General features: G+C 72.6%; 52 protein-coding genes (1 of these 52 cut by a window edge). 13 read left to right on the forward strand and 39 right to left on the reverse strand.

The window, feature by feature from the left end; all coding sequences use genetic code 11:
• Positions 1-96 precede the first annotated feature (96 nt).
• On the reverse strand, positions 97-1,323 hold the full coding sequence (locus E4P41_RS01570) for a helix-turn-helix domain-containing protein (protein ID WP_135139128.1): 1,227 nt from the start codon (positions 1,321-1,323) through the stop codon (positions 97-99).
• On the reverse strand, positions 1,320-2,051 hold the full coding sequence (gene npdG, locus E4P41_RS01575) for an NADPH-dependent F420 reductase (protein ID WP_245177043.1): 732 nt from the start codon (positions 2,049-2,051) through the stop codon (positions 1,320-1,322). Before npdG ends, E4P41_RS01570 begins: the two co-directional genes overlap by 4 nt.
• Before the next feature lie 212 nt (positions 2,052-2,263).
• Here npdG and E4P41_RS01580 point away from each other — a divergent pair, with 212 nt between their 5' ends.
• Complete coding sequence (locus E4P41_RS01580) at positions 2,264-2,638, forward strand: nuclear transport factor 2 family protein (protein WP_135139129.1); 375 nt, start codon at positions 2,264-2,266, stop codon at positions 2,636-2,638.
• 7 nt (positions 2,639-2,645) lie between these two features.
• Here the strand turns inward: E4P41_RS01580 and E4P41_RS01585 are convergent, their stop codons facing one another.
• The 3 genes from E4P41_RS01585 to E4P41_RS01595 are packed head-to-tail and all read right to left on the reverse strand — an operon-like array spanning position 2,646 to position 6,104.
• On the reverse strand, positions 2,646-3,917 hold the full coding sequence (locus E4P41_RS01585) for an MFS transporter (protein ID WP_167760878.1): 1,272 nt from the start codon (positions 3,915-3,917) through the stop codon (positions 2,646-2,648).
• 43 nt (positions 3,918-3,960) lie between these two features.
• Positions 3,961-4,689, reverse strand: coding sequence for a sulfite exporter TauE/SafE family protein (locus E4P41_RS01590; protein WP_167760879.1), 729 nt, complete (start codon positions 4,687-4,689; stop codon positions 3,961-3,963).
• Positions 4,686-6,104: an amidase gene (locus E4P41_RS01595; RefSeq protein ID WP_209307472.1), complete on the reverse strand. Its 1,419-nt coding sequence runs from the start codon at positions 6,102-6,104 to the stop codon at positions 4,686-4,688. The genes E4P41_RS01590 and E4P41_RS01595 overlap by 4 nt, the downstream gene beginning before the upstream one ends.
• A 209-nt stretch (positions 6,105-6,313) precedes the next feature.
• Between E4P41_RS01595 and E4P41_RS01600 the strand changes: the two genes are divergently transcribed.
• The 3 genes from E4P41_RS01600 to E4P41_RS01610 all read left to right on the forward strand — a co-directional run bounded on the left by E4P41_RS01600 (position 6,314) and on the right by E4P41_RS01610 (position 7,997).
• Positions 6,314-6,673, forward strand: coding sequence for a DUF202 domain-containing protein (locus tag E4P41_RS01600; protein ID WP_135139133.1), 360 nt, complete (start codon positions 6,314-6,316; stop codon positions 6,671-6,673).
• The gene (locus E4P41_RS01605; protein ID WP_135139134.1) at positions 6,670-6,990 is read left to right on the forward strand and encodes a DUF202 domain-containing protein; all 321 of its coding nucleotides are present in this window, start codon (positions 6,670-6,672) and stop codon (positions 6,988-6,990) included. The genes E4P41_RS01600 and E4P41_RS01605 overlap by 4 nt, the downstream gene beginning before the upstream one ends.
• Before the next feature lie 155 nt (positions 6,991-7,145).
• Entirely contained in the window at positions 7,146-7,997 is an 852-nt protein-coding gene (locus E4P41_RS01610; protein WP_135139135.1) for a formylglycine-generating enzyme family protein, read from the forward strand.
• A gap of 66 nt (positions 7,998-8,063) precedes the next feature.
• Here the strand turns inward: E4P41_RS01610 and E4P41_RS01615 are convergent, their stop codons facing one another.
• Both E4P41_RS01615 and E4P41_RS01620 read right to left on the reverse strand, forming a co-directional pair.
• On the reverse strand, positions 8,064-10,229 hold the full coding sequence (locus tag E4P41_RS01615; protein WP_135139136.1) for an arylsulfatase: 2,166 nt from the start codon (positions 10,227-10,229) through the stop codon (positions 8,064-8,066).
• Positions 10,226-11,530 (reverse strand): MBL fold metallo-hydrolase, encoded by a 1,305-nt coding sequence (locus E4P41_RS01620; protein ID WP_135139137.1) that lies wholly within the window; start codon positions 11,528-11,530, stop codon positions 10,226-10,228. Before E4P41_RS01620 ends, E4P41_RS01615 begins: the two co-directional genes overlap by 4 nt.
• Before the next feature lie 139 nt (positions 11,531-11,669).
• Between E4P41_RS01620 and E4P41_RS01625 the strand changes: the two genes are divergently transcribed.
• Positions 11,670-12,338, forward strand: coding sequence for a helix-turn-helix domain-containing protein (locus E4P41_RS01625; RefSeq protein WP_135139138.1), 669 nt, complete (start codon positions 11,670-11,672; stop codon positions 12,336-12,338).
• 110 nt (positions 12,339-12,448) lie between these two features.
• On the opposite strand, the gene E4P41_RS01630 is transcribed toward E4P41_RS01625, so the two are convergent.
• The 5 genes from E4P41_RS01630 to E4P41_RS01650 form a co-directional block, all read right to left on the reverse strand.
• A complete protein-coding gene (locus tag E4P41_RS01630; protein ID WP_209307473.1) occupies positions 12,449-14,056 on the reverse strand; it encodes an ABC transporter substrate-binding protein in 1,608 nt (535 codons plus the stop codon).
• 236 nt (positions 14,057-14,292) lie between these two features.
• Positions 14,293-15,294 carry an oligopeptide/dipeptide ABC transporter ATP-binding protein gene (locus tag E4P41_RS01635; protein ID WP_135139140.1) on the reverse strand — a complete coding sequence of 334 codons (1,002 nt, stop codon included), beginning with the start codon at positions 15,292-15,294 and terminating at the stop codon, positions 14,293-14,295.
• Positions 15,294-16,343 (reverse strand): ABC transporter ATP-binding protein, encoded by a 1,050-nt coding sequence (locus tag E4P41_RS01640; protein ID WP_209307474.1) that lies wholly within the window; start codon positions 16,341-16,343, stop codon positions 15,294-15,296. Before E4P41_RS01640 ends, E4P41_RS01635 begins: the two co-directional genes overlap by 1 nt.
• A gap of 8 nt (positions 16,344-16,351) precedes the next feature.
• The gene (locus E4P41_RS01645; protein ID WP_135139141.1) at positions 16,352-17,449 is read right to left on the reverse strand and encodes an ABC transporter permease; all 1,098 of its coding nucleotides are present in this window, start codon (positions 17,447-17,449) and stop codon (positions 16,352-16,354) included.
• Positions 17,442-18,395, reverse strand: a complete 954-nt coding sequence (locus tag E4P41_RS01650) for an ABC transporter permease (protein ID WP_135139142.1) — start codon at positions 18,393-18,395, stop codon at positions 17,442-17,444. Before E4P41_RS01650 ends, E4P41_RS01645 begins: the two co-directional genes overlap by 8 nt.
• 336 nt (positions 18,396-18,731) lie before the next feature.
• Here E4P41_RS01650 and E4P41_RS01655 point away from each other — a divergent pair, with 336 nt between their 5' ends.
• Positions 18,732-19,499 carry an SDR family oxidoreductase gene (locus E4P41_RS01655; protein ID WP_135139143.1) on the forward strand — a complete coding sequence of 256 codons (768 nt, stop codon included), beginning with the start codon at positions 18,732-18,734 and terminating at the stop codon, positions 19,497-19,499.
• Positions 19,500-19,538: 39 nt separating this feature from the next.
• Here the strand turns inward: E4P41_RS01655 and E4P41_RS01660 are convergent, their stop codons facing one another.
• From E4P41_RS01660 to E4P41_RS01695, 8 genes are read right to left on the reverse strand one after another with little or no spacing between them, the layout of a single operon-like run.
• Positions 19,539-20,348 carry a MaoC/PaaZ C-terminal domain-containing protein gene (locus E4P41_RS01660; protein ID WP_135139144.1) on the reverse strand — a complete coding sequence of 270 codons (810 nt, stop codon included), beginning with the start codon at positions 20,346-20,348 and terminating at the stop codon, positions 19,539-19,541.
• Positions 20,345-21,520, reverse strand: coding sequence for a lipid-transfer protein (locus E4P41_RS01665; RefSeq protein ID WP_135139145.1), 1,176 nt, complete (start codon positions 21,518-21,520; stop codon positions 20,345-20,347). The genes E4P41_RS01660 and E4P41_RS01665 overlap by 4 nt, the downstream gene beginning before the upstream one ends.
• Positions 21,517-21,942 carry a MaoC family dehydratase gene (locus tag E4P41_RS01670; RefSeq protein WP_245177044.1) on the reverse strand — a complete coding sequence of 142 codons (426 nt, stop codon included), beginning with the start codon at positions 21,940-21,942 and terminating at the stop codon, positions 21,517-21,519. The genes E4P41_RS01665 and E4P41_RS01670 overlap by 4 nt, the downstream gene beginning before the upstream one ends.
• Positions 21,939-23,045, reverse strand: a complete 1,107-nt coding sequence (locus tag E4P41_RS01675) for an acyl-CoA dehydrogenase family protein (RefSeq protein ID WP_135139146.1) — start codon at positions 23,043-23,045, stop codon at positions 21,939-21,941. The genes E4P41_RS01670 and E4P41_RS01675 overlap by 4 nt, the downstream gene beginning before the upstream one ends.
• Positions 23,045-24,022 carry a MaoC family dehydratase N-terminal domain-containing protein gene (locus E4P41_RS01680; RefSeq protein WP_135139147.1) on the reverse strand — a complete coding sequence of 326 codons (978 nt, stop codon included), beginning with the start codon at positions 24,020-24,022 and terminating at the stop codon, positions 23,045-23,047. Before E4P41_RS01680 ends, E4P41_RS01675 begins: the two co-directional genes overlap by 1 nt.
• Positions 24,019-25,185, reverse strand: coding sequence for an acyl-CoA dehydrogenase family protein (locus tag E4P41_RS01685; protein WP_135139148.1), 1,167 nt, complete (start codon positions 25,183-25,185; stop codon positions 24,019-24,021). The genes E4P41_RS01680 and E4P41_RS01685 overlap by 4 nt, the downstream gene beginning before the upstream one ends.
• 52 nt (positions 25,186-25,237) lie before the next feature.
• On the reverse strand, positions 25,238-26,938 hold the full coding sequence (locus E4P41_RS01690; protein WP_209307475.1) for an AMP-binding protein: 1,701 nt from the start codon (positions 26,936-26,938) through the stop codon (positions 25,238-25,240).
• Positions 26,935-28,224 carry an NADH:flavin oxidoreductase gene (locus E4P41_RS01695; RefSeq protein WP_135139149.1) on the reverse strand — a complete coding sequence of 430 codons (1,290 nt, stop codon included), beginning with the start codon at positions 28,222-28,224 and terminating at the stop codon, positions 26,935-26,937. Before E4P41_RS01695 ends, E4P41_RS01690 begins: the two co-directional genes overlap by 4 nt.
• 526 nt (positions 28,225-28,750) lie before the next feature.
• On the opposite strand from E4P41_RS01695, the gene E4P41_RS01700 reads away from it, so the two are divergent.
• The gene (locus tag E4P41_RS01700) at positions 28,751-30,400 is read left to right on the forward strand and encodes a class I adenylate-forming enzyme family protein (protein WP_135139150.1); all 1,650 of its coding nucleotides are present in this window, start codon (positions 28,751-28,753) and stop codon (positions 30,398-30,400) included.
• Between the two features lie 92 nt (positions 30,401-30,492).
• On the opposite strand, the gene E4P41_RS01705 is transcribed toward E4P41_RS01700, so the two are convergent.
• From E4P41_RS01705 to E4P41_RS01720, 4 genes are read right to left on the reverse strand one after another with little or no spacing between them, the layout of a single operon-like run.
• Complete coding sequence (locus E4P41_RS01705) at positions 30,493-31,119, reverse strand: PaaI family thioesterase (protein ID WP_245177045.1); 627 nt, start codon at positions 31,117-31,119, stop codon at positions 30,493-30,495.
• Complete coding sequence (locus E4P41_RS01710) at positions 31,116-31,985, reverse strand: MaoC/PaaZ C-terminal domain-containing protein (protein WP_135139151.1); 870 nt, start codon at positions 31,983-31,985, stop codon at positions 31,116-31,118. The genes E4P41_RS01705 and E4P41_RS01710 overlap by 4 nt, the downstream gene beginning before the upstream one ends.
• Before the next feature lie 14 nt (positions 31,986-31,999).
• Entirely contained in the window at positions 32,000-34,195 is a 2,196-nt protein-coding gene (locus tag E4P41_RS01715; RefSeq protein ID WP_135139152.1) for an acyl-CoA dehydrogenase, read from the reverse strand.
• A 4-nt stretch (positions 34,196-34,199) separates the two neighbouring features.
• The gene (locus E4P41_RS01720) at positions 34,200-35,375 is read right to left on the reverse strand and encodes a steroid 3-ketoacyl-CoA thiolase (RefSeq protein WP_245177046.1); all 1,176 of its coding nucleotides are present in this window, start codon (positions 35,373-35,375) and stop codon (positions 34,200-34,202) included.
• 291 nt (positions 35,376-35,666) lie between these two features.
• Here E4P41_RS01720 and E4P41_RS01725 point away from each other — a divergent pair, with 291 nt between their 5' ends.
• Positions 35,667-36,599 carry a 3-oxoacyl-ACP reductase gene (locus E4P41_RS01725; RefSeq protein WP_135139153.1) on the forward strand — a complete coding sequence of 311 codons (933 nt, stop codon included), beginning with the start codon at positions 35,667-35,669 and terminating at the stop codon, positions 36,597-36,599.
• 58 nt (positions 36,600-36,657) lie between these two features.
• Here the strand turns inward: E4P41_RS01725 and E4P41_RS01730 are convergent, their stop codons facing one another.
• Genes E4P41_RS01730 through E4P41_RS01740 form a run of 3 tightly spaced genes read right to left on the reverse strand, consistent with a single transcriptional unit; the run spans position 36,658 to position 38,894 of the window.
• On the reverse strand, positions 36,658-37,431 hold the full coding sequence (locus E4P41_RS01730) for an SDR family oxidoreductase (RefSeq protein ID WP_135139154.1): 774 nt from the start codon (positions 37,429-37,431) through the stop codon (positions 36,658-36,660).
• Positions 37,432-37,441: 10 nt separating this feature from the next.
• Entirely contained in the window at positions 37,442-38,191 is a 750-nt protein-coding gene (locus E4P41_RS01735) for an SDR family oxidoreductase (RefSeq protein ID WP_135139155.1), read from the reverse strand.
• 34 nt (positions 38,192-38,225) lie between these two features.
• Positions 38,226-38,894 carry a TetR family transcriptional regulator gene (locus E4P41_RS01740; protein ID WP_135139156.1) on the reverse strand — a complete coding sequence of 223 codons (669 nt, stop codon included), beginning with the start codon at positions 38,892-38,894 and terminating at the stop codon, positions 38,226-38,228.
• Between the two features lie 157 nt (positions 38,895-39,051).
• Between E4P41_RS01740 and E4P41_RS01745 the strand changes: the two genes are divergently transcribed.
• On the forward strand, positions 39,052-40,620 hold the full coding sequence (locus E4P41_RS01745; RefSeq protein ID WP_135139157.1) for an FAD-dependent oxidoreductase: 1,569 nt from the start codon (positions 39,052-39,054) through the stop codon (positions 40,618-40,620).
• 58 nt (positions 40,621-40,678) lie between these two features.
• On the opposite strand, the gene hsaA is transcribed toward E4P41_RS01745, so the two are convergent.
• Positions 40,679-41,845, reverse strand: a complete 1,167-nt coding sequence (gene hsaA, locus E4P41_RS01750) for a 3-hydroxy-9,10-secoandrosta-1,3,5(10)-triene-9,17-dione monooxygenase oxygenase subunit (protein WP_135139158.1) — start codon at positions 41,843-41,845, stop codon at positions 40,679-40,681.
• A 167-nt stretch (positions 41,846-42,012) separates the two neighbouring features.
• Here hsaA and E4P41_RS01755 point away from each other — a divergent pair, with 167 nt between their 5' ends.
• Genes E4P41_RS01755 through E4P41_RS01765 form a run of 3 tightly spaced genes read left to right on the forward strand, consistent with a single transcriptional unit; the run spans position 42,013 to position 44,280 of the window.
• Positions 42,013-43,176, forward strand: a complete 1,164-nt coding sequence (locus tag E4P41_RS01755; RefSeq protein ID WP_135139159.1) for a Rieske 2Fe-2S domain-containing protein — start codon at positions 42,013-42,015, stop codon at positions 43,174-43,176.
• Positions 43,176-43,451 (forward strand): hypothetical protein, encoded by a 276-nt coding sequence (locus E4P41_RS01760; protein WP_209307477.1) that lies wholly within the window; start codon positions 43,176-43,178, stop codon positions 43,449-43,451. Before E4P41_RS01755 ends, E4P41_RS01760 begins: the two co-directional genes overlap by 1 nt.
• Before the next feature lie 40 nt (positions 43,452-43,491).
• Entirely contained in the window at positions 43,492-44,280 is a 789-nt protein-coding gene (locus E4P41_RS01765; protein ID WP_209307478.1) for an SDR family NAD(P)-dependent oxidoreductase, read from the forward strand.
• Here E4P41_RS01765 and E4P41_RS01770 read toward each other — a convergent pair.
• Positions 44,237-45,208 carry a LysR family transcriptional regulator gene (locus E4P41_RS01770; RefSeq protein ID WP_135139161.1) on the reverse strand — a complete coding sequence of 324 codons (972 nt, stop codon included), beginning with the start codon at positions 45,206-45,208 and terminating at the stop codon, positions 44,237-44,239. The two genes, E4P41_RS01765 and E4P41_RS01770, sit on opposite strands and share 44 nt — an antisense overlap.
• Before the next feature lie 70 nt (positions 45,209-45,278).
• On the opposite strand from E4P41_RS01770, the gene E4P41_RS01775 reads away from it, so the two are divergent.
• Positions 45,279-46,310, forward strand: coding sequence for a putative sulfate exporter family transporter (locus E4P41_RS01775; RefSeq protein WP_135139162.1), 1,032 nt, complete (start codon positions 45,279-45,281; stop codon positions 46,308-46,310).
• An 11-nt stretch (positions 46,311-46,321) separates the two neighbouring features.
• Here E4P41_RS01775 and E4P41_RS01780 read toward each other — a convergent pair whose 3' ends face one another.
• The 10 genes from E4P41_RS01780 to E4P41_RS01825 all read right to left on the reverse strand — a co-directional run.
• Positions 46,322-47,071 (reverse strand): SDR family oxidoreductase, encoded by a 750-nt coding sequence (locus tag E4P41_RS01780; protein WP_209307479.1) that lies wholly within the window; start codon positions 47,069-47,071, stop codon positions 46,322-46,324.
• A 14-nt stretch (positions 47,072-47,085) separates the two neighbouring features.
• Entirely contained in the window at positions 47,086-48,567 is a 1,482-nt protein-coding gene (locus E4P41_RS01785; RefSeq protein ID WP_135139164.1) for an FAD-dependent oxidoreductase, read from the reverse strand.
• Entirely contained in the window at positions 48,564-49,490 is a 927-nt protein-coding gene (locus E4P41_RS22945) for a VOC family protein (protein WP_135139165.1), read from the reverse strand. Before E4P41_RS22945 ends, E4P41_RS01785 begins: the two co-directional genes overlap by 4 nt.
• 29 nt (positions 49,491-49,519) lie before the next feature.
• Complete coding sequence (locus E4P41_RS01795) at positions 49,520-50,704, reverse strand: acyl-CoA dehydrogenase family protein (protein ID WP_135139166.1); 1,185 nt, start codon at positions 50,702-50,704, stop codon at positions 49,520-49,522.
• Between the two features lie 11 nt (positions 50,705-50,715).
• Positions 50,716-51,789 (reverse strand): 4-hydroxy-2-oxovalerate aldolase, encoded by a 1,074-nt coding sequence (gene dmpG, locus E4P41_RS01800; protein ID WP_135139167.1) that lies wholly within the window; start codon positions 51,787-51,789, stop codon positions 50,716-50,718.
• A 14-nt stretch (positions 51,790-51,803) separates the two neighbouring features.
• A complete protein-coding gene (locus tag E4P41_RS01805; RefSeq protein WP_135139168.1) occupies positions 51,804-52,721 on the reverse strand; it encodes an acetaldehyde dehydrogenase (acetylating) in 918 nt (305 codons plus the stop codon).
• Complete coding sequence (locus E4P41_RS01810; RefSeq protein ID WP_135139169.1) at positions 52,718-53,515, reverse strand: 2-keto-4-pentenoate hydratase; 798 nt, start codon at positions 53,513-53,515, stop codon at positions 52,718-52,720. The genes E4P41_RS01805 and E4P41_RS01810 overlap by 4 nt, the downstream gene beginning before the upstream one ends.
• 121 nt (positions 53,516-53,636) lie before the next feature.
• Positions 53,637-54,680, reverse strand: coding sequence for a ferredoxin--NADP reductase (locus E4P41_RS01815; protein ID WP_135139170.1), 1,044 nt, complete (start codon positions 54,678-54,680; stop codon positions 53,637-53,639).
• Positions 54,681-54,699: 19 nt separating this feature from the next.
• Entirely contained in the window at positions 54,700-56,412 is a 1,713-nt protein-coding gene (locus E4P41_RS01820) for an FAD-binding protein (RefSeq protein WP_135139171.1), read from the reverse strand.
• A protein-coding gene (locus tag E4P41_RS01825; RefSeq protein WP_135139172.1) for an alpha/beta fold hydrolase crosses the window boundary here: on the reverse strand, positions 56,409-56,620 show its end. It continues 655 nt past the right edge of the window; 212 of the gene's 867 nt are visible here — the last part of the coding sequence; its start codon lies off the right edge, out of view — the gene reads right to left on this strand; its stop codon occupies positions 56,409-56,411. The genes E4P41_RS01820 and E4P41_RS01825 overlap by 4 nt, the downstream gene beginning before the upstream one ends.

Consider the following 56,620-nt stretch of genomic DNA (forward strand, 5'->3'; position numbering starts at 1 on the left):
CAGCGGACCCCTCGCAAGAGGCGGTGAGAAGACCGCTGATGCTTCCGCGCGTTCAGCACCCGATCAGGCAGCCGCGCCGCAACCGTGCAAGATCATCTACTTGATCGCGGAAACTGCGAAAGCCGAGTTGAACTGTTCGCTGCTGGATTTCAGCCGGTCTTGACGCACAGCGCTGCCGAGGCCCGCCCCCGACACCAAGCGGGTCAGGGCGCCCCGCGGTAAGCCATGGACCATCTCCAGCCGGTGGCAGAAGGAAACCGACGGCACGGCAACCCCCGTCTCCCAGCCTCGAACGACGCGGCCAGACGTGCCGAGGCGCCGTCCGAGTGCCGCCGCCGACCAGCCGGTGGACTGACGCAGTGCGGTCAGGACACCGGGAAGACCCGTGGGCGTCCACGTGCCCGGATGCGTCAGGGCCGGCAGCTCGAGGTCGGCGGCGTTCAGGATCGTGCGCAGCGGCCGGCGCAGGCAGCGAGCCATCGGACGGACCATCGCCATGGGCAGCGGTCGGGTGCCGGCCTCCCAGTGCGCCACCGACCGCACGCTCGCCTCGAGGTGGTGCGCCAACTCTCGCTGGGTGAGGCCTGCGGCACGGCGCAGTTGGCTGAGCGACCGCTTCCCAGTGCCAATCTGTGGCGGACGGGCCGAGATGGCGACGAGGGTCTTCTCGTCGAGGCCCAGGACGCCGGCGACGGTCCCCAGCCGGTTATGCGGCACGCGAACCCGGCCGTGCTCCCAGGCGTTGGCCGCGGTAGCGCCGATGCCGACGGCCGTCCGGAAGGCGCGCTGGGTCAGACCGCGCTGACGACGCAGCTGCCCGAGACCCGGCAGGAGTACGCCGTCCGAACGGCGTGGTCGAGAGTCGGCCAACATGCCGGCGAGCTCATCCGGGTCCAAACCGAGCGCCCTGCCCAACCGGACCCGCGCATCGGGCGACGGTGCACGAAGGCCGTCCTCCCAACGGGACAGCGTCGCTGGGACGACGCCCACCTTGCGAGCCAGCTGCGTCATCGTGAGCCCGGCCGCCAGCCGAGCGCGACACAGCGGAGCGGCGTTCGGTCCGCCGGAGGTGCACGCGGTGCGGATCCGGTCAGGCCCAGCCAGGGCCCGGAGAACATCCGTGTCGGTGCCCAGCGCCTGGGCCACCAGCCGGAGCTGAAGGGGCTGGGGGCGGACCGCCTCCAGTTCCCAGCTCCGCAGCGTAGTGTTCGCTACGCCCAGCCGTCGAGCCGCCGCCAGCCGGCTCAGCCCCTCCTTGTGGCGCCAGGACTGCAGAGCCTGCGCCAGTCCCCCGTCGTTCAGTGTCTGCGCGGGGTGGCTCATACGTCGGTGATCCGGAGACCCGCGTGCGCCTTGTAGCGGCGGTTGACCGACACGAGATTGATGGTCAGCGCCTCGACCTGGCGAGCATTGCGCAGCCGGCCGGCATAGATGCCACGCATGCCGGGCAGTCGGCCCGCCAGGGCTTGTACCACGTCCATCGACGCCCGGTCGTCACCGACGACCATGACATCGCCGTCGAGGGTGTGACGGGACAGGTCCTCCAGCAGCACCGCGGAGAGGTGGTGGAACGCGCCGACGACGTGGCTGTCGGGCAGCAGCGCCGCCGCCTGCTGGGCGACGCTGCCCTCCTCGACGTCCAGGACGTACGCGCCGAGCTCGTCGAAGCCCATCGGGACGACGCAGTCGACGACGATCTTCCCCGCCAGCGGCGTGGCGAGCTCGGCCAGGGTAGCCGCGTGCCCGGCGTACGGAACGGCAACGATCACCAGGTCCGAGGCGCCGGCGACGTCGATGTTCGACCCGCCCCGCACCGACACCTCGATCCCGCTCGCGGCCGTCGCTGCCCGTTCGGCGACCTCGGCAGCCACTTCGGACGCGCGGTCGGCGTCCCGGCTGCCCAGCAGCATCCGCTGGCCGGCCGCAGCCAGCCGGACCGCCAGACCGCGGCCCTGCGGACCGGTTCCTCCCAGCACCCCGACGGTGAGCCGGGCGACGTGCTCCGGCAGCACCGTCGTGTCGCGAGTCGGAGTCGGCCGCGCGATGGTCAAGGGAAGCTCCTCCGGGTCGAAGTGGTGGGCGATGCATCGGAACAGGCCGCTTCGTATAGGACCGCACCGGATGACGCGCGTGAGAACCCGTCCCGGTCAGCGGCGAGCCGTCCTCGCCAGGCCCGACAGCGCTCGACGTCGGAGACTGGTGCCCGGCAGCCGGAGGATCACTCTGGCGCGACCGGTGGGGGCGGCCCCTAGGATCGCCAGCCGTGGACGAAGAGGCTGTGGCTGCGACGGTCACGCGGTACTGGGATGAGCTGTGGACCCGTCGCGACCTGGACGTGATCGACGAACTCTTCGCCGAGGAGTACGTCCGCCACTCCTCCGCGGGAACCAAGGTCTTCCGGCGCGACGAGCTCAAGAAGGAAGTCCGAGCGGCCTGGCGGCTGCTGCACGACGCCGCCACCACGGTCGACGACCAGGTGGTGGACGGTGACCGTGTCTGGACCCGTGCCACCACCGCTGGGGTCAACCTCGACACGGGTGCGCCGTCGCTGCTGACCTGGCTCGTAGTGCACCGGCTCGAGAACGGGCGGCTGGTGGAGTCCTGGAACGCCACCCTGCCCGGGGTCGACTGGCGCTGACCCGTCGTCACCCGAGGTCGAGCAGCCGCGACGCGGCCCTGGTCCGCCTGCTGACGACGGCGAAGACGAGGACGATCCCTACGACCACCACCCCCATCCCGGCGAGGGTCCACCGTGGCCCGATCGCATCAGCCAGGACCCCCAGCGGGAGTGCCGCGACGCCGAAAGCACCGAAGCTGAGCATGACCAGGCCCTGGACGCGGCCGTGGAACTCGATATCGGACAGCGCGAGCAGCAGTGCCTGACTCGTCGTCTGGAACGCCAGCAGGGCTCCGCCCACGACGAGGAGCGCGACAACCGCGAGGATGAACGTGGGCGCCGCCGCCATGGCGGCCAGCGCCAGCCCGAACAGCGCGCCTGCGCCGATGAGGACGCGGCGCTGATTGCCACGGTGGGACCGGCGTCCAAGTGCCAGGCCGGTGATCACCGCGCCCACCGCGGAACTGGCCGACAGCAGGCCGTAGCCAGCTGGGCCGAGATCGAAGAGGTCGCTGGCCACCGCCGGGAGAAAGGCCAGGTACGGCAGCCCGGCCATCGTGACCCCCACACCGCACCACACCAGGGCGGAGAGGTCTCGTCGCCCACCCACGTAGGACACACCGTCCACCAGCTCCCCCCACGGCGACCGGTCCGACGAGGCGCTCTGCCGGTGGCCGGGGGGAAGAGCAATGTTGATCACCATCCCCAGGCCCAGCAGGACGGCGCTGATCAGGAATACCGCCTCGGTGCCGAACGTGAGACTGCCGATGACCACGCCGGCCAGTGCCGGACCGACCACCCGGCTGACCTCGGAGTTGACCAGGATCAGCGATACGGCGCCGGACACCGCGTTCCGCGGCACCAGTTCGGCGAGCAGAGCCATGCGTGCGGGGCTGAACAGCGCGAACCCGACAGCCTGCACGATGCCGGCCACGATCAGCATCCAGTAGGCGACGACGCCGGTGGCCGTCGCGATGCCGATCCACGCGCTGGACAGCACCAGCAGCAGGGTGGCGACCTGCATCACCAGCCGTTTGGGCAGCCGGTCGGCCGCCACCCCGCCCCACGGGGTCGCCACGAGCATCGCGACGCCGAAGGAGAGCAGGACACCGCCCAGCGCGGCGTTGCTGCCGGTGAGCTCGAACGCCAGCCAGGTGCGGGCGATGTTCTGCGCCATCACCCCCAGGAAGACCACAGCAGCACTGATCCACAGCACCAGGAACGGACGGATGCGCAGGATGTCGAGCGCGCCCGGAGCCGCACCACTGACCCCGTGCCCGGCCCGCGACGGCCCGGCCACGTCGGACGATCGCCTGCCCCGGCGAGGCCGCACGCGGAACATCTCAGATCGCCGCCGTGGCGAGGGACACGGCGGCGCTCGCCGTGACCGTCGTCAGGACCAGGATCCGGAACCCCGCCGGGGGGAGCAGGCCGAACAGCCGGTCGCCCAGCCACCAGCCGGCCGGCACCCCGACGGCAGCCGCAGCCACGACTGTCGCCACGGCCGGATCGAGGTACCCGAGGACGGCGAAGGCGGCCACGGCTGCGACGTCCTGGCCGAAGAAGACCACCTGCAACGTCGCGCGGAAGGGACGCGGCGGGAGCGCGCGTGCCTGCATCATCAGGACGACGGGAGGGCCGTTCATCCCGGTGGAGGTGAGCAGCGCCCCGCTGAGCAGACCGGCGCCCCACTGCGGCCCCGGACCGGCCGGTACGCGCACTCCCGACCAGAGCAGGCCAGCGGCCAGCAGCACAGCCACCGCGATCAGGATCGTGAGGGACCGCTCGTCCAGGCGCGCCAGAGCCACGAGTCCCAGCGGCATGCCGATCAGTCCCGCGACGATGAACCGGACCGCCGTCGGCCGCTGGACGTGCCCGCGCTCCCGGTAGCCGATGAGACCGGTAAGCACCAGGCCCACCGCGGTGGTCGCCACGACCGCCGTGATCGAGTCGGTGACCAGTACCAGGAGCGGTACCGCCACCAGCGCGAAACCGAACCCGGTGACCGCCTGCGCGGTCGCAGCCAGCAGGAAGACCGCGGCCGCCGCCGCGGCGAGGGCCGCGAGCGTCACTCCTGCGGGTAGCCGGGCGCGTTCCTGGGCCAGGGAGCGGCCTGCTCCAACTGGGCCGCGAGCTGCAGGAGCCGCCCCTCCTGCCCCAGGTCGGCCGCGAACTGGACGCCGACGGGAAGACCCGCCGTGTCCGTTCCGAACGGCACCGACATCGCAGGCTGCCCGGTGACGTTGAAGAGGCTGGTGAAGATCGAGTAGGTGGTCGCGTGCTCGTAGATGCTCTCCGGCCGGGTGGTGTCCAGCAGGCCCAGCGGCGGCACGGGCTGCGCGAGCGTGGGCAGGAGGATCACGTCGCACTCGGCGAACAGGCGGCCCACCTGCCAGCCGACCTCCTGCGCAGCCCGCAACGCCTCGGCGGTCTGTGCCCCGGTGATCGTCCTCCCGTGCTGGAGGAGACCGTGGGTGAACGGCTCGAGGTCGTCGTCCCTCAGATCCCGGCCCAGGTCACGCAGCCGCCGCTCCACGGCGGCCACCAACTCGACGGCCATGATCGTGCCGGAGGCCGCCATGACCTGGGCGGGATCATGGCTCAAGGCCACCTCGGCGACGTCGTGCCCGAGCTCCGCACAGAGCTCCGCAGCCCGCTGGACGGCGGCGGCGCAGTCCGGATGAACCGGGACGCCACCCAGAGCCGCGGTCAACCAGCCGATCCGCAGCCGGGGAGCCTGGACGTCGAGGTGCTCGGCGAACGACCGGGAAGGAGTCGGGGCGCCGTACGCATCGCCCGGCACGTGGCCGGCGACGATGTCGAGCAGGAGCGCGCTGTCACGCACGGTCGTCGTGAGCGCATGGTGGACCGACACCGGCGCGGAGAGCGCGCTGGGGTAGGGCCACAACGGCACGCGGCCGCGGCTGGGCTTGAGGCCGAACAGCCCGCACATGGCGGCCGGGATCCGGATCGACCCGCCGCCGTCGTTGCCGTGCGCGACCGGCACCAGGCCGGCCGACACCGCGGTCGCCGAGCCTCCGCTGGAACCTCCTGGCGAGCGGTCCAGTGCCCACGGGTTGCGCGTCGGGCCGTGCAGCACCGGCTCGGTGCTCGCGTTCTTGCCCAGCTCCGGGCTGTTGGTGGTGCCCAGCACGACCATGCCCGCGGCGCGATAGCGCGCCACCACCGTGCTGTCCTGGGCCGCGACGCCCTCGGCGAACAGGCGACTGCCCTTGGTGCTGGGCAGCCCTGCGACATCGGCTCCCAGGTCCTTGATGACGATCGGAACGCCCTGCAGCGGACCGTCCGGCAGGCCGCGGTCGATCTCGGCGAGGGCCTCCTCGAAGCGGGTGTGCACCATCGCGTTGAGGCCGGGATCGTGCTTTTCGATGCGGCGGATCGACTCCTCCACCACCTCGCGGGCGGAGACGTCCCCGTTCCTGATCCGCGTCGCAGTGTCCACTGCATCCCATGGCTGTTCGGCCACCAAGCCACCTCTTCTGCGCTCGTCCGTCCGCTAGGGCGGAGCGTAGGAGGACCGGCGGCGCGTGCGATCGCTTTCCCGATGGCCGGGACGGCGCGCGACAAGTCGAACTCCCGGTCCGTGGGACCGCCCGGGCCGCGGGCCGGCGCTGCTGACACGCTTCTCGCCGTGCAGCTACGGCGTCGCACCCGGCGCGACGGGGTGGGGAAACTATGAGCGGGGATCCACGCTGGCCCGGCTGGGTGTACGGAACCGGTGCGGAGCCGGACCCCCGGGTCAGCTTCGCCAACGAACGGACCCTGCTGGCCTGGCTGCGGACGTCACTGGCGCTGATCGCCGGCGGCGTGGCGCTCGACGCACTCGATCTGCCCATGTCCGACGCACTCCAGCGGCCGCTGGCCCTTCTGCTGGTCCTGCTCGCTCTGCTGTGCGCGGTGGCGTCCTGGTTCCGCTGGGCGCGGGCGGAGCGAGCCATGCGGCGCGGCACCCCCCTGCCCTCCTCCCCGATGAGTGCCGTGCTCGTCGCCGGCGTCGTGGTCTGCGGCGCCCTCCTGCTCGTGGCCACTCGATGACGAGCGCCCTACCGGATCCGGGGCGGGCGAACGAACGGACGGCGCTGGCCTGGCAGCGGACGGCCCTGGCGCTGATCGCGGCCTCCGCGCTGCTGACCCGGTTCACGGCCGACTCGCTGGGTCTGGCGTCCCTGGCCAGTGTGGGTGCCGCGATGCCGCTGGCGGCATGGGTCTTCCTGGAGAGCCGGGCGCGCTACGCGCACGATGCCGGCACCCGCCGCCGGTCCCGCTCGCGCGACGGCCGGGCACCGCTGGCGCTCACCCTCGCCACCGCCGTGATCGCCCTGACCGAGGCGGCGGCGGTGTCGCTCCGGTGACCATGGACGACGGAGCACCGGGCATGCCCCGTCGAGGCCCGGCCGCAGCCGACGCGGGCAGCCCGTGCTGCGGCGGCGGTCCACGCCCTGCGCCGCCTCACGGGCCTGGGACCGTCGCCTCGAAGCCCTTCCGGCCTGCCGCCGACGAGCGGCGGATGAAGGGCCAGCTCCGGCTGCCCGGCGGGCGCTTCGCGATGGGGGACGCCTTCGATGAGGGCTACCCCGCTGACGGGGAGGCGCCGGTGCACCCGGTCGAGCTGTCGCCGTTCCTCGTGGACGCGACCACGGTGACCAACGCGTCGTTCGCCGCGTTCGTCCGGTCCACCGGGCACGTCACCGATGCCGAGCGCTTCGGGTCATCGGCCGTCTTCCACCTCACGCTGAAGGCCGAACCGCGCGACGTGCTCAGTCGCGTCGCCGGGGCGCCGTGGTGGCTCGCCGTACGGGGAGCCGACTGGCGGCACCCGTCCGGGCCGCTCTCCCACGTCGACCGGATGCCCAACCACCCGGTCGTCCACGTCTCCCACGAGGACGCGCAGGCCTACTGCCGGTGGGCCGGCAAACGGCTGCCCACCGAGGCGGAATGGGAGTACGCCGCCCGCGGCGGCGCCGAGGGACGCCGCTACGTCTGGGGCGACGAGCTGCTGCCCCGCGGCCGCTGGCTGTGCAATATCTGGCAGGGCACGTTCCCGACGCACAACACCGCCGAGGACGGGCACGTCGCGACCGCGCCGGTGAAGAGCTACCGGCCCAACGGCTTCGGGCTCTGGAACATGGCCGGCAACGTCTGGGAGTGGTGCGCGGACTGGTTCTCGCTCGACTACTACCGGGTGTCCCCGGAGCAGGATCCCCGTGGCCCGACCACCGGGAGCGCGCGTGTCCTGCGGGGCGGCTCGTTCCTGTGCCACGACTCCTACTGCAACCGCTATCGCGTCGCAGCACGGTCCAGCAACACCCCGGACTCCTCGGCCTCGAACATCGGCTTCCGCTGCGCGAACGACGCCTGAGCCTGCCGTCCCCGGCCCACGAACGCGGGCCGGGGACGGCAGGCCGGCCGGGAGGGCCGCTGCCGGTCAGCGCAGTTCGATGACCACCCGGTGCAGCCGCCCGCCGGTGAAGGCGTTCGGCGACCGGTACGGACCCACCGCCGAACCCGTGCTCAGACCGATGTCGAACGTCTCGTCGATCGAGAACACCGCCGGCGGGGTCACCGCGATCCGGCCCTCCGCCACCTTGACGCCGTCGAGCAGCAGCACGACGTCAGCACCCCGCCCCAGGCCACCCCCGTCGTAGCCGAACACGACCTCGAGGGAGTGCTCCCCCGGAGCGACGGGAGCATCCCCGCGCAGCGCCAGGCGTGCGACGTCGAATGTGCACAGGTCGAAGGCCGGCCGGCCACCGTCGAGGTGCAGCGCCAGGCCCGCTGCCCGTCCCCCCATGGATGCGATCACTCCGCGCATGGGCTCACTGCCGTCGCGACGGAGGTCGGCCCGCATCGTCCACGAGCGCCCGAGCAGCCGCGGGGCGTTGGACTCCGGTATGCCGACGGTGCCGGGATGGAAGGTGAACGACGTCCGTCCGGCGCTCAGGTTGGGTAACCGCGACCGCGCCGTCCGCACCCGGGCGTCCCGCAGCGGCAGGATACCGACCCGCTCGGCCTCCCGGTGGAAGATGTCCTGCAGTTCGCGGAGCTTCTCCGGCTCGGCGGCGGCCAGGTCGCGGGCCTGGCTGAAGTCCGCGTCAAGGTCGTAGAGCTCCCAGCGGTCCTCGTCGAAGGGCCGGTCCTCCCCCGCCCGGCCGACGCCCCACGGCAGTCCCCCGTGGTAGGCCGAGGCCAGCCAGCCGTCGGAGTAGATCGACCGGTGCCCGAAGACCTCGAAGTACTGCGTGCGGTGACGTTCCGGAGCCGCCGCGTCGTCCCAGGAGTACGCCAGACTGGTGCCGTCCATGGGCGTCTGGGCAACGCCCCGCACATGGGACGGCAACGGCACGCCGGCGACCTCGAGGATGGTGGGCGCGATGTCGTTGACGTGAGCGAACTGGCTGCGCAGGCCACCTACGTCGCTGATCCGCGCCGGCCAGGTCAGCACCATCGGGTTGCGGGTGCCGCCCAGGTGGGTGGCGACCTGCTTGACCCACTGGAACGGCGCCGTCATCGCCCAGGCCCAGCCGGCCGGGTACTGCGCGTAGCTGTCGGGTCCGCCGATCTCGTCCAGGCGCTGCACCAGGCCGGCGGCCGGCTCCGGGATGCCCTGCAGGGCACCCATGTAGTTGACACTTCCGGGTGGACCGCCCTCGGCGCTGCTGCCGTTGTCGCCGACGACGTAGACGAAGAGCGTGTTGTCGAACTGGCCGCTCTCCTTCAGCGCCTCGACCATCCGGCCGATCTGCACGTCGGTGTGCTCGAGGAAGCCGGCGTAGACCTCCATCAATCGCTCGGCCACCGCCCGCTCGTCCTTGCCGAGGGAGTCCCAGGCCTGCAGTGCATCCGGGCGCGGGGTGAGCGCGGCGTCCTCGGGGAGAACGCCGAGTCGCTTCTGCCGGGCGAGCGTCTCCTCGCGCATGGCGTCCCAGCCGCCGCTGAACCGGCCGCGGTACTTCGCGCTCCACTCCCCCGGCACCTGGAGCGGGGCATGGGTGGCGCCGGGTGCGAAGTAGAGGAAGAACGGCCGCTCCGGGGTCAGCGAGTGCTGCATCTGCAACCAGGCGATGGCCTGCTCGGCCAGGTCCTCGGTGAGGTGGTAGTTCTCGCGGTCCGGGGCCGCGATCGGCGTCGTCCCCTCGTAGAGCGTCGGCGCGTACTGGTCGGTCTCGCCGCCGAGGAAGCCGTAGAACTTCTCGAAACCCTGACCGGTGGGCCAGCGGTCGAACGGCCCGGCCTGCGATGCCTCCCACGGCGGTCCCAGGTGCCACTTCCCGAAGGCCGACGTGCTGTAGCCGGCGTCCTTGAGGACGGTGGCCACGGTCGCGGTCTCCGGCCGCAGGATTCCCTCGTAGCCCGGGTTGGTGTTGGCACTGTTGAGGACGGTGCCGACCCCGGTGGCGTGCGCGTCCCGACCGGTGAGCAGCGCCGCGCGGGTGGGTGAGCAGATAGCGGTGGTGTGGAAGCGGTTGTACCGGAGCCCCTCCCCCGCCAGCGTGTCGAGCACCGGAGTCTCGACCGGCCCGCCGAAGGCGGCCGGTGCGCCGAAGCCGACGTCGTCGATCAGGACGACGACGACGTTGGGCCGCCCGGTCATGCCGGCCGCGCTGCGCTGCGGTTGCGGGCCGCCTCGACCCAGGACCGGCTCACCCGGAGGTTGACCTGCGCCATGAGGCCGGACTCCCCCGCAGCGCGGCGTTCCAGGACCTGCTCGTAGCAGTCCTGCGCACGGGGGTCGTCCCGATCGGCCAGGAACGCCCACTCGGCGACGTGGCAGGCCAGCCGCAGGTCCTCGTCCACGAGGCTCAGCGCGCCGTCGACCAGCGCCCCGACTCCGCCGGCCAGGCGCGCGATCTCGGCGGCCTGCTGCGGCCGTGGAGCCGGCAGGAGCGAGGACGGGTAGCCGTCCCACCAGCCCGCGTACCGGCGGATCACGTTGCGGCAGATGAACTCGGGCTGGTCGTAGACAGCGGGCAGCCGCGGGTGGGAGGACAGCTCCTCCGGGATGGTCAGGGTCTCGACGATTTCGTCGGCCAGCAGCCCGGCGTTCAGGCCCCGGAGGGCGTGGTCGACGATGTGCCGCAGGTAGCGAGCCAGCGTGCTGAGCTCGTCGACGATCGCCTCCTCGCCGGTCACCAGCTCCCCGTGGCCCGGGATGATGGCCGAGGGCCGCAGGGCCGCCATCTCGTCGGCGGCGTCGGCCCACTCCTCGGCGAAGCGTTGGACCTTCTTGGGGTTGCCGGCGTTGGGCAGATATCCGGTGACCAGGTCGCCGGCGGCCAACACCCCGCGCTCGGGCGCCCACACCCAGGTCGCGTCGTCGGTCTCGCCCTTGCCGTGCCGCAGGAGGAACCGTTCCCCACCCAGGACCAGCTCCAGCGAGTCGCGGAAGGTCTCGGTCGGCCAGATGAAGTCCTCGCGCTCGCTGGCCCACCGCTTGCCGTCGGGACCCGGCAGCTGGCCGTTGATCCGGGCGTTGAGCCCAGCGGTCTTGATGTAGCGCTCGAAGTGCGGCACCACGTTCTCGTGAGCGAGCACGCGCGGCTGCTCGCCGTCCTCGACGAAGGCCCACAGCCCGAAGGCGTGGTCGCTGTGCCCGTGGGTGTAGACGACGGTGTGCAGCGGCTTGTCGCTGACCGAGCGCACCGCCTCGAGCAGCGCCGGCCCGTCCCCCGCGCAGCCGGCGTCGACCAGCAGGAGCCCTTCGTCGGTCTCGAACAGCGCCACGTTGACCATGCCCGGCTGGATGTACCAGGTGCGCGGAGCGGCCTCGATCACGACCGGCTCGTAGCCGGAGCCGTGGGCGCGGGAGAAAATCCGCCGCCCCTGCTCCGGGTTGAAGAGGCCGAACGCGGCGCGCGCCGACGCTCTCTGGTTCTCCGGGAACGTGACGGCCACAGCATTCTCCTCCGTGTGAGACAAGCGCCTTAATCCGAGCTTAAGACACGTGACTCAAGCGGTCAAGCGTCGGGCACGGGTGATCGGCCCGTGCGGCGCGCTCACAGGTGCACCGGCGGGCTCGGGTTAGCCTGGCGCCGTGACCGCAGACCCGCTGACCGGCGCGGGTACGGGCGCGACGACCCGCGCCCGCATGATCGACGTCGCGGAGCGGCTGTTCGCCGAGTCCGGGATCGAGGCCGTCTCGCTCCGCATGGTCGGGGCGTCCGCCGACCAGCGCAACAACTCTGTGGCCCAGTACCACTTCGGCTCCAAGGAGGGGCTGATCGCGGCGATCATCGCCGCGCGTTCGCCGCGGATCGACGCGCGGCGACAGGAGCTGGCCGCCGAACTCCAGAGCAGCGGGCGCCCGTTCACGCCGTCATCCCTGCTCCACCTCCTGGTGCAGCCGCTGGCGGAGACCATCGAGAACACCGGTGAGCGGACGTACTACCTGCGCTTCCTGGCCGGCGTGATGGACCATCCGACCTTCGTGCGCAACGCGGGGTCCACCGACAGCGCTCAGCCGGGGCTGCGCTGGATGCACCGGGAACTGCGTACCCTGCTGCCCGATCTGCCGGCGGCCACGTTCCGCCGGCGCAGCGAGTGGGCCTCCCTCATCGCCTTCCGCATCCTGGCCGAGCACGAGCGGCAGCTGGCCGCCGGCACCGAGCAGGCCGCGCCCACCGGTGTGGTGGTGCCGGAGCTCGTCACCACGCTCGTGGCGCTCATGACGGCGGACCAGGGCCGCGGCGCCGGCCTGCCGTGACACGGGACGGGCCGGCGGCGAGCTGATGCTCGCCGCCGGCCCGTGCCGAATGCCGCGCTCAGCCGGACCGGCCCTCAGTGAGCCGGCCCCGGTGAGCTGGGGAACTCGGCTCAGCACTCACCGATCCAGGCGTCCCCGAACATCAGCATGCCCTCGTTGATCGGCTCGATGCCGTGCACGTCCTCCTGCCACGGCACGAACGGGACCGAGGGCGCGAACGACACCGACGGGACCGTCTCCTGCCAGAGCGCCTCGATCTCGGCGATGATCTCCTGGCGGTCCTCACCGGAGGTGGCCTGCAGCTCGAGGATCAGGGCGTCCATCTCCGGGTTGGCGTAGCCCATGACGTTGGTCGCCGAGTTGCTGTGCAGGCTGCTGTAGAGCCGCTGGAAGGGATCCTCCTCGGTGACCGACAGCGCGGACTGCGCCATGTCGAAGTCGCGCTGCACGAAGATCCGCTGGATGCGGTCGGCGATGGTGCGCAGCAGCTCCGTCTCCGCCGTGATACCGACGTTCTCCAGCATGGCCTGGATCGCCAGCGCCTGGGCGCGACCGGCAGGGTCGTCACCGCCGAGGTAGGTGATCGTGCCGTCCCAGCCGTCGGCCTTGGCCTCCTCGACCAGCTGCCGGGCGCGCTCCGGGTCGAACGGCCGTGTCTCGACGTCCTCGGCGTGCCAGCGGGAGATCTCCGGGAACAGCGCCTTGCTGCCGATGTCGATGCCCTCCCAGACCCGCTGGTTGAGCACCTCCGTGTCGATCGCCAGCGCGATCGCCTCGCGCACCCGCGGATCGGCCGCGGGCCGCCCCTCGGCGTTGTTCAGCAACGCGATGTTGCCCAGGCTCTGCACCGTCAGGTAGCCCGGGAAGCCCGCTTCCCGCGCCTCCTCCACCTGGGTGATCCCACGGAGCACCGTCGCGTCGACGCCGCCGGACTGGAGCGTCTCCAGCGCGGCGACCTCGTTGTTGAGCCACACGAAGCGGAGCTCGTCGAGGTACGGCTCGTCGCCCCAGTAGTCCTCGCGCGCGCTGAGCACCAGCTCTTCCTGCGGCGAGTAGGAGTCGAGGGTGAACGGCCCGGCACCGATCGGCTGGAACTCGCCCTGGGTGGCGGCCGGCGCGACGATCATGCCGATGCCCTGGCCGAGCATCGCCGGGAAGGAGGCCCACGGCTTGTTGAGCTCGAAGACGACCGTGTTGTCGCCCTCGGCCCGCACGCCGCTGAGATTGGGCGCGACGATCGCGGCGTCGAACCCGCCGTTGCTCAGGTACCAGTTCACGCTGTTGACGACGGCCTCGGCGTTCAGCGGGGTGCCGTCGCTGAACGTCACGCCGTCACGCAGGGTGACGGTCCACTCGGTGAAGTCCTCGTTGGGCTGGACGTCCTCGGCCAGCCACGGCTCGAACTCCCCGGTCTCCGGGTCGTAGCGCACCAGCACGTCGTAGATCGCCGCCAGGGCGGTCCCGCCGGAGTAGCCCGTCGCGATCGTCTGGGTCGGGTTGAGGCTGCGCGCCTCCGCGTAGTCGGCCAGGGTGAGCGTGCCCCCCTCGACCGGCTCACCGCAGTCGGTCTGGGCCCCGATGATGCCCATCGTGGGCTCGGCCGGCGGCTGGCTCACCGAATCGGACGGGGCTGCGTCGCTGTTGCTCCCGCATGCGGAGAGCACGAGCGCGCCGGCGCCGAGTGCAGCGACGCGCACGTGCAGGGATGTTCTGGTCACGTTGATCCTCCATAGAACCGTCACGCGCCACGGGCCGGATCGCCCCTGGGTGGCTGTAGTCGGGCCAGCGAAGCAATGGCGACGCCGGGACACCGGACCCATCTCGGTGAGTGGAATCACAGAGACGTCTCGGCCGGCCCGGAGGTCGAGCAGACGGACGGACAGCGAGACGGACGGGGGTGCCCCGGTCCATGACCGGGGCACCCCCGTCTCGACGACTTCCGCTGCGCGCCTTGTCAGGCCACCGCGGCACCGGGACCGGAGTTGTGGCAGGCCAGATAATGGCCGTCGCCGACCTCGCGCAGCTGCGGCTCGATCGTCGTGCACTCCTCGGTGGCCAGCGGGCAACGGGTGCGGAAACGGCAGCCGCTGGGCGGGTTCAGCGGCGAGGGCAGTTCACCGGTGAACCGCTGCGTGCCGGTGTCGGGGCTCCCCCCTGCCGGCGTCGCCTCTGGCACCGACTCCAGGAGCAGCCGCGTATAGGGATGCAGCGCGCGGTCCGCCAGTCTCCCGGCCGGCAGCACCTCGCAGACCTTGCCGAGGTACATGACCATGATGCGGTCGCTGATGTTCTTCACGACCGCCAGATCGTGGGCGATGAAGACCATGCTCAGCCCGTAGCGCTTCTTGGTCTCCTCGAGCAGGTTCAGGATCTGCGCCTGCACCGAGACATCGAGGCTGGAGACCGGCTCGTCACAGATCAGCACCCGGGGATCCAGCATCAGCGCCCGGGCGATGCAGATGCGCTGGCACTGCCCACCGGACAGTTCGTGCGGCCGGCGGTCCCAGACCGCGGCCGGCTCCAGGCCCACCGCGCTGAGCACGGACTCGATCTGCTCGCGGGTGACCTCCGTGCCCCAGATCCGTGGCCCTTCGGCCACGAGGTCCTTGACCTTCCGGCGCGGGTTCAGCGACGACACCGGATCCTGGAAGATCATCTGCATCCTGGCCCGGCGCTTGCGGACCGCCTGGTCGTTGAGCCCGGTCAGCTCGTCCTCGCCCAGCCGCACCGACCCCGACGTCGGTGGCGGCAGCTGCATCACGGCCCGCCCGGCGCTGGACTTGCCGCAGCCGGATTCCCCGAGGATGCCGAGGGTCTCCCCGTCGAGCACGTCGAAGCTGATGCCGGACACCGCATGGACGGTGTGACCACCGGCGGGGAACTCGACCACCAGCTCCTCGACGGAGAGGATCTGGTCGCCCTCCGGCCGCAGGTGCAGGGTTCCGCTGCCGGCCATCAGTGTCGTCCTCCGTTGACGGGGTGGTGACAGGCGAAGGAGTGCCCGGGCGTGGCGACACCGTCGACCGCGGCCGGGTCCAGCACCGGCAGCACCTGGGAGCAGTCGTCCTGGGCGTAGCGGCACCGCGGCGCGAACCGGCAACCGACCGGAGGCGCGATCATGTTCGGCGGTGCGCCGTCGATCGCCTCCAGCCGGACGTGCGGCGGCTGGTGCAGCCGCGGGATCGCGGCCAACAGGGCCTCGGTGTAGGGATGGTGCGGCGCCTCGAACAGCGTCGCGGCATCGGCCATCTCGATCACCCGGCCGGCGTACATGACCGCCACGCGGTCGGCTCGTCCGGCGACGACCCCGAGGTTGTGGCTGATCAGCACCATCGCCATCCCCAGCTCGCCCTGCAGCCGGGCCAGCAGGTCGAGGATCTGCTTCTGCACGGTGACGTCGAGCGCGGTGGTCGGCTCGTCGGCGATGAGCAGCGCCGGCTCGTTGGCCAGCGCCATCGCGATCACCACGCGCTGCCGCATGCCCCCGGACAGCTCGTGCGGGTACTGGTCGAGCCGGCGACGCGGTTCCGGGATGCCCACCAGGTTCAGCAGCTCCTCGGCGCGGGCCCTGGCCTGGGACCGGTTCATGCCCCGGTGCCGGCGCAGGCTCTCGGTGAGGTGCACACCGGCCTTCTTCACCGGATTCAGAGCGGTCATCGGATCCTGGAAGACCATGCCGACGTCCGCGCCCCACAGGCTGCGCAGCTCCTTGGCGCTCAGTGCGTGCACGTCCTTGCCGGCGATCGTCACCCGGCCGGTCACCGTGGTCACCGGGCCGTCGGTGTACAGACCCATGATGGTGCGGCCGAGCACGGACTTGCCCGAGCCGGACTCCCCGACGATGCCCAGCGTCTCGCCCCGGCCGAGGCTGAAGGAGATCCCGTCGACCGCCTGCAGGTCACCACGGGGGGTGTGGATGCGGGTCCGCAGATCCTCCACGACCAGGACCGGGGATCCCGGCTCGGTGGCTGATCGCTTGCCGAGCAGAGCGGAACTCGAGCTCACGGCACTCCCTAGAGCTTCGCCTGGCGCGGGTCGAAGCGCTTGCGCGCCTTCTCCCCCAGCAGGTTCAACGAGAAGACGGTCAGGAAGAGCACGACGCCGGGAACCAGCACGATGTGCGGATGCTCTTCGAAGGTGTTGCCCTCGCCCTCGGCGATCATGTTTCCCCAGGACGGGTTCGGCGGCTGGATGCCGAGGCCGAGGAAGCTCAGCGATGCCTCGGCGACGATCAGGACCGAGATCATCACCATGCCGTAGGAGGCCAGCGGCAACAGCACGTTCGGCAGCAGCTCGCGGACCATGAGCCGCATGCGGCTGGCGCCCATCGCCCGGGCCGCCAGCACGAACTCCCGCTGCACGAAGGTCAGGGTGCTGGCCCGCGCCATGCGGATCACGCTCGGTAGCGCGAGGAGCGACAGCGCCAGCGCGATGTTGCCCAGGCTCGGTTCCAGCACGGTGGCCAGCGCGATCAGCAGGACCAGCGGAGGCACCGCGAGCAGCGAGTTGGTGAAGATCCCGATCACCACGTCGGTGGTCTTCCGGAAGAACCCGGAGACGATGCCCAGCGCCGCGCCGACCACCGTGCCGATCAGCACGGCACCCAGCGACACCACCAGCGAGGCGCGCGCACCGTGGATCACCCGGGAGAGCAGGTCGAGACCGAAGTTGTTGGTCCCGAGCGGATACGGGGAGAGGAGGTCGGGTGCCGCGAGGATCGGTGCGTCGAGGGAGCCCGCGATGTCCTGGTGCTCGCCCAGTGGCAGGACCGGCGCGAGCAGCGCGGCGAACAGCAGCAGCACCAGCCAGGTGGTGCACAGCCACGCGGCCAGGTCGAAGCCTGCGCCGAAGCGGCGCCGCAGGAGCTGCCCGCCGCCCACGTAGGCGAGAACGAGGCCGGCGACCACGACAGCGAGCTGCAGCCAGCCGTTGCCGTCGCGCAGCGCCGCCACACCGACCCCGGAGACCACGACCCCGAGCAGCGTGAGCGCCACACTTCCCCAGGGAACCGACCGGGCGGGTCGTCGTGTGCGCTCGGGCGCGGAGGAGACGGCTGCGTCCAGCGCCTGCCCGGCAGCGGGAGGGGTGGGCAGCTCGGTGATCTCAGACATGGGCCCGCCTGATCCGTGGGTCGAGAACGCCGTAGGAGAGGTCGATCAGCAGGTTGGTCAGCACGTAGATCGTGGCGATCACCAGGACCGCGCCCTGCACCATGACGAAGTCACCCGTGTCGGCGGCACCGATGACCAGTGATCCCAGCCCGGGGAGCGCGAACAGGTACTCGACGATCACGGTGCTGCCGATCAACCGGCCGAGGCTGAGCCCGATCAGGGTCACCATGGAGAACGACGAGGGGCGCAGCGCGTCGCTGAACAGCACGTGCCGGGCCGACATGCCCTTGGCCTTCGCGGCGAGGATGAAATCCTCCTGCAGCGTGGTGATCAGATCGTTGCGCAGGATCCGCGTGAACAACGCCGCCTCGGCCAACGCGATGGTGAGCGCCGGCAGGAAGGCGTGATAGAGGTTGCCCGCCAGGCTCTCGGTGATCCGCACCCACTGGGCTCGCGGGAACCAGTCCAGCGCGTTGGCGAAGACCATGATGACCAGCAGGCCCGCGAGGAAGCTGGGCACCGACAGCACGCCGAAGGTGCCCCCGCTGATCACCCGGTCCACCCGCCCGCCGGCGTGGTACGCCGACCACATGGCGAGGGGGATGGAGATCAGCAGCGCCATGCCCATGCCCATCACGGCGAGCTGCACGCTCACCGGTAGGGCCGCCGCGATCCGGTCGAGGACGTCCACCTGCGGCGGCACGACCGACTGCCCCAGGTCGCCGGTGAGCGCCGAGCCGAGCCAGTCGAGGTAGCGCGACAGCGTCGAGTCGTCGAGCCCCAGCTCTTCGCGCAGCGCCGCGTACTCGGCCGGGGCGCGGCCCGGCCCCAGGATCGACACCGCCGGATCGTTCGGCAGCAGCGACACGAGCAGAAACGTGCCGAAGCTGACGATCAGCAGCACCGCCGCGAGCTCGCCGGCCCGCTTCATCAGGGTGCGACCCATCGTGCGCCCTCCCTCCACCTCATGACGCTCGACCCCCCGGGTGGGGCCCGCCACCACGTCCCGGCGCGGCCCACCTCGAGCTTGCCGTGCCGCGTTCGGGTGGCAAGCGAACCAAGCCATATGCGGGCGCACGTGACCCATCCCACTCATCGGTACGAAGGCGTCGTGGCGCGCCGCGGGTCAGCAGCGAACGGGCGGACGGCAGCCGCCCCGGGGACGCAGCCGGGGCCCGCGTTGTCCTCGCGCGCGTCTCGGTCACCGAGAGCGGCCGGATCGGCGCGTCCAGCTGTTCCTAGGCTGCGGCCGGACACCGACGACAGGACGGACATGCCCGCGATGAGTGCACCGCTGGACTTCTCCGGCCGGACGGTTCTGGTCACCGGCGGCACGAAGGGCATCGGCGCCGAGATCGCCCGCGCCTTCCTGGCCGCCGGCGCCGAGGTGGTGGTCTGTGGTCGGTCCGAGCCGGGGGCGCTACCGTCGGCCTGCGGGCGCACCGCCGCCTTCGTCCCCACCGATGTCCGGGATCCTGCGCAGGCCGCCGCGCTCGTGCGAGCGGCGGTCGACCGGTTCGGCCGCCTGGACGTGCTGGTCAACAACGCCGGCGGCTCACCGGACGCCGACTCCGCCACCGTCTCCCCGCGGTTCGTGGAGAAAGTCGTGGCGCTGAACCTGCTCGCGCCCTTCTACGTCGCCCAGGCCGCGAACGCGGTCATGCAGCAGCAGGAGTCCGGTGGCGCCGTCATCAACATCGGCAGCGTCTCCGCCCACGATCCCCAGCCCGGAACCGCCGCCTACTCCGCGGCCAAGGCCGGCCTGCTGGTGCTCAGCCGCGCCCTGGCGCTGGAGTGGGCGCCGAAGGTGCGGGTCAACCACATCACCACGGGCCTGATCCGCACCGAGGCCGCGGCGTCGGTGTACGGCGAGGACGGCGGCGCCGCGGTGGCCGAGGTGATCCCGATGAAGCGCATGGCCGTCCCCGACGACATCGCCCGCACCTGCCTGTACCTGGCCGGAGACCTGTCGTCCTACGTCACCGGGGCCGACATCGCCGTCCACGGCGGCGGCGAGCTGCCCGCGCGGTACCTGGCCACCCGCCGCTGACCGGGGGTCCCGGTGCCTCGGCACCAGGACCCCCGATGATCAGCCGAAGCGCAGCCGGCCGCCGGAGAGGGCGGGCCGGCCGTCCGCGGTCACCTCGAACGCGGTGGCCACCCCGTCGGTCCACGCGGAGACGGCGAGCCGGTCGCCGGGGAAGACCGGCGCGCTGAACCGGCCGTCGAGCTCGGTGAGGTCGGCCGGGTGGGCGCCCGTCTCGCGGGCGAGCTGCAGCGTCGTGGCGGCCAGGGTGCACAGCCCGTGCAGGAACGGCCGCGGCTGGCCGGCGGCGCGCGCCGCCTCGGGGTCGACGTGCATGTGGTGCCGGTCGCCGAGCAGCCGGTAGAGCGCCGCCTGGTTGGGCGCGGTCGCCACCTCGGTGCTGAGCTCCGGCGCGGTGTCCGGGCGCTTCGGGCCGGCGGGCCCGCGCTCGCCGCCGAAGCCGCCGCAGCCGGGGGCGAACAGCGCCCAGGTGGCGACGAAGGCCTCGCTCTCCACGACGACGTCGAAGACCGCCGCCGATCCCTTGTCCCAGACGTCGCCGACCCGCGCCCGCAGCTCCAACGAGCCGGCCCGTGGCAGCGGCGTAACCACGCGCAGCCGCTGGGCACCGTGCACGGCGGTGCGGACGTCGAAGGCGCCCTGGCTGCCGAGGGCGTCGGGTGCCCACTGCGCCAGCGTCAGCGCGAACGTGGGCAGCACCCGCAGCCGCTCCTCGAACACCAGGTCCAGCTCGTCGGCGGTCGCCCCGACGGCGAGGGCGTAGAGGATCGCGTCACGCTCGTCCCAGGTGACCGTGCGGACGCCGAGCTCCTGCCCGGCCCACTCCCCCGCCGCCCGGGTGGCCGCCGTCACTGCGCCGCTCCCAGCACCAGGGCGCTGGTGGGCACGCCGGTGCCGGCGGTCACCACGACGTTGTCGACCCGTTTCGGCTGGTTGACCGAGGTGCCGCGCACGAGGCGCACGCCCTCCGCGATGCCGTTCATCCCGTGCAGGTAGGCCTCGCCCAGCTGCCCGCCGTGGGTGTTGGTGGGCAGGGCGCCGTCGAGGGCGAGGTTGCCCTCGGCGATGAAGTGCCTGGCCTCGCCGCGGCCGCAGAAGCCGAGCTCCTCCAGCTGCGGGAGCACCAGCGGGGTGAAGTGGTCGTAGAGCACGGCGGCGTCCATGTCACTCGGCCCCAGCCCGCTCTGCGCCCACAGCTGCCGGCCGACGACGCCCATCTCCGGCAGCCCGGAGATCGAGGGGCGGTAGTAGCTGGTCATCATGTGCTGGTCGGCTCCCGAGCCCTGGGCCGCGGCCCGCACCACCACCGGCGGGTGCGGGAGGTCCGCGGCCCGCTCGGCCGACACCAGAACGACCGCCTGCCCACCGTCGGTCTCCTGGCAGCAGTCGAGCAGGTGCAGCGGCTCGGCGATCCACCGCGAGGCCTGGTGCTCCGCCAGCGTGATCGGCCGGCCGTAGAACCAGGCGGCCGGGTTGGTGGCCGCGTGCGCCCGGTCGATCACGGCGACGCGGCCGAAGTCCTCGCTGGTGGCGCCGTACTCGTGCATGTAGCGGCGGGCGAACATCGCCACCCACTGGGCGGGGGTGTTCAGCCCGTACGGCGTCATCCACGAGTAGGCGGCGCGGTCGGCGCCGATGTCCATGGCCCGGTCGGCCTGCCCCAGGCCGTAGCGCTCGCCGGAGCGTTCGTTGAACGCCCGGTAGCAGACGACGACGTCGGCCACGCCGGTGGCGATGGCCATGGCGCCCTGCTGCACGGTGGCGCAGGCGGCGCCACCGCCGTACCCGATGCGGGAGAAGAAGCTGAGGTCCCCCATGCCGGTGTTGCGCGCGACGTGGATCTCGGAGTTCGTGTCGGCGGTGAAGGTGACCAGCCCGTCGACGTCGGCCGGGGTGAGCCCGGCGTCGGCGACCGCGGCCAGCACGGCCTCGCAGGCGAGCTGGAGCTCGCTGCGGCCGGACTCCTTGGAGAACTCGGTGGCCCCGATGCCGGCGACCGCGGCCGCCCCGGACAGCCCGCTCATGCCGCGCCTCCAGGCAGCCGGACGGTGACCGTGCCGGTGACGTGCACGCCCAGGGAGTTCTCGCCGCGGACGGCGACCTCCACCCGCCGGCCGTCCACGGCGCCCACCGAGCCGCGCAGCACCATGGTGTCGCCCGGGTAGTTCGGCGCACCCAGCCGGATGCGGATCGCCTCCACCACCGCCGCCGACCCGGCCCAGCCGCGCACGAACCGCTCGACCAGCCCGTTGGTGGTCAGGATGTTCATGAAGACGTCCTTCGAGCCGCGCTGCACGGCCAGCTCCGGGTCGTGGTGAACGTCCTGGTAGTCGCGGCTGGCGATCGCCGTGGCCACGATCAGGGTGCGGGTGAGCGGGATCGCCAGCTCCGGCAGCTCGTCGCCCACGGCCACCGATGCCGGCGCCGGGCGCAGCGCGGCGGTCACCGCGAGCTCCCGGCGAGCTCGGCACCGAGGCGGGCGAGCACGGCGCTCGAGCCCCCGAGGGTGGTCGACAGCTGCTTTCCCCACAGGAAGTGCCGGTGCACCGGGTAGTCGGTGTCCACGCCGATGCCGCCGTGCACGTGCTGCACCCGGTGGACGACGTCGAGGCCGCCCTGGCGGGCCCACCAGGCGGCGACCAGGGCCGCGGCCTCGGCACCCGGCGTCGCATCGCCGAGGTCGGCGACCGCTTGCCACAGCGTGACCCGCAGCGCGTCGACGTCGATGTAGCAGTCGGCCAGCTGGTGCTGCACCGCCTGGAACGTCCCCAGGGGGCGGCCGAACTGCTCGCGCTCGCTCACGTAGCGCGCCGCGTGCGCCATAGCCCCGTCGGTGACGCCGAGCTGCAGCGCCGCCAGCGCGACGGTGGCCTGGCGCAGCACGTCGTCGAGCACGCCGGTACCCGGAGTTCCCAGGGCCTGCGCGACGACGCCGTCCAGGTCGAGGTGCCCGGCGCGGTCGTGGGTGGTGGTCTCCGCCGTCGTCCAGGTGACGCCCTCGGCGCCCGGGTCGACGACGAACAGACCGGTGCCCTGCTCGGTGGTGGCGGCCACCAGGACCGCAGCGGCGCCCGCCGGGGTGGGCACGACGGCCTTGCCGCCGGTCAGCCGCCACGCGTCGCCGTCGGCCTTGGCCGCGCACTGCGGCGCGGCGGGGTCGGTCGCGCCGAACTCCTCCAGGGCCAGGGTCAGGCGAGCCGACCCGTCGACGACGCCGGGCAGTAGCGCGGCCCGCTGCTCGGCGGAACCGTGTGCAGCCACCGCGCGGGCGGCCACGGCGGTCGACCACAGCGGCACCGGCCCGACCACCCGGCCCTGCTCCTCGAGCAGCACGCACAGCGCCCCCAGGCCCAACCCCGCACCGCCGTCGGACTCGGGCAGCGCGATGCCGACCAGGCCGGCGGTGGCCAGCTCGGCCCACAGCGCGTCGTCGATCCGGCTCTCGCTGGTCTCCACCGCGCGCACCCGCTCGGTGGTCGCGCGGTCGGTGAGGATCTCGCGGGCCAGATCGCGGACGGCCGCGAGGTCCTCGTCGAGGGTGAAGTCCATCAGGTGCCCTTCCCCGCCACCGGCCGGAACACCGGCAGGGACAGCTCGGGGTCGGCGTCGAGCCAGTCGAGGACGACCGGGAGCCCGATCGCGACCTCCTCCGGCGCGATGCCGACCAGGTTGGTGATCAGGCGGGTGCCTTCGGTGAGCTCCACGACGGCGACCACCAGCGGGTAGTCGAACGCCGGGTGCTTCGGGTGGTGGTTGACCACGAAGCTGTGGACGGCGCCCCTGCCGGCGGCCTCCACGGTGTCCTGCTCGAGAGAGCCGCATGCGGCGCACACCGGGCCGGGCGGGTGCCGCAGGGTGCCGCAGGCGGCGCAGCGCTGGATCACCAGGCGGTGCTCGCGGGCGGCGTCGAACCAGAAGGCGTTGTCCCGGTTGATCGCCGGCCGCGGCCGCAGCGCCCGCGGCTCGGGCCCGCGCCCCGGGGGCCGGAAGCGCAGGAGGCGCCACCGCTGGGTGGCGACCACCTCGCCGGCGGCGTCCCGGTAGGTCTTCACCGTGGTGACGAACCGGCCGACGCCCAGCCCGGTGCGCTTCTCCGGGGAGATGGACTCGAGCACCTCGCTCACCGACACCTCGTCGCCGGGCACGAGTTCGCGGGCGAAGGTGAACTCCGAGTCGGTCGCGACGACGGAGGTGTAGCCGCCCTCGGCGAGCAGCTCGGCCAGGTCGTCGAACGGTGAGTGGCCGGCGGCCGGTGCGACGGAGGCGGCGTACCCGCGCATCACCCACGCCTGCGCCATCGACGCCGGCGCCACCGGGCCGGAGCGGCCGGTGGCCCGGGCGGCGTCGTCGTCGGTGTGCACCGGGTCGGTCTCGCCCATCGCCTCGACCCAGTGCCGGATCATCGGGACGTTGACCGGATCGGAGCCCCGGCGCTGCGGTACCAGTTCGACGCCGGTGAACGCCTGCAGCCGCGCCTCGTAGTCGTCGGCCCCGGCGGCACCGGCGCGCTCCTCGACGGCGGTCATGCGGTCCGCCGCGGGCGGGGCAGGCCGAGGCCTTGGGTGGCGACCATGTCGCGGAGGATCTCGTTCACACCGCCGCCGAAGGTGTTGACGATGCCCTGCCGGGACAGCTGCTCGACCTGCCCGGCGAGCGCCGCGCCGGGCGACTCCGGCCGGATCCGCCCGGCCGCACCGAGGATGCCCGTCAGGGTGCGCTGCACCTCGATGTGCGTCTCGGTGCCGTAGGCCTTCGCCGCGCCCGCGTCCGCTCCGGTGAGCGTCCCCCGGGCCACCGCGGCGGTCATCTTCCAGTTCATCAGCCGCATCGCCTCGAGCCGGGCCCAGGTGCGGGCGAAGTCGGCCTGCACCCAGGGCAGCTCGAGGGTGCCGTTGTCGCGGGCCCACTCCCGCACCTGCTCCCAGAGGGCGATCATCCGGCCGCCGAGGGCGGCGAGCCCGATCCGCTCGTGGTTGAGCTGGGTGGTGAGCAGGCCCCAGCCGCCGTTGACCTCCCCCACCACGTTGCCCGTCGGGACGCGGATGCCGCTGTAGTAGGTTGCGGTGACCATCAGCCCGCCGACGGTCTGGATGGGGCTCCAGGAGAAGTCCGGGTCGTCGGTCGGCACGATGAGGATCGAGATGCCCTTGTGCTTGGGCGCCTCCGGGTCGGTGCGGGCGGCCAGCCAGACGTGGTCGGCGGTGTTCGCGCCGCTGGTGAAGATCTTGCCGCCGTCGACGACGAACTCGTCGCCGTCCCGGACGGCGCGGGTGGTCAGCGACGCGAGGTCGGTACCGGCGCCGGGCTCGGTGTAGCCGATGGCGAAGACGATGTCGCCGGCCAGGATGCCGGGCAGGTACTTCTCCCGCTGCTCCTGCGAGCCATGGCTCATCAGCGTCGGGCCGACGGTGTTCACCGTGACGAACGGGAACGGCAGGCCGGCGCGCTGCACCTCGTCGAAGAAGACGTACTGCTCCTCGACGGAGCGGCCCTGCCCCCCGTACTCGACGGGCCAGCCGATGCCCAGCCAGCCGTCGTCGCCGAGGCGCTTGACGACCTCCCGGAACCGGGGGCCGCCGACGCCCTGCTCCCCCACCCGGCGGCGCTCGTCCTCAGGGAACAGGCCGGCGAAGTAGGCCCGGAGCTCGGCCCGCAGCTCCCGCTGTGCAGGGCTCTCCCGCAGGTCCATGGATGCCTCTCTCTAGCTCGGTCGCCCGGTCAGGGCAGGAAGCGGTGCCCGGTCAGGGCAGGAAGCGCAGCCGCCCGGCGGCGACGAACTCCTGACGCAGCGCGGCCTTGTCGTCGTCGGTCATCAGCTCGTAGGACGGGGTGCCACGGCCCGCCCAGTGGTGGACCGGATCGGTGGTCCGCCAGCCGTCGGCCTGCATCTCCTTCTTCCGCAGCTTCCCCGAGCCCGTCGTGGGCAGCGCGGGCGAGATGCGGACGAAACGGGGGGCGCCCTTGGTGCCGAGGTCCTCCTGCTGCGCGAGGAAGGCGGGCAGGTCCAGGTCGTCGAACGCGGTGCCGTCGGCCACCTCGATCGCGGCCATGACCTGGTCGCCGGAGCGCGGGTCGGGGACGGCGAACACACCGGCGGCGAGCACCTTCGGGTGCCGCCGCAGGATCCGCTCGGTGAGCAGCGCGGAGATGTTCTCGCTGTCGACCCGGATCCAGTCGCCGGAGCGGCCGGCGAAGTAGAGGTAGCCGCTCTCGTCGACGTAGCCGAGGTCGCCGGTCCAGTACCAGCCGTGCCGGACCCGTTCGGCGTCGGCGGCGGGGTTCTTCCAGTAGCCCTCGAAGGCGGCGGCCCCGGTGGTGTTCACCAGCTCGCCGATCGCCTCCTCGGCGTTGAGGACCCGGCCGTGCCGGTCGGTGCGCGCCGGCGGGCAGACCCCACGGGTCTCCGGGTCGACCACCCGCACGCCATCGTGGGCCGGACGGCCGAGCGCCGCCGCCGGTCCCTCCGGCGCCAGCTGGATCATCCCGGCGCCCTCGCTGGAGCCGTATGCCTCGAAGAGCGTGGCGCCGAACCGGCGCTTGAACTCCGCCTGGTCCTCGGGCGAGGCCTCGGTGCCGAAGCCGTGGGTGAGCGAGTTGTCGGCATCGTCGTCCCGCTCGGGGGTCGCCAGGACATAACCGATCGCCTTGCCCACGTAGGTGAAGAACGTGGCGCCGTGGTGCCGGACGTCGGGCAGGAACCCCGACGCGGAGAACTTCGGCGTCAGCGCGATGCAGGCGCCGGCCGCGAGCGACGGCGCCCACAGCCCCATGAGCGCGTTGCCGTGGAACAGCGGCATGCAGCAGTAGCTGACGTCGTCGGCGTCGACGTCGTACTTCGCGGCGTTGCTCCGCCCCAGCCGTACCAGGCGCGCCTGCGAGCAGCGGGCCGCCTTGGAGGCGCCGGTCGTGCCGGAGGTGAACAGCAGCAGCATCTGGGTCTGCGGGCTGATGGTCAGGTCGCGCACCGACTCCGGGTCGACGGCGGCCAGCCGCTCGGCGTAGGCCGGATCGTCCACCACGAGGTAGCGGTCGGGATCGACCCCCACGTCGAGCCCGTCGAGCAGGGCCAGACCGGCGCGGTCGGTGACGATGAGCTGACACTCGGTGTGCCGCACCTCGGCCTCGAGGTACTCGCCGCGGCGGGTGGAGTTGATGCCCACGACGGTGGCGCCGGCCAGCGCGGCGCCGCCGAGCCAGAACACGTACTCGGGCACGTTGTCCAGCAGCACGCCGACGTGGAAGGGGCCGTCGATGCGCAGCTCCCGGGCCAGCGCCGACCGTGCGGCGCTCTCCCGCACGACCTCGTCCCACGTCCACACCCGCTCGCGGGTGCGCAGCCCCGGGCGGGTGTCGCCCACACGTGCCAGCAGCAGGTCGGCGATGGTGTCCGCGGACGCCGCGACCGGCGGTGCATCGGCCACGACCGGAGCAGCCCCGTTCACGCGCTGACCTCCACCGCCGATGCCGCCTCGCCGGCTGGAGTGGCGGCGGGGGCGGCCGGCGTCGCCGCGGCGTCGGCGAAGGGGCTGGGATGGCCGGAGTCGACCAGGACGCAGCGGGTGCCGCGGTAGATCGTCGTCATGCACTTGTTGTTGTGGTCGCACAGCGACCGGGTGCGCGGCTCGGCCTGGATGCGGTTAATCAGGTCCGGCTCGCGCAGCAGGGCGCGGCCCATGGCGACGAACTGGAAGCCCTCCGACATCGCCGTGTCCATGATCGCCCGGTCGGTGATGCCGCCGAGCAGGATCATCGGCAGGTCGACGGCTGCCCGGATCTGCTTGGCGTCCTGCAGGAGATAGCCGTCCTGGTAGGGATACGTGCGCAGGACACGGGAGCCGACGAGCTTGACCCCGATCTTCAGGGGCTCGGGCATGACACCGGCGAACTCCCGCAGCGGGGCGTCACCCTTGAACAGGTACATGGGGTTGAGCAGCGAGCTGCCGGCGGTGAGCTCGAGCGCGTCGAGGCTGCCCGACTCCTCCAGCCACCGGGAGACGGGAATGGCCTCGTCCAGCCAGAAGCCGCCGGGCACGCCGTCGTCCATGTTGAGCTTGGCCAGGATCCCGACGCGGTCGCCGACCGCATCGCGGACCGCGCGCATGATCTCCAGCGAGAGCCGGGCCCGGTTGGCCAGGCTGCCGCCGTACTCGTCGTCGCGGTGGTTGAGCCGCGGGCTCAGGAAGGAGCTGGGCAGGTAGTTGTGCCCGAGGTGCACCTCGATCGCGTCGAAGCCGGCGTCGGCCGCCATCCGCGCCGACTCCCCGAACTCCCGCACGATGCGCCGCAGGTCGTTCCGTGTTGCCGCCTTGGCGAAGCTCAGGGTCGTCTTGTGGAAGTGCCGGCTCGGCGCGAGCGCCGGGAGGCCGGTGGCCTTCGGGTTCCCCACCGCGCCGGCGTGGCCGATCTGCACCGACACCGCCGCGCCCTCGGCGTGCACCGCGTCGGTGAGCCTGCGCAGGCCGGGCAGGGCGTCGGGGCGCCACACGATCTGCCCCTTGGCCTGGCACCCCTCGGGCGCCACGGCGCAGAACGAGAGAGTGGTCATGCCCACGCCACCGCGCGCGACCTGGACGTGGAAGTCGACCAGCTTGTCGGTGACCTGCCCGTCACGGCTGAGGCCCTCGAACGTGGCCGCCTTGATGGTGCGGTTCCGCAGCGTCACCGGGCCGAGCGTGGCGGGGGCGAAGACGTCCGGGGTCTCCGCTCGCGGAAGAGGGGTGACGGTCACGGGCGGTACCTCCACGGGATGTCGGCGAACCGGTCGGCGGTGCGGCCGGGACGGCGGACCGGCTCGGCGCGGCGAGGCTAACGACGGCCGCGCCGGCGTCCCGGCGACGATCCCGCTGATCGGGAGGCGCCCGCCCCGCCGGGCGCACGACGGGGCCCGGCCCAGCCGCGCGCCCGCCGACGGCCCGTCTCCGGCCGGTGCGCCCGCCCGCGGCGTTCGGCTGGGTCTGCGGCGCTGACCAGGGCCGACGGGGCCCGTCACACCAGGGCGCCCACTCAGCGGGACCGGGTCGGTCGGTGAGCTGCCTCGCTCGTGGCGGTGACCGAGGCCGGAAGCGGGCTGTTCGACCTCGACTACGCCGGCACCCTGCCCGACGTCGGCGAGGATTCGCCGTTCACGTTCACGCACGACCTCAGCGCGTCAGGTCCCTGTCCCGGTGATCGGGACGCAGCCTCGGGTCACCGCAGCCGGGACCAGAATGACGCGTCGTACGTGCTGGCCCACAGGTTCGACCCCCGGAGCGACGATGACGACCTCGACCGATCCCCAGGCCGCCGCGCTCGCGGTGATGTCCGGCCTCACCGGCCCCGGCGGGCCGTTCGAGCTCACCCGTGAGGAGGTGCTCGGGGCCCCCGTGACCGTGTTCGCGAATCGGGCACGGTCTCTGGGTGAGCTGCTCAGCGCCTCGGTGCAGCACGGGGACCGGGACTACCTCGTCACCGCCGACCGGCGGATCTCCTTCGCCGAGCACGCCCGGCAGGTGGCCTCGCTGGCTCGCGTGCTGCGGGAGGAGCACGGGGTGCGCCCGGGCGACCGGGTCGGCGTGCTGGCCGCCAACAGCCCGGAGTGGGTGGTCACGTTCTGGGCCACGGTGTCGCTGGGCGCGGTCGCGGTCGGCTACAACTCGTGGTGGTCGGCCGCGGAGGTCGAGTACGGCCTGGCGCACACCACGCCGAAGGTGCTCGTGGCCGACGCGAAGCGGCGCACGCTGCTGCCGGCCGGCGTGCCCGGCGTCGCCGTGCTGAGCACCGAGGAGGACCTGCCCCGTCTGGTCGTGCAGCACCCGGACGAGCCGCTCGCGCCGGTCGACGTGACGGAGGACGAGCCGGCCATCGTCCTCTACACCAGCGGTACCTCGGGCCGGCCGAAGGGCGCGGTGCACTCCCACCGCAACGTGACGTCGGTCGTCGAGTACCACCGGATGAACGACGCATTCGCCACGGCCTTCGGCGATCCGACCGACCCGCGCGACAAGCGCTACCTGCTCTGCCTGCCGCTGTTCCACATCGCGAGCCTGCACAACCTGGCGATCCCGCGGCTGGCCACCGGCAGCACGGCCGTCATCCACCAGGGCGCCTTCGACGTCGACCGGGTGCTGCGGCTGATCGAGCAGGAACGGGTCACGCACTGGGGCGCGGTGCCGACCATGGCCTACCGGCTGCTGCAGCACGGCGACCTGTCGGACTACGACCTCTCCTCGCTCACCGCGTTCGCGCTGGCCTCGGCCCCCTCCTCGCCGGAGTTCAAGGCGCGGCTGCAAGAGGCGCTGCCGGTGGCCAAGCGGGCGCTGGCCGACAGCTACGGGCTCACCGAGTCCTGCACGGCGCTCACCGTCGCCACCCCCATGGACCTCGCGGAGACGCCGGGCACGCTCGGCCGGCCGATCGCCACCGTCGAGCTGGAGATCCGCGACGAGGCCAACCAGCCGCTGCCGGAGGGCGAGGAAGGCGAGATCTGCGTTCGCAGCCCCTACAACATGCTCGGCTACTGGAACGACGACGAGGCGACGGCCCGGGCGATCGACCCCGACCGCTGGATGCACACCGGCGACATCGGACAGATCGACCAGGGGCGGGTACGGCTGACCACCCGCCGGTCGGACCTCATCATCCGCGGCGGCGAGAACGTCTACCCCGCCGAGGTCGAAGGCGCACTCATGGAGCACCCCGCCGTCCTGGAGGCGGTCGTCCTCGGCCAAACCTCCGACGAGCTGGGTCAGGAGGTGGCGGCCGTCGTGGTGGTGGAGCCGGGCGCGGCGGTCACCGACGCCGACCTGGGCGCGTGGTTGGGCGACCGGCTCGCTTACTTCAAGATCCCGACCCGCTGGCGCTTCACGTCCGAGGCTCTGCCGCGCAACGCGACCGGCAAGGTGATGCGCACCCGCGTCGGGCTCTGACCCACTGACGACGGCGCCCGCCGGTTCCCGAGAGGGGAGCCGGCGGGCGCCGTCGTCAAGGCCTCAGTCGCCGCAGCCCGTGCGAGGCAGGGTCAGCGGGGCCGGGACAGGTGCTTGGCGATGAACAGCCCGTCCGCACTGACGCACAGTCGGCCACCGGCACTGATGGTGCCGAAGGAGCGGATCTTCCGCCCGTCGACGGAGACCTGGCGACCGGTCACGGTCAGTGGCTCGAACAGCGGCGTGGGCTGGTGGTAGCGGATGGTCAGCTCGGCGGTCATGCCCGACGGACCGGCCCAGTGGTTGGCGACGCCCAGGGTGTGGTCGAGCAGCAGCGCGGAGATGCCGCCGTGCACGAAGCCGGGCGGCCCCTGGTAAGGCATGCCGAGCGTGGCCGTGCCCTCGATCGCACCGTCCTCCCGCCCGGCGAGCGGCAGCGGCGGCGCGATCGCGTTCTCCGGCCCGGTGACCGGGTCGTGCCGGGTGACGCCCTCGCCCGCCCACATGTCCACCATCCGGGCTTCGCGCGGCGGTGCGTGGTCCTCGACGTGGTCGGCAACGGCGTTGAGCCGATCGGCGACCTCGGCCATCTCCGCGGCCGTGCTGTCCCCGGCGTGCAGGAGCGCGGCGATGACCCGACGCGCGGCGGCGACCGCAGCATCCACGCCTTGGTTGTTGGCCGTCGCGGTCAACGGCGGCCGTTCGGGAGCGGTGGTCACCGGACCACCGCCCGGCCGTGGGTGAGCACGGGACCGCCGTCTCGTTCAGGGCACACCGCGGTGAGCAGCAGCGCGTCGCCGTCGCGCCAGACGCTGGTGCTGATGGTCTGGCCGGGGTGGAGGGAGCCGGCGAAGCGCACCGACAGGGACACCAGCCGGCCGGCGTCGCCGTCGAGCAGGCCGTCGACGATCGCCTTGGCGACCAACCCGTAGGTGGCCAGTCCGTGCAGGATGGGTCGCTCGAAGCCGGCCATCGCCGCGAACTCCGGGTCGGCGTGCAGCGGGTTGAGGTCCCCGTTGAGCCGGTAGAGCAGCGCGGTCTGCGGCGTGGTCGGTGACCGGAGCACGGCGTCGGGCTCCCGCTCGGGCGCCGACCATGGGGCGTCCGGGCCGGGTTCGCCGCCGAAGCCGCCTTCGCCCCGGGCCCAGATCTGCATGGTCGTCGTCCACAGCGGGGTGCCGTCGCCGTCGGTGGCCGCCTGCTCCATCTCGACGACGGCGGCCTTGCCCTTGTCCCAGACGTTGGCCACCCGCGAGGAGACCTGCGCCGCACCGGACGCGGGCAGCGGCCGGTGCACGGTCAGCGACTGACCGGCGTGCAGGATGCGGCGGAGGTCGATGTCGATACCCGGCATGGACATCGGCAGGGCCTCCCGATCGCCGTCGGAGACCCCCTGCCCGGCCACCATGGCGAACGTGGGCAGCACCTGGAGGTCCCGCTCGAAGGTGTACCGGAGCTCCGGGTCCGAGTCGGCGTGCGCGCCCGCACCGAGGCTTAGGTGGTACAACAGCACGTCACGCCGGGTCCAGGTGACGTCACGGACGGTCGGCTCGGCCGACAGCGCCTTGTCCAGATCGATCGGCATGCTGGGCAGTCCTCTCAGGCCCGGGGGGCGGACGGTTCCGGATCGCGCGGCAGCCCGAGCAGCCGCTCGCCGATGATGTTCAGCTGCACGTCGGTGGTTCCACCCGCGATCGACATGCAGCGGGAGTTCAGGAACCACCACATCGGATCCCCGTGCACCGGTGCGCCGTGCAGGGCGGCCGGGCCCAGCCAGTCGACGGCGGTCTCCCACACCTCCTGGATGTGCTCGACGCCGATCAGCTTGCCGATGCTCGACTCCGCGCCGGGCTGCTGGCCGCTGAGGGAGCGGATCGTCGTCCGCAGACCGAACAGCGCACCGGACTGGGCGTCGCAGATCACGCTGCCCAGATGGCTCAGCTGCTCGGCGTCCGGCCCGCCCGGCATGGCCTCCGCCAGCCGCACCAGCGCCTCTCCCCCGCTGCCCAGCGAGGAGTCGCGCGACAACGACACCCGTTCGTTGGCCAACGTCGTGCGGGCCAGCTTCCAGCCGTCCCCGGGCTCCCCCACCAGCATCTCGTCGGGGACGAGGACGTCGTCGAAGAAGACCTCGTTGAACAGCGCCTCGCCGGTGAGCTCGCGCAGCGGCCGGATGTCGATACCCGGAGTGGACATGTCGAGCAGGAAGTAGGACAGCCCCTTGTGCTTGGGCGCCGACGGGTCGGTGCGGGCGAGCAGGATCCCCCACTGCGCGTCGCGGGCCATCGACGTCCAGACCTTCTGGCCGGTGACCCGCCAACCGCCCTCGACCTTCTCCGCGCGGGTGGACAGCGCGGCAAGGTCGGAGCCGGCGCCCGGCTCGCTGAACAGCTGGCACCAGAGGATCTCGCCGCGCAGCGACGGCGGGAGGAAGCGCTCCTGCTGCTCGCGGCTGCCGTGGGCGATGATCGTGGGCACCACCCAGTTGCCGATGATCATGTCCGTCGGGCGCAGCCCCGCCGCCCGCAGCTCCTCGGCGATGACCAGCTGGGCCACCGCGTCGGCGGCCCTGCCCCACGGGGCGGGCAGGTGTGGCGCGGTGTACCCGCGGTCGGCCAGGTAGGCGGCCCGCTCGGTGCCCTCGAGCGCGGCGGCGTCCGTCAGCTCCGCCCGGACGCCGGCCCGCACCTGCTCCGCCTCGAGCGGCAGCTCGACGGAGAGCTCGCGGCGCGCGCCGGCCAGGGTGAGCTCCGCGACCCGCTGCCGCCAGGACGCGGTGGACCCCAGCAGCAGCCGGAGGGTCTGGGCGCGCCGCAGGTAGAGGCCGGCGTCGTGTTCCCAGGTGAAGCCGATGCCGCCGAGGGTCTGGATGCAGTCCTTGGCGTCGGCGAACGCCGCCTCGACGCTCGTGGCACCGGCGACGGCCGCGGCCAGCCGCGCCTCGCCCGGGTCGCTGCCCGGCTCGGCGGCGCGGGCGGCGTCCCAGGCGCACACCCGGGCCTGCTCGGCCCGGGCCAGCATGCGGGCCACCCGGTGCTTGACGCCCTGGAACTGGCCGATCGGGCGGCCGAACTGCTGGCGCACCCGGGCGTAGTCGGCCGATGTCGCGGTCGTCCAGTCCGCCAGGCCCGAGGCCTCGGCGGCGAACAACGCGGCGGCCAGGTCCACCGGCAGCCGCGCATCCAGGCCGAGCACCGCTTCCGTGGGAACGGCGACGTCGTCGGCCCGGACGGTGGCGAGCCGGCGGGTGAGGTCGTGGCTGGGCAGCTCGGTGACCTCGATGCACTCCCGTGGCAGGACCACCCAGGCGATCGCGCCACCGTCCCGGACCGCCAGGACGAGGACGTCGGCCAGCGGACCGCCCAGCACCGGCTCGGACACACCCGACAGGCGCAAGGACCCGCCGTCACGGCTGAGGAGCAGCGTGCCGGGGGCGAGGCCGACGGCTCCGCGGAGCTCACCGGAGGCCAGCGACGGAAGGTGCTCGGCCGCCCCGGCGCGGTCGAGCACCGCCGAGGCGAGCACGGTGGGGAGGAACGGGCCGGGCACCATCCCGCGTCCGAGCTCCTCGATGACGACGGCCAGCTCGACCATCCCGTAACCGGCGCCACCGGACGCCTCGGGCAGGTGCAGACCGAGCAGCCCCGCCTCAACCAGGCGTCCCCAGAAGCCGGGCAGCTCCTCGGTCTTGGCGTCGACCGCCGCGCGCACCGCCTCCGGGCCGACGTGCCGGGCAGCAAGGCCGCGGACGGAGTCGCGCAGGTCCCGGTGTTCCTCGCTGAGTCCCAGGGTCACGGCGTCAGATCCGCTCGAGGATGGTGGCGGTCGAGTGGGCGCCGCCGGCACACATGGTGACCAGCGCGGTGCTCTTGTCGGAGCGCTCCAGCTCGTTGACCGCCTGGGTGATCAGCCGCGCGCCGGTGGAGCCGACGGCGTGGCCGAGCGCGATCGCACCGCCGTTGACGTTGACCTTGACCATGTCGGCACCGTGCACCTGCGCCCACGAGAGCACCACCGAGGCGAACGCCTCGTTGATCTCCACCAGGTCGATGTCGTCGAGCTTCATGCCGGCGCGGTCCAGCACGTGTGCGGTCGCCTCGACCGGCCCGTCCAGGTGGTAGTACGGGTCCGAGCCGACCATGCCCGAAGCGATGATCCGGGCCCGCGGCCGCAGCCCGAGGTCGCGCGCCTTCTCCTCGCTCATGAGCAGGACCGCGGCGGCGCCGTCGCTGATCTGGGAGGAGTTCCCGGCGGTGTGGATGCCCTCGGGCAGCACGGGCTTGAGCGACGCGAGCTTCTCCAGGCTCGTCTCGCGCAGGCCCTGGTCGCGGGTGACCACGGCCGTCTCACCGGTCGGCCCCTCCTCACCCATGACCGGCGCGGTCACCGGCACGATCTGGCCGGCGAAGCGGTCCTCCGCCCAGGCGCGGGCGGCGTTGCGCTGCGAGGCCAGGCCCAGGGCGTCGGCCTGCTCACGGGTGATCCCGCGCCTGCCGGCGATCCGCTCGGCGGCGGTGAACTGGTCGGGCATGTCCAGGGTCCAGCTCTCGGGCACGGGGCTGCCGCTGCCCGGCGTGAGCGCGGCGCCGAGGAAGACCCGGCTCATCGCCTCGACGCCGCACCCGATGCCGACGTCGATCGCCCCGGAGGCGATCAGCCCGGCGACCAGGTGCACGGCCTGCTGCGAGGACCCGCAGGCGCAGTCGATGGTCGTGCACGCCGTGCCGTAGGGCAGGCCGGTGTGCAGCCAGGCGTTGCGGGTGACGTTGTTGGACTGCTCGCCCGCCTGGGTCACGCAGCCGCCGATCACCTGCCCGACGGCCGTGGCATCGAGACCGGCGCGCTCGACCAGGGCCTTCTGGGCGAAGCCCAGCAGCTCGGCCGGGTGCAGCCCCGACAGTGCGCCGCGGCGCCGGCCGACGGGGGTGCGGACGGCGTCGACGAGAACGGCCCTGCGCATGTCGTTGGCGGCCATGACGATCTCCTGGGTGCTCGGAGCCCCGGACGGGGCGCGCGACGGGTTCGGCTCGGTCCGCAACCTAGATCGATCCTGCCGGCGGACGCGGAGGTCGTCCCGGCCACCGGAACCCGCGGTCCGGACGTCGTGCCGCTCCACCGGAGCCGGTCCCGGCCAGCGGAACGGCGCCGCCCCGCCTCCGGCCACCGACCTACGCTCCGCCGGCATCCCGCTTCGGCGGGTACCCCCTTCATCCGTCACAGTGCGGGCGGCCGCTCGTGCTGCCGCCCCCGGAACAGGAGCACCCCGGTGAGCGAGAACACAAGCCTCGAGGGGCGCACGGCCGTCGTCACAGGGGCCGGCGCGGGCCTCGGACGAGCCGAGGTGCTGGCCCTGGCCGCGCGCGGCGCGAACGTCGTCGTCAACGACGTCGGCGCCGCCGCGCACGCCGTCGTCGCCGAGGTGGAGGCGCTCGGCCGGAAGGCCGTCGCGGTTCCCGGCGACGTCGGCGACTGGGCGCTCGGCGAGCAGCTCGTGCAGGCCGCCGTCGACACGTTCGGGAGCCTGGACATCGTCGTGAACAACGCCGGGATCACCCGCGACACCATGCTGTTCAACCTGACCGAGCAGCAGTGGGACGACGTCCTCCGCGTCCACCTCAAGGGCCACGCGTCGGTGTCCCGGGCCGCCGCGGTGCACTGGCGATCGGCGTCGAAGGCCGCCGGCGGCCCGGTGTACGGACGGGTGGTCAACACCGCGTCCGAGGCGTTCCTCTTCGGCGCCCCCGGCCAGCCCAACTACTCGGCGGCCAAAGCGGGCATCGTCGCGCTCACCCTGTCCACCGCCCAGGGCCTGTCCCGGTACGGCGTCACGGCCAACGCGATCTGCCCGCGGGCGCGGACCGGCATGACCGACGGCGTCTTCGGCGAGGCGGCGACCGGCGACGGACTGGACATCCTCGCCCCCGAGCGCGTCGGCACCCTGGTCAGCTACCTGGCCTCCCCCGCCGCACGGGAGATCAACGGCCAGGTGTTCGTGGCCTACGGCGACTTCGTGGCGCTGCTGGCCCCGCCGACGGTGGAGCAGAAGTTCACCGCGGCCGACGGCACGTTCAGCGTCGAGGAGCTCGACGACCAGTTGACCGGCTACTTCACCGGCCGCAGCCCGTACCAGACCTTCGCCGCCTACAGCGTGGCCCAGCTGGACACCACCGGCGTCCCTAACCTGGCCGCCGCCCGCTGACCCACCTCGCACGAGAACGGGCCCTGCCGCGGTGCGGCAGGGCCCGTTCTGTCGGGGTTCAGAAGACCGACGGCCCGCGCAGGCTGACCTCGGCGCCGCCGTCGACGTAGAGCACCTGGCCGGTCGTGTGCGAGTTCGCCGGGCTGATCAGCCAGGCCAGCGCCGCCGCGATGTCCTCCGGGCCGGCGTAGCCGTTCAGCGGCATCGGCACGGCCCGGTCCATGACCGCCTTCATCCGCTCGTCGGCGAACAGCGCGGCGCTCATCGGGGTACGCACGACACCGGGGGCCACGCAGTTGATCGGGATGCCGGCGTCGGCCCAGCCGGGCGCGATGCACGTGCGGCGCAGCCACTGCGCCAGCGCCGCCTTGGACGACGGGTACAGCTTCTGCGGCGCGCCCGCCATCACCGCCGCGGAGCGGGCGACCGCGGCCGCCTCGTCGTCGGCCAGGCAGGCGGCGACCACCTCGTCGTCCACCGGCTGGGTGCCCGAGATCGAGCCGACGACGGCGGCGCGCGGCGCAGATGCGGCGGCCAGTGCCGGGCGCAGCCCCTCGGCCAGGGCGGTGACGCCGAAGAAGTTGACGCTGACCAGCAGCGGCGAGGGGGCGTTGACCCCGGCACAGGCGACGAGCCCGTCGAGGAGGCCGGCGCACTGCTCGAGGACTGCAGCGACGGCCCGGTCCCGCCCGTCGGCCGTCCCGAGGTCGGCGCAGACGTCGGCGTCCTTCAGGTCGATCCCGATGACGGTGTCGCCTGCCTCGGTCAATTGCCGGGCGAGGGCCTGCCCGATGCCGGAGGCGACTCCGGTGACGGCGATGCGGCGGGACATGTCTCTCCTGTCAGATGTGCGAGCCGCCGTCGACCCGCAGGTCCACGCCGGTGAGGTAGGAGGCATCGCGGGAGGCCGCGAAGGCGATGGTCGAGGCGATCTGCTCGGGTTTCCCGGTTCCCATCGGGGAGACGATCCGCGCGTAGTAGGCCGGGTCGAGGCCCTCGAACCGCACTGCCGCGGTCAGCGGCGTGGCGGTCGAGCCGGGCGAGACGACCAGGACCCGGACGCCCCTGCCGATCACCTCCGACGCCAGGCTGAGCGAGAAGGCGAGCACCGCGCCCTTGGTGGCCGAGTACGCCGTCATGAACGGGTTGCCGTGGCTGGCCGACGACGACGCGGTGTTGACGATGACCCCGTCCTCGGGCAGGTGCCTGAGCGCCTCGCGGCAGAACAGCGCGGTGCCGACGACGTTGACGTCGAACAGCGTCCGCAGGTCGTCGACGGTGAGCCGCTCGATCGGCGTGGTGCGGTGGATGCCGGCCACGTTGACCAGCACGTCGAGCGCGCCCAGGTCGGCGACCGCAGCGTCGACGGCGGCCACCACGGCCGCCTCGTCGGAGACGTCCGCGACGTGAGCCACGATGTGACCCGCGCCGGACACCGCATCTACGGTGCCGGCCAGACCCGCCTCGTCGGCGTCGACCGCGAACACGTGCGCCCCCTCGGCGACCAGGCGCACGGCCGTCGCCCGGCCGATGCCCGAACCCGCCCCGGTGAGCAGCACCGCGGTGCCGGTGAACCGGTCAGTGATGACCACGCCGTCTCCTCGCGTCGGTGGCGAGGGGCGGACGCTAACCGGCGAGGTCGGCGGGGACCGGCGCCTTCCCGCTCACCGGGAGCTCGGCGTCCGCGCGGGCCGAGCCGCGCCCGGCCAGCAGCAGCCGGCACGCCACCCGCAGGTCGGCCTCGGCGTCCGGCGGCGAGGTGCGGCCGTTGAGCGCCGAGGTCAGCAGGCCGAACCAGCACTGGATGAGCAGCCACACCGCGGTGACGTCCTGCGGGGTGGGGTCGGCCGTCCCGAGCGCCCGCAGCAGCAGTTCGCGGAAGGTGCGGTCGATGCTCCCGGCCTCGGGGACATGGGCGGCGTGTGCGGAGTTCTGCGACTGGATCAGCGCCTGGGCGAGCGTCGGGCGGCGCAGCAGCTGTCGGCCGGCGGTGACCAGCACGTCGTAGACCGCGTCCTCGGGCGTCTGGCCGGGGCGCAGCGGCGGCGTCGAAGCATCCAGGTTGTCGACCTGCTCGGCCATGACGGCGGTGAAGAGGTAGGTCTTTGACGGGAAGTAGCGGTAGAGGGTGCCGATGGCGACCCCGGCGTCCTTGGCCACCTCGTGCATCTGCACGTGGTCCAGGCCCTTCTCGGCAGCGAGGTCGGCCGCGACTCGGAGGATGCGCTTGTGGCGCGCCTTCTGGCTCGGCGAGCTGGGCGCGGCCGCTTCGCGGGCCTCGGCGATCCTGGGCACTGGTCTCTCACGATCGGTCGACGACGTCGAGCAAGGATACTGACCCGTTCCGCTGGCGGCTGCCTCGACCCGTACCGCTGAGCGGGATCGCCGACCCCCGGCAGCGACCAGCGCCGATTGAGTGCCGCCCGACGAGCACAACGAGAAGGGCCCACGAGTGAGCAGCACGGTCGCAGGAACTGTTCCGCAGGTCAGCGAGTTCGACGTCGTCGTCGTGGGGTCCGGGGCCGGTGCGCTCACCGGCGCCTACGTCGCTGCAGCCCGTGACCGGTCGGTCGTCGTCCTGGAGGCCACCGACCGGCTGGGCGGCACCTCGGCCTACTCCGGCGCGGCGTGCTGGCTGCCCGGCACCCAGGTGCAGGAGCGCGCCGGCATCGGCGACTCCACCGAGGCGGCGAGGATCTACCTGCGGGCGCTGATCGGCGAGCAGACCGCCGCCCACCAGGACGCCTTCCTCCAGCACGCGCCGGCGCTGGTCGAGTTCCTCGAACGCGATCCCGCGATCGCCTTCGAATGGCGGCCGTTCCCCGACTACTTCGCCGCACCCGGGCGGATGGACTCCGGGCGTGCGATCAATCCGCTCGACCTGCCGACCGAGGACCTCGGCGAACTGGCCGCGCTGGTGCGCCCGCCGGTCGACCGGGACCGCACCGGCCAGGGGCACTCCGCCGCGGCGCCGCTGAGCCAGGGCCGGGCGCTCATCGGCCGGCTGCTGCTGGCCCTCACCAGGGCGGGCGCGACCGTGCGCACCGGCACGCGGGTCACCGGGCTGCTGACCGACGGCGGCGGGCGGGTGGTCGGCGTCGAGGCACGCACCGCCGAGGGCCCGGTGCGGGTGCGGGCCCGCCGGGGCGTGCTGCTGGCAGCCGGCGGCTTCGAGCGCAACGCCGCGATGCGCGCCGAGCACGGCGTCCCCGGCGACGCTGCCTGGTCGATGGCCCCGGCCGAGTCCGCCGCGGGCGAGCCGATCGCCGCCGCGGTCGCGCTCGGCGCGGCGACCGACCTGCTGGACCAGGCCTGGTTCTGCCCCGGCGTGCTGCACCCGGAAGGTTCGGCGGCCTTCACCCTGGGCTTCCGTGGCGGCCTGGTCGTCGACGGGACCGGGCACCGCTACGCCGACGAGTCGCTGCCCTACGACCGGATGGGGCGGCAGATGGCGGCCGCGCCGGGGCGGGTGCCGTCCTGGCTGGTCTTCGACTCCCGTGCGGGCGGGCAGTTGCCGGCCATCTCCATCCCGCCGCTGCCCCCGGAGGAGCACCTGGCCGCCGGCACCTGGGTGCGCGCGGACACGCTCGCGGAGCTGGCCCGGCAGATCGGCGTTCCCCCGGCGGAGCTCACCGGCACCGTCGAGCGGTTCAACACGTTCGCCGCCACCGGCGTGGACGAGGACTTCTCCCGGGGCGAGGACCCCTACGGCCGGTTCTTCGCTGTCGGCGACGGCCCCAACCCGTGCCTCGTGCCGGTGGACCGTGCGCCGTTCTACGCGGCCCGACTGGTGCTCAGCGACCTCGGCACGAAGGGCGGCCTGTGCACCGACCCGGCCGGCCGCGTCCTTCGCACGGACGGCGCCCCGATCCCCGGCCTGTACGCCGCCGGGAACACCAGCGCCTCCATGGCCGGGCCGGTCTACCCGGGCCCCGGGATCCCGATCGGAACCGCCATGGTGTTCAGCTCCCTCGCCGTGCAGGACATGACGGGCGCGTCCCTCGAGCCGGGGTCGGCATGAGGTGGGCCGGCGGTGCGCCGTGCGGGCCCCGACCGGCTGGCCGGGGCCCGTACGCGGCTCAGATCAGGTTGTCCTCGACGGTCAGGCCGAAGGCGCCCTTGCCGTAGAGGGCCAGGGTCCGCTCGACGTCGTTGGCGACGTGCACGCTGCCGGCGTGCACGTCGCGCCACGCACGTTCGATCGGGTTGCCGCGACGCAGGGAGTTGCCGCCTGCGGTCTTGAAGAGGAGGTCGGCGGCGGCCAGTGCGCGCTCGGTGGCGCGCACCTGGTCACGGCGGGCGCGCAACCGCAGCTCCATCGGGATGCCCTCCCCGGCGACCGCGGCCCGGTACAGCTCGCCGATGTTGCGGTCCATCTGCAGCACCGCGGCGTCGATCTCCGAGGCCACCCGGGCGACGGCGACCTGGGCGAACGCGTCCTCGGCGAAGCGGCCGCCACCCAGGCTCAGCCGCACGCGGTCGCGCATCGTCGTGATGTAGGAGTCGTAGCACCCCTGCACCGCGCCGACCAGCGGCGCGGTCACCGTGGTGGTGAACACCGCACCGAACGGCATCCGGTACAGCGGGCCGGGATTCACCCGCTGCCCGGGACCGCGCAGCTGCGAGTGCTCGTAGTTGCGCAGCACCCGGTGCTCCGGGATGAAGGCGCGCTCGACGGCGATGTCGTTGCTCCCGGTGCCGCGCAGCCCCATCACGTCCCAGACGTCGTGCACCACGTAGTCCGAGCGCGGGACGAGCACGGTGAGGAAGTCGACCGGCCGTCCCTCCTTGCCCACCACGAGCGCCCCCAGCAACGCCCACGAGACGTGGTCGCACCCGGAGGAGAAGCTCCAGCGACCGGAGAGCTCGTAGCCGCCGTCCACCGGGACCAGGCGTCCGACGGGTGCGTAGGAGCTGGAGATCAGGGTGTCCGGGTCGGTGCCCCAGACGTCGTCCTGCGCGCCCTCCGGGAAGAGCGCCAGCTGCCACGGGTGGACGCCGACCACCGAGGTGACCCAGCCGGTGGAGCCGCAGGCCCCGGCGACCGCGCGGACGACCCGGAAGAAGGTCGTGGGATCGGTCTCGGCACCGCCGTGGCGCTTGGGCTGGAGCAACCGGAAGACACCGGCGTCCACCAGTTCGGCCATGGTCTCGTCGGGGACGCGCCGGAGCTCCTCGGCGGCCCGCGCCCGCTCGGCGATACCGGGCAGCAGCGCCTGGACCTTCGTTTCCACCGTGTCGCTCATCCCGGTTCCTCCTCGCCCATCGACCCGTGGCACGACGCCATGGTGCGGCCCCGGTTTCCGTCGACGGCCGGCACGTTCCGATGAGTGAGACGCGGGCCACTGGCCGGGGTGCCACGGACCTAGCGTGCGGCCGAAGCACCGCGTATTCGAGGGGATGGTCGGACCACATGACCGCTGTGCAGGACACCGAGGAGATCCGGCGGATCGAAGCCGAGGCCGCGCCGACCCGGTTCGCCCGGGGCTGGCACTGTCTGGGCCTGAGCAAGGACTACGCCGACGGCACGCCGCACTCCGTCCTGGCGTTCGGGCAGAAGCTCGTCGTCTTCCAGGCCGGTGACGGCTCGATCAACGTGCTCGACGCCTACTGCCGCCACATGGGTGGCGACCTGTCGCAGGGCACGGTGAAGGGCAACGAGGTCGCCTGTCCGTTCCACGACTGGCGCTGGGGCGGGGACGGGAAGTGCAAGCAGATCCCCTACAGCCGCCGGGTGCCGCTCCGGGCGCGGACGGCGGCCTGGCCGACCCTCCAGCAGGACGGGCTGCTCTTCGTCTGGAACGACCCGGAGGGCAACCCGCCGCCCGCCGACGTCACCATCCCGCGGATCGCGGGCGCCGACAGCGACGAGTGGACCGACTGGCGCTGGTACTCAACCGTCGTGAACACCAACTGCCGTGAGGTCATCGACAACATCGTCGACATGGCGCACTTCTTCTACGTGCACGGGTCGTTCCCCACGTACTTCAAGACCATCTTCGAGGGTCCGGTCGCCACGCAGATCCAGAACGGTCTCGGGCGGGAGGACGTCCGCCCGCCGGCCAAGGAGGGACAGCCCAAACTGATCGGCAACACGTCGGTCGCCGCCTATCACGGCCCGTCGTTCATGATCGACGACCTGACGTACCACTACGAGAACATGGAACTCGAGTCGGTCCTCATCAACTGCCACTACCCGATCGACGCCAACAGCTTCGTGCTCCAGTACGGCGTGATCGTCAAGCGCTCGGAGCACCTGCCCGGGGACGCCGCCGAGAAGATGGCCATCGGGACGGGCGACTTCATCCGGACCGGGTTCGAGCAGGACGTGCAGATCTGGAAGAACAAGACCCGGATCGACAACCCGTTGCTGTGCGAGGAGGACGGGCCGGTCTACCAGCTGCGCCGCTGGTACGAGCAGTTCTACGTCGACGTCGCTGACGTCGCGCCGGAGATGGTGGAGCGGTTCGAGTACGAGATGGACACCACCCGGCCCAACGAGGCCTGGCGCCGGGAGGTCGAGGCCAACCTCGCCCGCCGCGCCGCGGCCGCCGCCGATCAGCCGCAGTCGGTCTGATGGCGGTCCGTCCCGACAACCGGCTCCTGGACACCCCGATGCGCGAGGTCACCTGCCAGCGGTGCTCCGCGCGGGTCGAGGTCCGAAAGAGCAGCTGGCAGCAGACGAGCGTGCAGTGGGATGCCGCTGCGGTGGCCGCCTGCGAGGAGCGCAGGACATCGCAGCCACAGCCCGGTCCGAACGGCGACTTCTTCGAGTCCTGCTCGGCGATGCAGGCCTCCATCCAGGAGGCCGCACTGGGCGGCGCCGTCCCCGTGCCCGACGACGGCAACTGACCCACCCCGCTCCCCCCGGCACCCGGAAAGAGGTACGACCGTGACCGACGCTGCCACCTACGGCCCCTGGGCGGTGATCGCGGGCGGGTCCGAGGGGGTGGGTGCGGCCTTCGCCGGCCAGCTCGCCGACGCCGGGATCAACCTCGTCCTCGTCGCCCGCAAGCCGGGCCCGCTGGCCGAGACCGCCGCGGCCGTGCGTGCCAAGGGCGTGCAGGTCCGCACCCTCGAGCTCGACCTGCTCGACCCGGGGGCGCTCAAGGAGTTGCGCCAGGTCACCGACGACGTCGAGGTCGGCCTGTTGATCTTCAACGCCGGCGCCAACAGCTACGGCCACGAGTTCGTGACCGGCGACCTCGACCGCGTGCAGGGCGTCATCGACCTCAACATCACCGCCCAGCTGGCGTTGACCCACCACTACGGCGCGCTGATGAGGGAGCGCGGCCGGGGCGGGATCGTGCTGGTCGGCTCGCTGGCCGGCTACATGGGCACCGCGGACATGAGCATCTACTCGGCGGTCAAGGCGTTCAGCCGGGTGTTCGCCGAGGGGCTGTGGCTCGAGCTGCGCGAGCACGGCGTGCATGTGCTCGAGCTCGTCCTCGGGGTGACCCGGACACCGGCGATGGAGCGGGCCGGGCTGGACTTCTCCATCCCGGGCCTCAACGTGGCCGAGCCGGAGGACGTCGCCCGCGACGGCCTGGAGCACCTGCCCCACGGCCCGGTGTGGATCGCGGGTGGAAACGAGGCGGCCGCCGCCAAGCGCAGCGGCATGGACCGCGCCGAACTGGTCAGCCGGGCGCACGCCCACCACCAGCGCTTGATGGGCCGCTGACCCCACCGGCGGCGCGGGTCAGCCCGGAGCTGCGCTGGGCGATCTGCACCAGATCGCCGGCCAGGCCGGTGAGCTGACGCGGTCCGATCCACACCGCGGTCAACCGCCGCCCCAGATCGACCCCCGCGACCAGCACCCGGTGCAGTTCGCCGGAGGCCAGCGCGGCGTCGACGGCCAGTGCGCTCAGCACCGCCGGCGGCCCCCCGGTCAGCACGCTGAGCCGCACCGCCGCATTGCTGGGAAGGGCCAGCGCCGGGGCCACCGTGGTACCGGCGCCGCCCAGCGCTGCCTCCAGCGCCGTCCGGGTGCCCGAGCCCGCCTCGCGCACCACCAGCGGGGTCGCGGCGAGCTCGGCCGGGGTGACCGGCTCGCGCCGCTGCGCCCACGGATGCTCGGGATGGACCACCACGACGAGTTCGTCACGGCCCACCTCCAGGGAGTGCAGGCCGCCAGGCAGCTCCGGTGACTCCACGAAGCCGATGTCGTAGTTCCCGACTCCGACCCCTGCCGCGACGTCGGCGGAGTTCTGCACGTCCAGGGCGACGCGGACCGCCGGGTGGCGACGCCGGAGCTCGGTGAGCCAGGCGGGAACGAGGTACTCGGCCACGGTCATGCTGGCGGCCACGCTCAGCCCGGGACCGGCGCCGGCCCGCAGCGCGTCGATCCCGGCATCCAGCCGTTCCGCGGCGTCGAGCACCCCGCGGGCCCAGTCGACGACGAGCGCGCCCTCCGCGGTGAGCGTCGATCCCCGCGGGGACCGTCGCAGCAACCGCACCCCGCTCCCCCGCTCGAACCGGGCCACGGCCCGGCTGGCGTTGGGCTGCGCCATGCCGACGGCGCGGGCGCCCGCGCCGAGGCTGCCGTGCTCGGAGATGCCGACCAGCAGCTCGAGCAGGGCCAGGTCGGGCCAGTCCCGCCGTCCGGTCATATCCCGAGCATATGGCCCCATGGCAGCCCGGGGACTACTGCCGCCCGGACACCGGGACCAGCATCAGGGCATGCCCTCCCCCACCCCCGGCGCCGGTCGCCCGGCCCGCGCAGCCCCTCGGCCGGAGCCGAGCGGGTGGGAGGGTGCGCTACCCGGCCTCGCTCTCTGCACGGCCGCAGCGGCCGCGTCCTCCGTGCTGCACCGCGCCGTGCCGTCGGTGAGCGCGCTGCTGATCGCGATCGTGCTCGGCGTCCTCCTCGCCAACGTGGTGCGGCTGCCCGCCGCCGTGCGGCCCGGCCTCGCCGTCTCCGCGAAGCGGCTGCTGCGCCTGGGCGTCGTCCTGCTGGGCCTGCAGCTGCTGCTCAGCGACGTCATCGGCCTGGGCGCCGGGATGCTCGTCGTGGTGGTGGTCATCGTCGTGGGGGGCATCGCGGCCACCCTGCTGGTGGGCCGCCTCCTGGGCGTCAGCCCCGCCCAGCGGCTGTTGATCGCCTGCGGGTTCTCCATCTGCGGCGCCGCGGCCGTAGCCGCCGTCGACGGCGTCGTCGATGCCGAGGAGGAGGACGTCGTCACCGCCGTCGCGCTGGTGGTCGTCTTCGGCACGCTGATGATCCCGCTGGTGCCGCTCTCGGCCGCCGCGCTGGGGCTCCCCGAGCAGGTCGGTGGCCTGTGGGCCGGCGGCGCGATCCACGAGGTGGCCCAGGTGGTCGCGGCCGGCGGCGCGATGGGTACCGGCGCCCTGGCGGCGGCGGTCGTGGTGAAGCTGGCCCGCGTGCTGATGCTCGCCCCGGTGCTGGCGGTGGTCAGCTGGCGGTTGCGCCGGCGGACCGGCGGCGGACGGCGACCGCCGCTGGTGCCGCTGTTCGTCGTCGGCTTCCTGACCATGGTGGTGCTCCGGTCCAGCGGGCTCGTCCCCGAGGCGGTGCTGGGCCTGGCCGAGGCCGCTCAGGTGGGCCTGCTGTCCGCCGCGATGTTCGCCCTTGGCTGCGGCGTCCGGATCAGTGCGCTGCGCACCGTGGGCGCCCGCCCGGTGCTGCTCGCCCTGGTGTCCACGATCGTGGTGGCCGGGCTCGCGCTGGGCGGCATCCTGCTCGTCGCCTGATGGACGACGGGTCAGACGTGCGAGCCGCCGTCCAGCCGGAACTCCGTGCCGTTGAGGTAGGCACCGTCCGCGGACCCGGCGAAGGTGATGGCCGCGGCCAGGTCCTCCGGACGGCCGGGCTGGCCCCACAGCGGATAGGTGCGCCGGTACCAGGACGTGTCGATCCCGGCGTAGGTCTCCTTGTTCGCCGTCAGCGGTGTGGCCACACCGCCCGGCGACACCGGGACCACCCGGATGCGGCGCGGGGCCAGCTCGGCGGAGAGGCTCACCGCGAACGACAGCAGCGCGCCCTTGGAGGCGGCGTAGCCGGTCATGCCCGGGTGCGCCTTGGTCGCCGCGGTGGAGGTCGTCAGGACGATCACGCCGGTGCGGTCGGGGATGTGCGGCAGCAGCTCGCGGCAGAGCGTGACCGGCGCGAGCAGGTTGATCGCCAGCAGCCAGCGGTAGTCGTCGAGGTCGAGGCCGGTCATCGGCGTGGTGCGGAGCGCCCCGGCGACGTTGGCCAGCACATCGACCCGGCCCAGCTCGGCCACGCCCGCAGCGGCTGCGGCGACCACGGCGTCCTCGGTCGAGAGGTCGGCGGTGTGGCAGGTCAGCCTCGCGGGGTCCACAACGAGCTCGCGGGTCGCGGCAAGCCCCTCGGCGTCCCGGTCGACGGCGAAGACCGTCGCCCCCTCGGCCACCAGCCGGACCGCCGCCGCCCGGCCGATCCCGGAGCCGGCGCCCGTGAGGAACACTCGCTTGCCCTCGTAGCGGTTCATCGTCGCCCTCTCTGTCATGGTTGCCGGCCCGCGCCGGCCGCGACGGCCCGGCCGGCACGCCGACCGAAGAAGGTGCCGTCGCCCAGCGACGTGCCGCTGATGTAGCCCTCGCCGTGGATGCCGGCGCTGGCCCGCCCGGCCGCGAACAGGCCCGGGATGGCCGCGCCCGAGACGTCGAGCACGGCGCCGTCGACCGTGGTGTGCAGCCCGCCGAGGGTGAAGCCGGCCGCGCCGGTCCCCTCGCCCGCGCTGTCCCGGCCGGTGGCGAAGCCCAGCCGGGGATCCAGCGCCGCGAACGGCGGCTCCAGCGGCCGCAGCCAGCGGGCGTTCTTGTGGAAGAGCGGGTCCGCACCCACGGCGGCGTGCCGGTTGTAGACGTCGACCGTCGCCTGCAGCGCGCCTTCGGGGATGGACAGCTCCGACTCGAGCTCGACGAGGGTCTCGGCGGCGTACCGCGGCCGCACCCCCCACAGGTCGCGCTTCGGGATGGACTCCCAGCCGGTCTCGTCGACCACCACCCACCAGGGGCCGGGCTGGTGCTTCACCGCGGCGGAGCTGAACAGCCCCGGATAGACGTCCTCGTTGATGAACCGCTGGCCCAGCGCGTTGACCAGCATGCCGCGCACCATGGCGGCCGGCAGCGCGGTCAGCGCTACCTCCACCGATCCCATCCGCCGGGTCGCCGCACCCAGCGCCGCGGCCATGCGGATGCCGCTTCCGTCGTCGAGGCCGTCGCTCACCTTGCCGTGGCCGAGCAGCACCGGTGCGTGGGCGGCGAGCATCTCCTCGTCGTCGACGAACCCGCCGGTGGTGAGGACGACGCCGCGGCGCGCCCGGTAGGCGACCTGGGCGCCGTACCGCCGGGCGGCCACCCCGACAACGCGGCCGTCCTCGACGACCAGCGCCGCAGCGAGCGTGTCGGTCTCGATGGACACGCCGGCGTCGCGGACGGCGGCGAGGAGCCTGTCCATGAGCAGCCAGCCTGCGAAGCCCTCGGCCGTGGGCCGGTGGCCGCGCGGCACCGGCCGGGCCAGCTCGTTGTACGGCCAGACGTTCTCACCCAGCCACATCAACCCATCCGTCGTGGGCGGCATCCAGGTGGGCGCGTCGAACAGCGACTCCTGGAAGGTCACGCCCTGAGCGCGGAACCACTCGAAGTGGTCGACGCTGCCGTCGCAGTACAGCCGCAGCTTCTCCTCGTCGGCGTGCGGGCCGAGCGCGGCGCGGAGGTAGGCGAACATGTTGTCCGCGTCGTCGTCGAAGCCGCAGGCCTTCTGCACCGCCGTCCCGCCGCCGAGGTAGAGCTCCCCGCCGGACATCGCCGAGGACCCGCCCGGACCCGACGCACGCTCCAGCGCGAGCACCGACGCCCCGGCGGCGGCCGCCTCGAGGGCGGCCGCTGCACCGGCGCAGCCGAGGCCGACGACCAGGACGTCCACCTCGGCGTCGAATCGGTCGATCGCCGAGGCAGGAACCGGGGCGATCGATCCGCTCACGCCCCTGCGGCGCGGGGGACGAACGCGGCCAGCGGCTCGGACCCCGACCAGTCGTGGCCCCAGTAGCTGTCGGCGGTGATCTCCTCGGCGGTGTAGGTGGACTCGTCCACCAGCATCCCCTCGCAGCCGTACTCGATGTCCCAGCCGCCGGGAGCGCGGACGTAGAAGGACACCATCTTGTCGTTGGTGTGCCGGCCCAGGGTCGAGGACAGCGAGAAGCCGGCCCGGTTCACGTTGTCCAGCGCGCGACCGACGACGTCGAGCGAGTCGACCTCCACCATGAGGTGGATCAGGCCCGGGGCATCGCCGTGCGGCGCCGGCGCGATGGCCAGGCTGTGGTGGCGCTGGTTGACCCCCATGAACCGCACCCGGCGCGGGTTCTCCGGGCTGCCACCCTTGAGCCGCATCGCGCCGCGAGGCAGGAAACCCAGCACCTCGGCGTAGAAGGCGACCGTCTCCTCGGGGCAGGTGGTGGGCAGGACGACGTGGCCCATGCCTTGCTCGCCGGTGACGAACCGCTGGCCGAGGCTCGTGACCACCGGCGAGTGGTCGAGGATCGGGGCGAAGAAGATCTCCACCGGCGTGCCGGCAGGGTCGTCGAAGGTGATCGCCGCCTCGACCCCGCGCAGAGTGCACTCGGCCTGTGAGAGCTCCTTGCAGGCGGTGCCCGAGGCCTCGACCCGGCGCCCGACGGCGGCCAGCGCGAACTGGTCGCGCACCTCCCAGCCGACGACGCGGACGCGGTCGGTGTCGCCCGGGTGGAGGACCAGGCGGGCGCGCCGCTCGTCCATCCGCAGGTACAGCGCGTCGGCCACCGGACCGGTGCCGACGGCGAAGCCGAGGGCGTCGACGGTGAGCTCGCGCCACCGGTCGATGCCGGTCGTCTGGACCTCTATGTAGCCGAGGCCGCGGATTTCGGTCATGGACGGGTCTCCGATCGCAGGGCGGGACATCAGATCATCGAACGCATCGGGCCGGGCGGCGGCTCGATGCCGAGCTGGGACAGCGCGGACACGTGGTTGATCGAGCCGGGCACGTGGATGGCGTGGACGAGGCCCATGTGGGCGTCCCGCCAGAACCGTTGCAGCGGGTTGTCCATCCGCATGGCGTTGCCGCCGGAGCGGGCGACGATCTCGTCGACCGCGCGCACCGCCCGCCAGGCCGCCTGGGTCTGGTTGCGCCGGCCGAGGGCCCGCTCCTCGAAGGTGAACTCGTGGCCGGCGGCGGCCAGGTCGTACATCCGGTTGGCGTTGTCCAGGAGGACCGCCCGGGAGGCGGCGATCTCACCGGCAGCCTCACCGATCGCGTAGAGGACGTACGGGTCGTCCTTGATCTTGGTTCCGGTGATCTGGACGCGGGTCCGCTGGTAGGCCAGGTGGTGGGCGAGCGCGCCCTCGGCGATGCCGATGACCGCCGAGGTGATGCCGAGCGGGAACGCGCAGGAGAACGGCACGTGGTACAGCGGGTTGGTCAGCCCGGCGTCCTTGGGCTGCGTGCCGTCGATCAGCTTCGAGTTGTGGATCACGCGGTAGGACGGGATGAACGCGTCCTTGACGACGATGTCCTTGCTGCCGGTGCCCCGCAGTCCGACGACGTCCCAGGTGTCCTCGACGATCTCGTAGTCCGACCGCGGCAGGATCACGTGGATGTTCTGCGGCGGCTTGACCACCTCGCCGTTCTCGTCGCCGAGGAACGCGCCGAGGAAGATCCACTGACAGTGGTCGGTGCCGGAGGAGAACTGCCACCGGCCGTTGAAGACGTAGCCGCCGTCGACCGGCCGCAGGACGCCCATCGGCGCGTACGGCGAGGCGATCCAGGTGTCCTGGTCCTCGCCCCACACCTCCTCCTGCACCCGCGGGTCGGCCATGGCCATCTCCCACGGGTGGATGCCGACGATGCCCGCGACCCAGCCGGTGGACCCGTCGAGGGCCGCGGTGGCCATCACGGTCTCCGCCCACTCGACCGGGTGGGCCTCCGCACCACCGTGGGCGGCCGGCTGAAGCATCCGGATCACACCGGCGTCGCGCAGGGTCTTCGCGGCGGTGTCGCTGAGCTTGCCGAGCTGCTCGTTGACCACGCCCTGCGCGCGGATCTCGTCAGCGCGCTCGGTGATCGCGTCGAGGGCGGTGGTGGTCATGGTGGCGGACCTCAGTTCTTTCCGGCGAGAGTCGAGTTCTTCGCTGCGAGCGCGACTGCGATGTCGATGAGCTGGTCCTCCTGGCCGCCGACGAGCTTGCGTCGCCCGGCCTCGATGAGGATCTCCGCGCCCGAGACGCCGTAGCGCTCGGCCTGGGCGTCGGCGTGCTTGAGGAAGGAGGAGTAGACGCCGGCGTAACCCATGGTCAGCGACAGCCGGTCGAGCAGGCACTCGCCGTCCATGACCGGGCGGACGACATCCTCGGCGGCATCGATGATCTTCAGCGTGTCGATGCCGGTGCGGATGCCCAGCTTCTCGGCCACGGCGACGAAGCCCTCGACCGGTGTGTTGCCCGCACCGGCGCCGAAGCGGCGGGTGGAGCCGTCGATCTGCTGCGCACCGGCCCGAACGGCGAGGATCGAGTTGGCCACCCCGAGGCCGAGGTTCTCGTGGCCGTGGAAACCGACCTGGGCGTCGTCCCCGAGTTCGGCGACCAGCGCGCCGATCCGGTCGCTGCTCTGCTCCATGATCAGCGCGCCGGCGGAGTCGACCACGTAGACACACTGACAGCCGGCGTCGGCCATGATCCGGGCCTGCTTCGCCAGCACCTCGGGCGGCTGGCTGTGGCTCATCATCAGGAAGCCGACGGTCTCCAGGCCGAGCTCACGGGCCAGGCCGAAGTGCTGGAGGGAGATGTCCGCCTCGGTGCAGTGGGTCGCGATCCGGCAGATCGAGGCGCCGTTGCCGGCCGCCTCGCGGATGTCGTCCTGCACCCCGAGCCCGGGGAGCATGAGGAAGGCGATCTTGGCGCGGGTGGCGGTCTTCACCGCCTCCTTGATCAGCTCCTGCTCGGGGGTGTGGCTGAAGCCGTAGTTGAACGACGAGCCGCCGAGGCCGTCGCCGTGGGTCACCTCGATCACCGGCACGCCTGCGTCGTCGAGCGCGCCCACGATCGACCGGACGTGCTCAGGGGTGAACTGGTGGCGCTTGGCGTGCGAGCCGTCGCGCAGCGAGGAGTCGGTGACCCGGATGTCGAGGTCGGCGCTGTAGGCCTTGGCGGCCGGGAAGGCGGAGAGAGCAGTCATGGGAGTTCGTGTCCTCAGCTCGCGGCGGGTGTGCGGTCGGCGAGGATGCGGCCGGCGAACCCCTCGCCGACCGCGGTCGCCGCGGCGGTCATGATGTCGAGGTTGCCGCTGTAGGGCGGCAGGAAGTCGCCGGCGCCCTCGACCTCGATGAAGACCGCGACGCGGGCCATGCCGCCGCTCATCGGGTTGGGGTCGTCGAACTGCGGCTCGGTGCGCAGCCGGTAACCGGGGACGTAGCCGGCGACGTCATCGGCCATCTTCGTGATCGAGGCCGCGATCGCGTCGCGGTCGGCGTCCTCCGGGATCGCGCAGAAGATCGTGTCCTGCATGAACATCGGCGGCTCGGCCGGATTCAGGATGATGATCGCCTTGCCCTTGCGGGCGCCACCGATCACCTCGATGCCCCGGGACGTCGCCCGGGTGAACTCGTCGATGTTCGCCCGGGTGCCGGGGCCGGCTGACGGGGAGGCGACGCTCGCGACGATCTCGGCGTAGGGCACCTCCACCACGCGCGACACCGCGGCGACCATCGGGATGGTGGCCTGCCCGCCGCAGGTGATCAGGCTGACGTTGGGGGCATCTCGGTGCTCGTCGAGGTTGACGGCGGGCACGACTGCCGGACCGATCGCGGCCGGGGTCAGGTCGATGGCCTGGATACCGAGTTCGGCGTAGCGCGGCGCGTTGGCCCGGTGCACGTAGGCCGAGGTGGCCTCGAAGACCAGGTCGGGCAACTCGCCTCGGGTCAGCAGCCAGTCCACGCCCTCGGCCGAGGCCTCCAGGCCCAGGGCCGCCGCCCGCTGCAGGCCCTCGCTGTCGGGGTCGACGCCGATCATCCAGCGCGGTTCGATCGTGCCCGACCGCTGGAGCTTGTAGAGCAGGTCGGTGCCGATGTTCCCGGAACCGACGATGGCGGCGGTCGCTGTGCTGGTCACTGGTCTCCCCCGGTGAAGGTCAAAGCCACGGAGCCGAGCCCGGCGAACTCGGCGCGGAAGGTGGAGCCGGCCCGGACGTCGAAGGCCCGGGTGCAGGAGCCGGGCAGGATCACGTGCCCCGCCTCGAGCTTCACGCCGAACGAGGCGACCGTGCGGGCCAGCCAGGCGACGGCGGTGGTCGGGTTGCCGAGCACGGCGCTGGTGTTGCCGCGGGCCACTTCGGCGCCGTCCTGGAACAGCACCGCGTCGATGTCAGGGGGGTCGAGATCCCGCGGGGCGACCCGCGCGGCGCCGAGGACGACACCGGCCGAGGAGGCGTTGTCGGCGATGGTGTCGGCCAGCCCGATGCGCCAGTCGGTGATCCGACTGTCGATGAGCTCGATGCTGGGCGCCAGGAACTCGGTGGCGGCGAGGACGTCGTCCTCGGTGCAGCCCTCGCCCGGGAGCGTGTCGCCGAGGACGTAGGCGATCTCGACCTCGATGCGCGGGTAGCAGTACCGGTCCGTCGGCACCGGCGTGCCCTCGGTCAGCACCATGCTGTCGAGCAGGTGGCCGTAGTCGGGCTCGTCGACGCCCATCATCTGCTGCATCACCAGCGAGGACAGGCCGACCTTGTGGCCGTAGACGCCGGCACCGGCGTCCCGCTGGCGGGCGATGTTGAGCAGCTGGATCTCGTAGGCGTCGACGACGTCGATCTCCGGGAACGACGTCGTGAGCGGCTCGACCGGCATCCGGTCCCGCTCGGCGGCCCAGAGCTGGTCGGCCGCTGCCTGGCGTGCTGACGGGCTGAGCATCGCAGAGCCTCTCGTCGTCCGGGGCGAGGCCCCGATCGGTTGGTATCAGCACCGTGTCATCGGGCCGCGTGAGCCGGGCCGCACCTCCCGGTGAGTGGGAGGCGCCCGGAGCGCCCTCCGGTCAGGCTTGGTAGGTGATCCGGAACCGCTCGCTGACCGGGAGGGCCTGGCAGGCGAGCAGCAGGCCGTCGGCCAGGTCGTGGGCGTCGAGCACCTCGTTGTGCTCCATCGTCGCCTCGCCCTCGAGCGCGACGCAGGCGCAGGCGCTGCAGTTGCCTTCGCGGCAGGAGAACGGGGCGTCGAGTCCCGCAGCCCGAAGGGCGTCGAGCAGCCTGGTCCGCCGTGGCCAGGCGACGGTGCTGACCTCGCCGTCGAGCTCGACCTCGACCTCCGCGGGCGGGCCGGCGTCGTCGTCCTCGACCTCGAGCTGGACGACGGCCACGTCGGCGAAGGGATCGTTGGTGAGCGAGGTGAACCGCTCGATGTGCAACCCCTCCCCCGGAAAGCCGGCGGCGGTCAACGTGGCCTGGCTGAGGTCCATGAACGGTGCCGGACCGCAGATGAAGACCTGGCGATCGACGTAGGGAGTGGTCAGCGCGCGCAACCCTGCCGCCGTCGGGATGCCCTGCACCGATTCCAGCCAGTGCAGGACGACCAGGCGCTCGGGGTGCTCCTTGGTCAGCAGCAGCAGTTCGTCGCGGAAGATGACCGACGACTCGTCCCGGTTGGCGTACACCAGGGTCACGGCGCCCGTGCCGGCGGTCAGGACCGACTTGAGGATCGACATGACCGGGGTGATCCCGCTCCCGCCGGCGAGCAGGAGGACGTCGTCGTCGAGCGACCGCGGCGTGAAGGTCCCCGACGGGCGGAGCACCTCCAGGGTGGTGCCCTGCACGACGTTGTCGCAGAGCCAGTTGGAGCCGTAACCGCCGACCGTGCGCTTGACGGTGACCTTCAGCCGCTCCTCGCAGTGCGGTGAGCTGGACAGTGAATAGCACCGGGCCGCCCCGCCGTCCCGGTCGGAGGGAACCCGCACGGTGAGGAACTGCCCGGGTCGGTAGGACGCGAACAGTTCCGGGGTCTCCGGCTCGAGGACGAGCGAGTGCGCGTCGGCGGTCTCGCGGACGACCTCGACGACCCGGACGCGCTGGGGACCGCTCGACATGGTGGTGCTCCTCGGGAGATCAGGCGGGCTGGCCGACCGGGTCGCCGGCGGGCCGGGTGGCCGCCTGCGCGGCCGCATCGCGGGCGGCGATGTAGCCGAAGACGATCGAGGGGCCGATGGTGGCGCCCGGACCGGCGTACTCGTTGCCCATCACCGACGCCGACGTGTTGCCCGTGGCGTACAGCCCCGGGATGGCGCCGCCGTCGGTGCGCAGCACCCGGCTGCGCTCGTCGGTGACCAGGCCGCCCTTGGTGCCGAGGTCGCCGACCTCGATGCGGAACGCGTAGAACGGCCCCTTGTCGAGAACGTCGATGTTCGGGTTCTTCAGTGTCGGGTCGCCGTAGTAGCGGTCGTAGGCGGAGTCGCCGCGGCCATAGTCGGCGTCCACGCCGGCCCGGGCGAAGCCGTTGAACCGCTGCACCGTGGCGGCGAGAGCGTCGGCCGGGGCGCCGATCTGCTCGGCCAGCCCGGCCAGGGTGTCGGCGCGGAAGGCGATGCCGGCGTCATAGAAGTCCTGGGGAACCGGCATCCCGGGCAGGATCTGCGCGAACGGGTACCGCGAGCGCGCCTTGGCGTCCATCACGAACCACGCCGGGACGTGGCCGCCGGCCAGCTGGTCGTGCACGAAGTTGACGTACGGCGCGGACTCGTTGGTGAACCGCTGCCCGGCGGAGTCGACGATGACCGACGGCGGGATGCAGCGCTCGGACACCAGCGGGATCACCGCCCCGGCCGGGTGCCGCACCGAGGGCATCCACCAGGCGTCGTCCATCAGGTCCAGCGCGGCCCCAGCCTGCTGGCCGAGCAGGATGCCGTCACCGACCAGCTCCCTGGCACCCGCGCTGTAGTCCGGGCGCGCGCCCTCGGGCAGGTACTGCTCGCGTAGCTCCTGGTTGTGGTCGAAGCCGCCGGTGGCCAGCAGCACGCCGTGGCGGGCGCCGATGCGCATCGGCGCCCCCTCGCGGCTGACCTCTACCCCACGGACCGCGCCGGTGTCGTCGAGCACCAGGTCGGTCATCGGGGTGCGCAGCCACAGCGGGATGCCGGCGTCCTTGAGCGCCATGCGCATGCGGGCCGCCAGCGCACGGCCGCCGGTGGCCATGTGCCGGCGCCGGACGACGTTGGACGACACCCGCCACGCGGCGACGATCGACGCCCGGCGGCCACGCCAGGTCCGCTTGACCATCGCCAGGTCGCGGTAGTCCTTGGCGGTGATCCACAGCCCCAGCGGGCCCTTGAGGTTGTTGGGCCGCTGGTACTGCTCGTCCTCGCCGAGCTTGCGGGTGTCGAAGGGCTTGGCCTCGATCGACCGGCCCAGCGGCCGGCCGCCCTCCAGCTCGGGGTGGTAGTCGGCGTAGCCCTTGGTCCAGTCGAACACCATCCACCTGCTGCGGCACAGCAGTTCCATGGCGGGCGGACCGTTGTCGACGTAGGCGTCCAGGCGAGCGGCCGACACCCGACCCTCGGTGAGCAGGTCCAGGTAGCGGCGGATGGACTCCCGGCTGTCGTCGTGCCCCTTGGCCTGCAGCGTCGGGTTGTTCGGGATCCAGATGCCGCCGCCGGAGATCGCGGTGCTGCCGCCGAACTTCTTGCCCTTCTCCACGATGAGCACGGAGAGCCCGGCGTCGGCCGCCGTGAGCGCTGCGGCCATGCCGCCACCACCGGAGCCGACGACGACGAAGTCGTACTCGGCCTCCCAGGCCTGTCCCGTCTCCTGCTCCGACCCGCTCATGCGGCGTCCTTGCGGGTCAGGAAGGCCAGGACCGTGGCCTCCCAGGCCTCCTTGGCCTCGATCATCGCCCAGTGCCCGCAGTTGGGGAACACGTGCAGCTCGACGTCGGGGATGGTGCGCATCGGCAGCAGTGCCATGTCCATGGGGCTGACCCGGTCGTCCCGGCCCCAGGTGATCAGCGTGCGCGCCCTGATCTTGTGCAGCATCG

The organism is Geodermatophilus sp. DF01-2 (assembly GCF_004571065.1).
Classification (GTDB): Bacteria; Actinomycetota; Actinomycetes; order Mycobacteriales; family Geodermatophilaceae; genus Geodermatophilus.

Coding starts and splice junctions, on each gene's coding strand:
- E4P41_RS01730 (WP_135139154.1), bottom strand. CDS start 37,431: ATGTCCCGCCGCATCGCCGTCACCGGAGTCGCCTCCGGCATCGGGCAG.
- E4P41_RS01760 (WP_209307477.1), top strand. CDS start 43,176: ATGGCGGTCCGTCCCGACAACCGGCTCCTGGACACCCCGATGCGCGAG.
- E4P41_RS01770 (WP_135139161.1), bottom strand. CDS start 45,208: ATGACCGGACGGCGGGACTGGCCCGACCTGGCCCTGCTCGAGCTGCTG.
- E4P41_RS01685 (WP_135139148.1), bottom strand. CDS start 25,185: ATGGACCTGCGGGAGAGCCCTGCACAGCGGGAGCTGCGGGCCGAGCTC.
- E4P41_RS01615 (WP_135139136.1), bottom strand. CDS start 10,229: ATGACCGGGCGGCCCAACGTCGTCGTCGTCCTGATCGACGACGTCGGC.
- E4P41_RS01815 (WP_135139170.1), bottom strand. CDS start 54,680: ATGTCGAGCGGTCCCCAGCGCGTCCGGGTCGTCGAGGTCGTCCGCGAG.
- E4P41_RS01680 (WP_135139147.1), bottom strand. CDS start 24,022: ATGACCGCCGTCGAGGAGCGCGCCGGTGCCGCCGGGGCCGACGACTAC.
- E4P41_RS01710 (WP_135139151.1), bottom strand. CDS start 31,985: ATGCCGATCGATCTGGACAAGGCGCTGTCGGCCGAGCCGACCGTCCGT.
- E4P41_RS01600 (WP_135139133.1), top strand. CDS start 6,314: ATGAGCGGGGATCCACGCTGGCCCGGCTGGGTGTACGGAACCGGTGCG.
- E4P41_RS01675 (WP_135139146.1), bottom strand. CDS start 23,045: ATGGACTTCACCCTCGACGAGGACCTCGCGGCCGTCCGCGATCTGGCC.
- E4P41_RS01820 (WP_135139171.1), bottom strand. CDS start 56,412: ATGAGCGGGTCGGAGCAGGAGACGGGACAGGCCTGGGAGGCCGAGTAC.
- E4P41_RS01605 (WP_135139134.1), top strand. CDS start 6,670: ATGACGAGCGCCCTACCGGATCCGGGGCGGGCGAACGAACGGACGGCG.
- E4P41_RS01635 (WP_135139140.1), bottom strand. CDS start 15,294: ATGGCCGGCAGCGGAACCCTGCACCTGCGGCCGGAGGGCGACCAGATC.
- E4P41_RS01655 (WP_135139143.1), top strand. CDS start 18,732: ATGAGTGCACCGCTGGACTTCTCCGGCCGGACGGTTCTGGTCACCGGC.
- dmpG (WP_135139167.1), bottom strand. CDS start 51,789: ATGACTGCTCTCTCCGCCTTCCCGGCCGCCAAGGCCTACAGCGCCGAC.
- E4P41_RS01780 (WP_209307479.1), bottom strand. CDS start 47,071: ATGAACCGCTACGAGGGCAAGCGAGTGTTCCTCACGGGCGCCGGCTCC.
- E4P41_RS01720 (WP_245177046.1), bottom strand. CDS start 35,375: ATGGCCGCCAACGACATGCGCAGGGCCGTTCTCGTCGACGCCGTCCGC.
- E4P41_RS01650 (WP_135139142.1), bottom strand. CDS start 18,395: ATGGGTCGCACCCTGATGAAGCGGGCCGGCGAGCTCGCGGCGGTGCTG.
- E4P41_RS01810 (WP_135139169.1), bottom strand. CDS start 53,515: ATGCTCAGCCCGTCAGCACGCCAGGCAGCGGCCGACCAGCTCTGGGCC.
- E4P41_RS22945 (WP_135139165.1), bottom strand. CDS start 49,490: ATGACCGAAATCCGCGGCCTCGGCTACATAGAGGTCCAGACGACCGGC.
- E4P41_RS01755 (WP_135139159.1), top strand. CDS start 42,013: ATGACCGCTGTGCAGGACACCGAGGAGATCCGGCGGATCGAAGCCGAG.
- E4P41_RS01570 (WP_135139128.1), bottom strand. CDS start 1,323: ATGAGCCACCCCGCGCAGACACTGAACGACGGGGGACTGGCGCAGGCT.
- E4P41_RS01665 (WP_135139145.1), bottom strand. CDS start 21,520: ATGAGCGGGCTGTCCGGGGCGGCCGCGGTCGCCGGCATCGGGGCCACC.
- E4P41_RS01700 (WP_135139150.1), top strand. CDS start 28,751: ATGACGACCTCGACCGATCCCCAGGCCGCCGCGCTCGCGGTGATGTCC.
- hsaA (WP_135139158.1), bottom strand. CDS start 41,845: ATGAGCGACACGGTGGAAACGAAGGTCCAGGCGCTGCTGCCCGGTATC.
- E4P41_RS01610 (WP_135139135.1), top strand. CDS start 7,146: ATGAAGGGCCAGCTCCGGCTGCCCGGCGGGCGCTTCGCGATGGGGGAC.
- E4P41_RS01775 (WP_135139162.1), top strand. CDS start 45,279: ATGCCCTCCCCCACCCCCGGCGCCGGTCGCCCGGCCCGCGCAGCCCCT.
- E4P41_RS01795 (WP_135139166.1), bottom strand. CDS start 50,704: ATGACCACCACCGCCCTCGACGCGATCACCGAGCGCGCTGACGAGATC.
- E4P41_RS01645 (WP_135139141.1), bottom strand. CDS start 17,449: ATGTCTGAGATCACCGAGCTGCCCACCCCTCCCGCTGCCGGGCAGGCG.